Origin of the sequence: Streptomyces umbrinus, from assembly GCF_030817415.1 — a bacterium.
GTDB lineage: Bacteria > Actinomycetota > Actinomycetes > Streptomycetales > Streptomycetaceae > Streptomyces > Streptomyces umbrinus_A.
This window is the reverse complement of record NZ_JAUSZI010000002.1, coordinates 11,539,648-11,595,172: the sequence shown is the minus strand read 5'-3', so window position 1 is coordinate 11,595,172 and position 55,525 is coordinate 11,539,648. Positions and strand designations below refer to the sequence as shown.

The following is a 55,525-nucleotide window of genomic DNA, read 5'->3' as shown; positions in this document are numbered from 1 at the left end:
TCTGCGACGGCAACAGACACCACCCCACGTCAGTGACCCCGCCCCGGCCTCAACACTCCACCAGCACAAACACCACTATCTGACACCCCGTCACTGACACCAAACCGGCACATCGCACCTTCACCCCACGCTGACCGGTGAGGGCAATGTCCCGCACTCACGGCTCACAGTGCGGGTGCGGGACGCCGTCGCCGGGGGCGGCTCTTCCGGGTTCACAGGGTGTGGTGCAGCCAGCGCTGGAGGACGGTGTTGACGTCTGCAGGTAGGGCGCTGAGCTGGTCGATGACCGCACGGTCTTCCGGCATCGGCGGGATACCGGCGGCGGTGAGGGCCACGTTCAGGGCAAGGCGCCGCTCATCGCGCGGGGCGAGGACGCGGCCGAGGCGTTCGGCCGGGTTGGGCGGCGGCAGGAAATAGTCCAGGTCATCACCGGCTTGGACGGGCGTCGGCCAGGTGTCGTCATGGGGGTCCGGAGCGGCGTAGGGGTCGGCGTAGGCGCGGGAACTGAGGTTCTCGTTGCTCCAGGGGGTCATCTTTTGTCTCCCAACCGGGTGTTTTGCGGACAACTACCGGTCCAGACCTCCGGGAGGGCCGCTTCGGTTGCGGCTGCGGCCGTACGTCACGCTGACGGCTCCATCGGCGGCTGATCACCTCGTGTGACCAGCAGACGGCAGGCAACATCACGTCGTTCTCGGGTGGACGTGCTTCCTTCTGGGGAGGCGACGCCGTGCCAGGCTCCTGCGATAGGCCGGGCTGAACAGGGAGGCCGGGGCAAACGGGTGAGGTTTCGGCCGTTTGCCGGGAGTCGGTCGTTGAGCAGCCGTGGGAGCCTTCGGTGACTGTTCCGATCCGCGTCCCGGCGCCCGGCGTGCCGGCCATGCGCAGGACACCTGCGCATGGTGCGTGCAGCTGCGGGAGACGGACAACCAAGCCCGTCGGACGCCGGCAGCGGGCCAGCGTTCGCCCGTGCCCTGGAGAGTCTTGCCGGGGCCGGCCCCCGCGTCCTGGACAGTTCGACGGGTGAGGGCGGTGAGAACGGTGCTGGTCGTTGTGGCCGCGGCCACCATCATCGCTGCGACCGTGGCCATAGTCCTGGACACCCGCCCCTGACACCCGGCGTTCCTGCCCGGCGACTGCTCCCGGAGCCGGCGCACCGACCGCTCGTCGGCGTACGCCCGAACGTCCCCAGGTGAGTACAGCACCGCCACCAGATCAGCGCCAGACCGCCGCGCGTACCCAGCTCTCATGGCGATCGAGGCCGGGGCCGCGGGGGCGGGAAGGTCCGGGGCAGGCCTGGAGGCGTAGTTCGGATGTTGATCGCGGGCCCGAGCGAACTGTCTTGAGCAGGGCCCGGCGGCGATGTCACACCCTCATGTTGGACAGCCTCGTGACATCCGCTACTGAGGTCTTCGGAACTACTCATCCAGCGGTCGGCTTACGAGGCGCCGTCAAGGACCTCCCGCAGTCGATGCGCGAACTCGTCCGGCTTCCCCGGATATCCGAACTCTCCGTCGCAGAAACCACCGTGATGGCTCGGGAACACGGTCATCCGCTGCCCGAGCAGCTCGGCGGCCGCGACGGAAGTGCGTCCGGTCTCCACGTCCTCGGACTCCTCGCCCATAGCGATCACGATGCGGGTCGGCGCAGCCGCGAGAGCATCGACATCCGGCCGATAGCTGCTTACCGCCCATGACCGGTCGGACAGCAGCGGATCGTCACGCGAACCGTCATCCTCCGTAGGCATCCCGAAAGCGGCGGGATCCGCCTCTGGCTGTTCGAAGTACCCGTCGGTGAACTCTCCCTCCCACGAGGTCATGGCCACGAACGCAGCCATCCCGGCCCCCCACCCCCGCTTTTCGTACGCCTCCCGGACACCGGCCCGCGCCCGCACGGCCGCCGGGCCGTCCGGCGTGAGGGTGATGAGCGGCGGCTCGTGCGCGACCAGGGTGGTCACGTCTGCGGGATACTTCGCCACGACCGCGAGGGCGGTGATCGCTCCGCCACTGCTTGCGAACATCTCAACCGGCCCGGCTCCGAGTGCCTCGATGACGGCGTGCACGTCGTCGGCCTGGATCTGCGGCGTGTGGTCGACCCGACCGTCCTTACGCGTGCTGCGACCGAGCCCGCGCGGGTCATAGGTGGCAACCGTCCGATCGGGGAAGCGCGCCGCGAGCGCGACGAAGCCAGTAGCGTCCATGGGCTGCCCGATCATGAACAACGGCGGGCGTCCAACTGTGGTCGGCAGCGGCCCGCGAACGTCATAAACGAGGTCCGCGCCGGCTGTCGTGAGTGTGTGAGTCTCCATACCCGTGCAGACCGGCCCCGCCCCGGAAACTCATCGGCGCGGCGGGCATCGCTCCGCGATGAAGCTGCGCTCTCACCCCGGAGCGTGTCCCCACCCCGTGATGGAGGATTATCGGGAGCTCCGGTGCCACGGCGGCCGAAGAACTGCCACCTTCATCCGTGCCCGGCTGGGCACTTTCGCGCGAACGCCGAAACCGCTCACAGTGATCTCCACGCTACCCAAGGCGCCATGGTCCTGATTGCACGGTTGCCGGGCTCTTGCTGGTCGATCACTGGTCCATCGTAAAGCGCCAGGGTGCGCCACCCTTCCTGTCGGCTTCGAACATCGACCAGCATGATCAGAACGAGCTGACCTGTGCGTATACCGCCCGGCTCAGCCGTTGCGCTGGCCGGGCCCGGTCAGCAGCAGCCAACGAGGCTCAGGACAGGACATGTGGAATCCAGCATGGATGCGCAGTGTCGAGTGGCTCGCCGCGGCAGCCGCCGATCCCAGGGCGTGCAAACGGCAGTGGGAACACGGGACCGGGTTCGTTCTGCTGGAGGCAGGACGCTACTGGAATGTCCTCAGCGTCCCGGAAGAACTCGGCCTGTCTGCCCTCGACATGCTCTGGCATGATCCGTTACGCGTCCCCGGGCCCGCTCTGCGGCACAGCAAGGCCCACCGCGTGGGTTTCCTCCTGCCCCCGGGCCCCGCTGCCCAGTGGGTCGGAGCGGGGGTCCGCCACGTCGGGAAGGGCAGCTGGATTCCCGCTCCCCCGCCCTACCGGGAGACCGGCCATCTGGAATGGATCATCCCGCCCGACGGGACCGGTGCCCTCCACGTTCCCGACGTCCTGGAATGGGCCCTACGCTCTGCCGCACGCGCACTCACCGCCTCCACAACCATCCACCAGAACACCGCCGGGCCTCTCGCTGAACCCGCCGGCTGCCACCACCCATGAACTGGAGTGCGTGATGTGGAGTGCTGAGGATGTGGCCCGGGCTGCGGTACGGCGGCAGGGCGAAGGCTTGAGCGTGGCGCAGGTCGCGGACAAGGTCGCGGAAGCGGAGCGGCGTGAGCGGGAGGCCCGGCAGCAGCTGGACTCCGCCGGTGATCGTGGTCCGTACGAATGGGACCCGGAGGACCTCGCCGAGCAGTGGGTGGCGCGGCATACCGAATGGCGCCGCATCACCGCCCTGATGGACGCTCAGGGCTGGCCCGTCTACTCCCCGGAGCGGGACGTGCAGGGCAGTACATGGGCACGGGAACGCGACGCGCAGTGGGAAGGCGCCCTCGCCCGTCGCGCTGCCTGGCAGATGGAACGGCAGGACGCGCGCGATGAGCTGAAGGCGCAGCTGTGGCTGCCTGCCGACGCCAGCCGCCGGCTGCGCGCGATCGCCACCCGCACCGGCCTGAGCCCAGAGCAGGTCCTCGCCCAGCTCGCCGACCGGGTCCGCATGAACGACAACGGCACCCTGACAGTCGACGCCTTCACCCCACACTGACCGCTGCCCCGCACGCGCCAGTTCGCGAGTGCGGGGCAGCCCGCGCAATGCCCGCCTGACGGCGCGAGCCCGGCCGCGCTCGCACGGCCGGGCTCCATCGGCTTTCTGCCGAGCGTCCCGCCGAACCGGGTGGCTGTCATCACCCACACGCGTGGCACCGGCCCATGACCCGAGGGGATGCCTCGATCGGCGGCCGGGTACGTTCGCCATGGGCCCGTGCCGGACGGAACCGGCACGGCCCCAACCAAGGACGCTTCAGTGCCCAGTGCACTCGATCCTGATCTACCGGGCGAGCGGCCTGGTGCAGGAACTCTTGCCCCGTTCAGCAGCGATGAGTCTCGCGGTGGTCCCAGGTCTACACGTCAGACCGCTCCATCGCACTCGAACCAGGAGGCATCTTGAAGCTGCTTCTCACGTCCGCGGGCATCAAGAACCCGAGCATCCACGACGCGCTGGTCGACCTGCTGGGCAAACCGATCGCCGACTCCAACGCCCTGTGCATCCCTACCGCGGCATACGGGCACCCCCAGGTCACTCCTGCCGGGGCATGGCGTTTCATCAGCGGACAGTCCCCCTCCATATCCATGTGTGAGCTGGGGTGGAAGTCCCTGGGAGTACTGGAGCTCACCGCGCTGCCCAGCATCGGTGAAGAACGCTGGATCCCCTGGGTCCGGGAGGCGGACGTCCTGCTGGTGAATGGCGGCGACGCCCTGTACCTGTGCCACTGGATGCGGCAGTCCGGGCTGGCGGACCTCCTGCCGTCGCTGCACGAGACGGTCTGGGCGGGCCTGAGCGCCGGGAGCATGGTGATGACCCCCCGTATCGGGGAGGACTTCGTCGAGTGGAAGCCGCCCACCGGCGGCGACAGCACGCTGGGCATCGTCGACTTCTCGATCTTCCCGCACCTGGACCACGAACTGCTGCCGGAGAACACCACGGCCGACGCGGAAAGATGGGCGGCAGGCATCCCGGGTCCGGCATACGCGATCGACGATGACACCGCCATCAAGGTGATCGACGGCACCGTCGAGGTCGTCTCCGAGGGGATGTGGAGGCACTTTCCCCCTAGTGGGGGTTAAGAAGACATCTCATTTGGTGTGTTCGATAGTCTGCGGTCGTGGACATCGTGGAGCGTCTGGTGCCGGATGAACTGTGGGAGTTGTTCGAGCGGGTGGTGCCGCCCGCTCCGACGCGGCCCCAGGGTGGGGGTCGGCGGCGGTACGGGAACCGTGAGGTGCTGGCCGCGATTGTGTTCGTGGCCACGTCAGGGTGTACCTGGAGGCAACTGCCTGCGTCGTTCGGTCCGTCGGGGCCGACCGCGCACCGGCGGTTCAGCGAGTGGCGCCGGGCCCGGGTGTGGGCCAAGCTGCACCGTCTGGTGCTTGACGAGCTCGGCGCGCGTGGAGACCTGGACTGGTCGCGGTGTGCGATTGACTCGGTGAACATGCGGGCCTTGAAGGGGGGGACCTGACAGGTCCGAATCCTGTAGATCGAGGCAAGAAAGGCTCGAAGATCCACCTGATCACCGAGCGGACCGGTCTGCCCATCTCCGTCGGCATATCGAGTGCCAACCTCCACGACAGCCAGGCCCTTCAGCCGCTCGTGCGGGGGATCCCGCCGATCCGCTCCCGCCGTGGTCCCCGCCGGCGCAAGCCCGCCAAGCTCCACGCAGACAAGGGCTACGACTACGACTACCTGCGTCGATGGTTACGCGGGCGTGGCATCACCCACCGCATCGCACGCAAGGGCATCGAGACTTCGCACCGGCTGGGCCGTCATCGTTGGAAGATCGAGCGCACCATGGCCTGGCTCGCCGGATGCCGCCGCCTCCATCGCCGCTACGAACGCAAAGCCGAATTTCCTCGCCTTCACGGCCATCGCCTGCACCCTCATCTGCTACCGCCGACTCACCAAATGAGATGTCCTCTAAGGCAGAGGGTATCCGGACGGTCAGCAGACGGCTGCGCGCGATTGCTGCTGGAGGCCGCGACGGACATCACCGCGTTCGCGGACTTCCCATCGGCGCACTGGAAGAAGATCTGGTCCACGAACCCGCTGGAGCGGCTCAACCGGGAGATCAAACGAAGGGCCGACGCCGTGCAGGTCTTTCCCAACCCCGCGGCCCTGGACCGCCTCGCAGCCGCGGTCCTGGCCGAACTCCACGACGAGTGGCAGGTCTTCGACCGCCGCTACCTCTCCGAAGGCTCCATGACCGAACTCTTCACCACCCAACCGACTGGCGACGACCGCCAGCTTCCCCCACCGGAACCGAATCAGCTCGGCCAGTGACTACACCGCTTCACGGGACGTGACCGGATCAGTCGTCGGTTCGCAGATCACGCAGGGACTCACAGATCTGCTGCCCTGCCGCACCTGCGGTTCCTCCGGCAAGCGTCGACAGCAGGGGCCGATCGGGTCGGCAACCGGTCCGCAAGCTGGGTGGACTGAACCAGGCGTACAGGGAACTTGCCCTGGATCGCTCACGCAAGAACAGTCAGCGCCAGAGATCGCCATTAACGATCGATGCCTTTGCGGGTGTCAGTGTCTGCGGCAGGCTCCTGGGACCTGGGTTTGGCCACGTTCCGTAGTGGCGCGCCCACAAGTAACGTCTGAGAGGGCCGGTGCAACGGTAGATGGGGCGCATGCGTGCTCGGCATCTGAGGCTGCAGTGTCTTGTGTTTGTGGTGGCTGCCTCGGTCGGCTCCTCTGTCGGCTGCTCTTCCACACTCGGTCATGAACGTCCGGACGCGCAGCGTGCTCCTCTGGGTGCACCGTCGGCTGACTCACCCACCACGGATCCCAATGCCCCGCCGGGCGAACGTGCCAGGCACGGCAGGAACAGCGCGTCGAGCACGCCCCTGAACAGCGCCGCTCCGGCGGGCACTCCTTCGAAGCCGACAGGTGAGTCGAGCACGCCACCGCCTCTCGGCGGAGACCCCGTCGACCCCGTACCGGAGCCCACGTGGGTTCCGGGCCCGGAACCCACCCCCGTGCTGGTACCAGAACCAGACCCCCGCCCAACGCCATCACGGTCGATGCCGGGCCCGGAATCCAACTGTCAAACCAAGCCGTGTTCCACCGATGGCTGTTCCGGCGATCCATCCTCCAACGCATCCGCGTCCCCCGGCCTTTCATCCAGCAGCCGCCCGCATCCGTGCAGCTCCACATCCACGGCATCACCCGAGACAGAGCCGACGCCAACATCATGAACAACGCTCGCTCCCTTCCCGTTCCCCGCGCCCGAGCGTCCACGCCGGAGGGCGAACGGCGTCCGCGGCGTGCCGGTGCCCGGCGACGTCGCAGGCGGATCTTGCGGCGCGATTCCGGCCCTCGTCGCTCAGAATCCCCCAATGCCCAGCATCCGGCGTCCGGTTACACCGCCGATTTGGCGACGCTCTTGTCGCTCGCTGCGGCGCTGTTGTTCTATGCCGGCGCTGTGCATACCCGGGCGTTCTTCGAGTACTTCCACATCGACGTGCTGGCTCTGGGCCTGAGCTTCCCGGAGTTCGTCATGCGCAGCCTGCGGCTGGTGACTGCTCCCGTGGTGTTGACCGCTGTGGTGGCTGTGGTTGTGCTGCGTGACCCGCAATTGCTCAGCCGGTCAGTCCTGCCTCTCCTGCCACCCACCGTGATTGGCCAGTGCCGACGAGTCGTGCGGCGGGCGGCCCGTTTCCATCTGCTCGTGCTGTGCGTGGCCGTCATCATGTTGTTCAGCTGGGGCCGAATTCAGCCGTACCAATGGCTGGTGCCCGTCCTCTTGGCCATCGGCATCCTTTTGGGGCAGTCGTCCGCTGCGAACAACAGCCGCTGCCCAAGCGGCATTCGTGCAAGGGGCGCACCGCTCACGGCAGCATGCCTGTGCCTGCTCTGGGCTGTCGCGCTGGCGGCGCAGCAGTCGGGTCTGCGCAACGCTGAGCGCAGCGCAGATCATCTGGTCGGTAGGACGGCGATCGTCATCTTCAGTACCGACCGACTGAGCATGACCGGCCGTGGACTGCAGGTGAAAGATCTCGGAGAGCAGGTCCACTACCGCTATCGGTACACCGGGCTGAGGCTCATCATCGAGCGCGGCGGGCGCTATCACGCCGTCGCTGTGGGCTGGCAGCATGACACTGACTCGACTTATGTAATCCGGGAAACCGACGACATACGCGTCGAATTCATGCCGGGGGCCCGATGACGGCAGATGGCGTCCTGCGCTCCGACGGCCCGGGTTCCGCAGGCGCCGGCGCCGCAGTGGGACCAGGCCCTGCTGTTCGACCCCGCCCTGACCGGGATGCCCCGGCAACAACTTGACGCGCTCACAGAGACTTTGGCCCTCGACGGCGAGGTCCGGCGCGGTCGTCCGCCCAGGCTCACCTTCCCCGAACAGGTCCTGGCCACCGTGCTCCATCTGCGGGTCGCCCTGGCCGCGGAACCCCTCGCCGTACTGTTCGGCAGCAGCCGGACCGCGATGCACCGCACCCTTCTGAAGAACAGGAAGCTGCTCGAGTCGAACAGCGTCGTCATCCCGCCCGCGACGACGCCACCCCTCCTCCTCGCAGCCCTTCACGCTCGGATCCTCGCCCAAACCGGCGAGCCCCACAACAAGACCAAGACGACGTGTTAATGATCTGCAAGTCCTTAGTCACAGGCGCTCATTCAGCTACCCGGCGAGACTGCGGAACAGATACTCGAGGTCCTGTTCGCCGTCCCGGGTCTGGGCGCCGTTGGCCAGCCCGGCACCCATGAGCTGTGCTGTGGCGCGGCGGAATACGAGCCCGGCCCAGGCGTCGTTCTCCCGCGCCAGGCCATCAGAATGATCGCGGAGGCCGATGGCGCGCTTGGCTGCCGCGATGACGCCGCCGGGCAACGCGGCGATGTTACCGGCGAGGCGGTCGACGAACTCGTCGAGCTGGTCGGCGGGTACGGCTCGGTTGACCCAGCCGTACCGCTCGGCGGTCTCGGCGTCCATCAGGTCGGCGCCGAGCACGATCTCCAAGGCACGGTTACGGCCGACGCGCTCGGTGAGGTACTGCGTGGCGCCGCCGCCGGGGACGATGCCCATGAGGGCTTCGACCTGACCGAGCCCGGCCTTGCCGATCGCCGCGAACGCCATGTCCGCGGCCACGACGAACTCGGCTCCGCCGCCGCGCGCCTTGCCTGCGAGCTTGACGATGGTCACCTGAGGCTGGCGGCGCAGCTGCTCCCCGACGGCCTGGAAGACGTTGACGCCGTCCGGCAGGTCGGCCATGAGTCCGGCGAGGGCGTCCGGGGTGGCGGTCATGTCGACGTGGGCGAGGAAGAAGTCCGGGTCCGCGCTATCGAACACGATCACGCGTACGGTGTCGTCGCCAGCCAGCGTGGTGAGCAGGCGCCGCACATCGGTCATGACCGCGACGCTGAGGACGTTGACCGGCGGGTTGTCGATCGTGACGTGCGCGGCTCCGTCCTTCTGGCTGACCCGCAAGGTCCGGTAGGCGTCGTGGCCCATGACTTTTCTCCTAGGTATCTGACAGGACTCTGGTTCCTGTTGTATACCTAGGGTGAAACCGTCCTTGACCTGCGTCAATAACGCACTTCAGGAATCCTAGGGATCGTGGAGGATACCGCCATGGCCACTTCTGAGGCCGTCTACCGGGCCATCGCCGAGCACGACGTGGTGTTTGGATCCGACTGTCCGAGCCGGCCGATCCTCGATCAGATCGCCGACAAGTGGTCGATGATGGTGTTGGCGGTCTTGGTCGAACCACGCCGGTTCAACGAGATCAAGCGCCGCCTCGGCGGCGTCACGCAACGCGTCCTCACACAGACATTGCGCCGACTCGAACGCAACGGGATGGTCGAGCGCCGCGTGCTGCCGACCTCGCCGGTCGGCGTCGAATACTCGCTGACCTCCCTCGGCGAATCCCTGCGCGAGCCGTTCGCTCACCTCTACGACTGGACCGTCGCGAACGCCTCCGAGATCCAAGCACGCCAGCGCGACTACGATCAGCGAGCCCCGCGCTGAACACCACGACCATGAAGCAGAGCCGGAGCGAGCGGCACCTGCCCGGCCCGATGACCTGTGCCGTGGGCCGACCACGACCGAATGCAGACAGTCATTTGACGTCCACCTCGGACTTGTCCGAGCTGCCCGACACCCCGGCCGGTCCCGTCGGAGGGCGCGCCGTGAGCGCCCTCCGACGGCCAGCGCTACGCCATGAGCTGGTGCAGGCCGAGGATGGTCGCCCCAGCGGCACCGAGCCCCGGCAGCAGGCCCGCCATGGCCAGGACGAAAGCCCCGGCCACGAGTCCGGCGAGGAGGATGATCGCCCAACGCTGTGGCAGCAGCTCGGGCCCGTTGGTGTTCGCCACTACTGTTCTCCTTGAAGAGTTCTCCGAGCAGGCGGCCCCGGCTGACCCCCGGGGCCGTTCGCGTTCCGTGCGAACGGCGAGCCGCCGAGCCCGCGTTGAGCGGGCACAACACCAATGATCAGAGGGCCGGAAGGATCGCGCTGGGAACTCGATCAACGTTTTGATCCGGGCTTAAGACTGATCTAGCTAGCGAGTCTTAGGGGTGCTTTCAGAAAGCCGGATGCTTGCGGGCGAGAGTCATGCAGTGTGCGAGCTGGAGGAAGGCGTCGTGCATGTCGTCTCGGGTCTCCCAGCGAGTGCGGAGGCGTCGGGGGCCGTGCAGCCAGGCGATGGGCGACTCGGCGACCCATCGGATGCAGCCCAGGCCCGAGCCGTGTGGTTCGCCACGTCGGGCGATCTTCGGGACGATGCCGCGCTCGCGCAGTCGGCGGCGGTAGCTGTCGTGGTCGTAGCCGCGGTCGGCATCCAACTCACGCGGCTTGCGCCGGGGACGCCCGCGCTTGCCCCGCACCGGCGGCACACCGTCGACCAGGGGCAGAAGCTGGGTGACGTCGTTGCGGTGTCCGCCGGTCAGCGACACCCGCAACGGGGTGCCATGCGCATCGGTCAGGACATGATGCTTCGAGCCCGGCCGTGCACGGTCAACCGGACTCGGACCCACTTTTGGGCTGCTTCGCCCCCGCCTGGCCTGCACGTGTGAGGCATCAACGGTGACGCGGGAGAAGTCCAGACGGTCCGCCGCCCGTAACCGGTCCAGCAGGACCCGCTGCAGTTCCTCCCACACCCCGGCCTGCTGCCACTCGGCCGGCCGACGCCAGCAGGTGGGACCGGAACCGAACCCCAACTCCTGCGGCAGGTACCCCCACTGGATGCCGGCGTACAGCACGAACAGCACACCCTGCAGCGTCTTGCGGTCATCGATCCGCTTGCTCCCCGGATACCGGAAGCGCCGTTCATGCCTTGGCAACAGCGGCTCGATCACCGCCCACAACTCGTCACTGACCTCCCACGGCTTCCGCCGCGCCATGGTCACACCCCACAAAACACGGAATCACTTCCAACCCCACCGTGCCACAACAGGATCCTTCTGCAAGGACCCCTTAGCCCCAATGCCGTTGTTTTAGGTGGTGGGCGTAGGCTGCTTAGCAGTAGGTCCCGGGGGTGGTTCGGGTGGCTGCGAGTGTTTCTGAGTTATCGGGTCTGGGGTTGTTGACCTGGGTGTATCCGCCAGGGTTGGTGGATCGAGTGGTGGCCGCTTGCGGGTGCGCGGAACAACGCAAGCGACTGCTTCCCGCCCGGCTGGTGGTGTATTTCGTACTGGGGCTGGCGCTGTTCTCTCCGGCTCCGTATCTGGAAGTGATGCGGCACCTGGTGGAGGGTCTGCGAAACCAGGGACTGCTCGGCGCCTGGCATGTGCCGGCGAAGTCCTCGCTGTTTCGGGCCCGGCAGCGGCTGGGTTCCGAGCCCTTGCGGGTGCTGTTCGCCACGACGGCCAAGCCGATGGCCACCGAGGCGACGCCCGGGGCGTTCTGGCGTTGCTTGCGGCTGCTGGCGGTGGACGGGACCTGCTGGGACGTCGCGGACACCGAAGCCAACGGGGCCGCCTTCGATCGGCCGGGCAGCGGTCGGGGCTCGGGCAGGAGCGCGTTTCCGCAGGTGCGGCTGGCTGCCCTGGTGGAGGTGGGCAGCCATGCGGTGCTGGACGCGGAACTGGCCGGCTGCCGCACCGGGGAAGTCACCCTGGTGGCCCGTCTGCCGCGGTCGCTCGGCCCGGGCCAACTCGTCCTGGCCGACCGTGAGTTCCTCGGTGTCCCGTTGTGGCAGGCATTCACCGCCACCGGCGCCGATCTCCTGTGGCGGGTGCCCGCGAACCGCGTCCTGCCCGTCACCAAGCAGTTCCGTGACGGGTCATGGCTGTCACAGGTCCGCGCAAGCAGCGGCCCTGCCCGGCGTGAGCCCGTCGTGGTCCGGGTCCTGGCCTACCAGGTCAAGGACCAGCTCGGCGAGGAGGCAGCCGGTGTATACCGCCTGGTCACCACCCTGCTGGACGCCCGTCGGTATCCGGCCCGGCAACTGGCCGCCCTCTACCGCGAACGTTGGGAGATCGAGTCCGTCTTCGCCGAGATCAAAACCCATCAGCGCGGCGCACGCGTCGTCCTCAGCAGCAAAACCCCTGATGGTGTCCGCCAGCAGATCTGGGCACACCTCCTGGTCCACCACGCCTTGCGCGAACTGATGCTGAGAACGGCTGCCACCCGTGGTCTGGACCCCGACCAGGTCTCCTTCACCGAAACCCTGCGCTCCGCCCGGCGCAGCGTGACCGTCACGCCCGGCAGCTTTTCCCCCTGAGCTACTGGTCAGAGCCCTGGTGATGCTCGAACAGGACCTCCTGGAACGGCTCCTGCCCAGCAGACGCCTGCGCAGCCAGCCCCGCGTCGTGAAACGCAAGATGTCCAACTACCGGCTCAAGCGACCTGAACACCATGACTGGCCCCAGCCCACCCGCACCGGCACGCGAGCAGTCCTCATCACCAGACCCCAACCAGCAGATCCGTAAAGCAACGGCATTGCCCTTAGCCCGGCCCTTCATTCGGAGGGACAGGATCGATGTCCTCTCCGTTCCACTTCAGGACGATCGTCGACAGATGTGCGGCGGGAACGTCCATGAGTTCTCTGGGGGTCACGCGGATCTCCACGTCGTCCGCGCCGACGTCCACGATCGCGCACTTCACCTCGATCGTGACCTCGGGCAGTGTCATACGTGGCACCCGCGCCTCACGCAGGAGCGGTTCGGCCGCGTACTTACGGGCGACCTCCACGGAGGCAAGATCACTGTGGGCCCTTCCGCGGACCAGGCCGACTCCGAGCCCTCCGACGAATTCCGACAGGCGGGTCATTCCGTGATCTTCTCCTGGATCATCGACTCCAGAATGCCGAGCACTTTCGCCATGCCTCCGGGCAGTTCCTCCTGAACGGCGCGGGCCTTGACCCCCATGGAATACGAACGGGTGTCCTTGCTTCCTTCTTTGGTGTCGCGCTGATAGGCGAAGCTCGCCTTGATACGGGCCGACCCCCATCCCCAGGACGCCTCGGCGTCGGCGTCGATGCCCACCTTGATCTGCTCGTCCACCTGCCGGAACTGCACGGAGTCGATCTTCGCGAGGAAGTCGATGTTCACCTCGTCGATCCGCAGATACGGAATGGGCAGGATGGACAGCAGCGGCACGGTCAGCGAGGCGGGTTTCTCCTCCACACCGTTGCCGCCCGCCTTGGCCACCTGCTTCTTGTAGCTGAAGGTCACGGTCGCGGGTTCGCCGGTCGTCGTGTCGCCCGGGGTCCCGCCGCCCGCCGGCGGTTGGCGGAATCCCACCTGCTTGACGAAGTTCACCGTCGCCAGAGCGGACTGCACCTGTGCGTGTACGGCGGCCACCATCGGACCTCCGATGAGACTTTCGAAATTCAGCGAGGACAGCTCGCTACCCGGATCAGGCATCGTTCCTCCTTGTTGTCGTTGAAAGGCCGTAGCGTCCCGTGCGCTGACGCGCGGAAAACAGGCCGCCGTACCCCCTTGAGGCTGCTCTGCCAAGTCAGCTGCTTCAGAAGGCCTTCCGTGGGTGGCTGGCCCACGCCTGCGGAATGCCCTGAGTGCCTCATTCCGCAGGCGTGGGTTTGTTCAGACTGAGGTGGGCACGAAGACGCCCGGAGCGAACCAGCTCATGCTGATGTAGATGCCCTGACCTCGGTCGAGGGCGCGCAGCGCCTCGTGCGTACCAGCGACGAACAGGCCGATCAGCAGGATCCACGGCTGTACGGGGCTGGGAACGGTGCCGCCGACGGTGACCACCAGTTCGTTGACCGTGTCCGCTGCGTCGAGGATCTGCCGCAGCGTGTCGTGGTCGATCTGCAGGTGGAAGCCCCACCAGAATGTCCGCACCGTCACGCCGGGAGCACCGTCGCCGACCGACGCCATGTCGATGCTGTTCGCCACGGCGAAGAGGGGTGTCGGGGTAGTGAGGAGGCGGCCGTCTCCCGCGCCGGCGTTCAGCGGGACCCGCTTGGCGAGTTCGAGGGACACCACGGGCCAGTTGTCGTGCTCCGTTGCAGTGGCCATGCTTATGTGCTCCTTTCTGGCTGGTCGGGTGGTCGGTCAGGCCACCACTTCGTAGACGAGGGTGTAGCTGGCCTCGTCGGCGTTGAATTCCGCCGACTTCTGCCCGGTGCCGGCCTGGGAGGCGTTGACGTAGTGCACGCCCAGCAGGTCGTCGGGGTCCAGCCACCAGCCGAGGTCCTTGTCCCAGACTTCGATACGCATCCGCGAGTTGGTGCCGAAGGGAGCGTCGAGGTTGATGTCCCAGGTCTGATGGTTGTTCATGGGGCGGTAGGCCTCGCCGTAGCGCGTACCGAAGACCTTGACGAGCACCTCGTCGTCCCCCATCCAGTCCTCGGTGGCGTTGCAGGTGAGAGTCAGCAGTCGTGCGGTGGGCATAGTGGTGTCCTTCGTGTGGTGGCCAGCCGGTGCTTCACCGGTTGGCCGGTGGGTGGGTCCTTGCGATCCCGCTCGTCGGGGCAGATCCTCGGTCTGTGAGGGGCGTGTCGTCCGGCGAGTCATCGATCATCAGTTGCGGGAAGGCTTTGCGTCCGAACCGCTGCACCACCCTTCCGGAGCAGGGCGCTCAGCGGACGATCGTGCTGCGTCCGGCCGCGAGTCCGGCGAACGCGATCAGCAGCCACACCGGCCCGGCCACGCCTTGGAAGCCGGGGAGTCCGGTCGCCCCCGCGAAGACCGTGACCGCCAGTACCGGCAGCAGGCTCAGCACGCCGATCCAGCGCGATACCGTGCGTTCGCGCAGAGCCATCCAGGCGATCGCCCCGGCCGCCACGATCACGCCCAGCCAGCCGATGTGGCCCCCGAAGTCATTGAGCATGAAGTACACGAACAGGCCGTCGTCGCCGAAGGACTGTTCATTCATCCCCGCCGGCAGGTAGATGGCCAGCGCGCCCTTCCAGCCGTATCCGTACGTCAGCCCGGCCGCCGAGGCCGTCAGCGCGCCGCTCACCACATGCGCCGCCGTACTGCCCGGCACCCGCGGTTCTACCTGCCGCCGCCAGGCCGCTGCCAGTACGAGCAGGAGGGCGACGGTGGCGAACCCCGTCACCAGGCCCAGGTGGGCGGTACCGCGAGAGACCTCGTCCAGGATGGACGCGTCGACGCGGTCTGTCTCCGCGACGCCCGTCCGCGGATCGGTGAAGAGCGTGGCAATGCCGCCGAGCAGGCCTGCCGCGACCCCGTAGAGCGGCCACTTGGCCCGCCCGTTGCCGCCGTCGGACTGGACCACGTCGGCCGTTGCTCCCGGATCCACTGCTGTCATGACTCTCAACTCCCCTGGGTGTGACCGGTTGAGCAGCACTGTCCGCGCGGCGGCGTCCCGGGCGACAGGGACACCAGTCCCTTTCGCCCGGGATATCCGTACGCCACCATGTCCACATGGACCGGGGGGACCGAGGAAGCCGACGGGACCGCGCGCTGCGCCGTGCCGCGTACGCCATCGCGGGAGTCGGCGCCGCGAGCTGCGTTGCCACCGTGCCGGCGCACGCGGTGCTGGCACGGCAGATCGAGCTCAGCGAGCTGTTCTGGAGCGATCTGGTGCTGGGCACGGTGTGGCCACTGCTCGGCGCGGCGGTGGCCCGCGTCCAGCCGCGCAATCGGCTGGTCTGGCTGATGATGGCGCCCGCGCTGATCGGCCCCTACCACCTGCTCACCTACTACGCCGCGTATTCACAGCTCGTCGCTGAACACCCTCTGCCCGGCTGGCAGTTCGGGGCCTGGCTGGGCTGCTGGGGGTTCGTGGGCTACTACTTCGCGACCCCTCTGGTGCCGCTGTTCTTCCCGTACGGACGGCTCGGCACCCGCCCGCGCCGGGTGCTCGCCTGGACCGTCATCGCCGTCGCCACGACCGGCACCCTCGCCGCGATGCTGCGTCCGAGCGGCACCGACCCGGTGCCCGCCCTGGCCAACCCGCTGGGTGTACGGGACGCGGAGTGGCTGCACACTGTCATGTACGTGTCCTCCGGTACATGCATGGCCGCCGGCACCGCCGCAGCCTGCTTCTTCATTGTGTTACGCACCCGTGCGGCACGCGGCGTGGAGCGCTCCCAGCTGCAGTGGCTGATGCTCGGCGGTCTCCTGATGACCCTCGCGCTCACCGGCGTGGGCTTCACCACCGGGCAACTCCCCCAGCTACTCACCGACCTGCTGATGGTGGCCGGGCTGCTCGGCCCACCGGCGGGTATCGCCGTAGCGATGCTGCGCCACCGCCTCTACGACGTCGAGGTGGTACTCGGCCGGGCCATCGTCTTCACCTTGCTGAGCGGACTGGTCCTCGGCGTCTATCTGGCCGTCGTCGCGGGCGTGGGAACCCTCGCGCCCGGTTCGCTTGGCGGCACGGCCGCGATCGCCGCGGCCGCGCTTCTTGCGGCAGCCGGGCGCGGGGCGGTCCAATCGGCCGTGGACCGGCTGCTGTTCGGACACCGCCACGATCCGTACGCAGTGATGGCCCGCGTCGGCCGCCACCTCGCCCCCGCCTCGGAACCGGCCGAGGCCATGGGACTCCTCGTTGACGAGCTCCGCCGCGCCCTGCGCCTGCCGTACGCGGCATTCACCGGACCCGCCGTGACGGCGACCTCCGGCACACCCGTTCCCGGTGCGGGCTGGCGGACCGTGCCCTGCCTGGCGCTCGGCCGCCGGGTCGGCGAACTTCACCTGGGGCGGCGGCGTGCGGCCGAGCCCTGGACCGCACAGCAGCGGGCCGCGGCCGAGGAGGTCGCGGCGCGGGCTGCGACCCTCGCGTACGCGGCGGGGCTCGTCGAGGACGTGGCCCGCAGCCGAGCCCACATCGTCGCCGTCCGGGAGGAGGAACGCCGCCGGCTCCGCGCCGACCTGCACGACGGCATCGGCCCCTCCCTGGCCGGCACCGCCCACCAGCTGGACTCCCTGGCCCGCAGGACCACTGACCCCGGGATCGCGGACGCCATCAGGGTGGTACGGGACCGGCTGCGCACGACAGTCGGTGATCTGCGCACCGTCGTGAACGGCCTGCGCCCCGCCGTGCTCGACCAGCTCGGCCTCGCAGGCGCGCTACGTGAACTGCTCGCCGGCTACGACGTTCCCACCTGCCGCTGCTCGGTCACCGCCGCCTGCTCCGAACTCCCCGCCTCCGTCGAGGTGGCGGCGTACGCAATCGCGGCCGAAGCAGTGGGCAACGCCCTCAAGCACAGCGCATCGGGCCGCCTCACCCTCACCGCCCACGTCACCGCCGGAGTTCTCGTACTGACCGTCGAGGACAACGGCTGCGGCATCCCGCCCCGCCACCGCGCGGGCGTGGGCCTGCGCAGCATGAGCGAACGCGCGGCGGAGATCGGTGGCCGGCTGGCGATCACCCCGGCCCCGGGCGGCGGCACCTCGGTACAGGCAAGAATGCCGCTCCCCCAAGAGGAGACACATGCCACTGCCTGACCGACCCGCGAGCGCCCGGTGGGAGACGCCGATACAGGAGAGGGCGAGATGAGCCAACCGCAGCCTGTGACCGTCCTCGTCGTCGACGACCACCCCATCTTCCGGGCCGGCATGGCGACCGTACTCGGCGACCTGCCCGGCGTCACCGTCATCGGGGAGGCCTCCGACGGAGCCCAAGCCATTACCGCCACCGCACGACTGCTGCCGCACATCGTGCTCATGGACCTGCGCATGCCCGGGGTCGGCGGCCTCGAGGCGACCGCCCAGATCACCACCGCCCATCCCGAGGTCGCGGTCATCGTCCTCACCATGGACGAGGACGACGATTCGGTCTTCGCGGCCCTGCGCGCAGGGGCCTGCGGCTATCTGCTGAAGGAGGCCGACGGCGCGGATGTGCACCGGGCTCTGCTGGGCGCCGCACGCGGCGAGGCCATCTTCGGTCCCCGCATCGCCCAGCGGGTGCTCGCCCATTTCGCCTCGCCGCACGCAGCCCGGGACACGCTGCCCTTCCCTCATCTCACGGACCGGGAGCGGCAGATCCTCGACCTGCTCTCCCGCGGGCTGGACAACGCCTCCATCGCCCGCCACCTCTCCCTCTCCGAAAAGACGGTACGCAACCGGGTCAGCGACGTTTTGGCCAAACTCCGCGCCCGTACCCGCGCGGAAGCCGTAGCCCTGGCCCGGGACGCAGGCCTCGGCCTGCCGTGAGGCCACAGCAGGCCGGATCGGGCGGAGTCAGAAGACGCGATGGAACCTGGCAGCCGGCCGATCACGACCGGCACCGATTTGTCGCGGATGCGGTTACTTGTTACTGACCTGTTCGGCTGCCCCGGGACACGCGGGCCCGTTCGGGTGCACGGATCCGGGCTGAAGGTGCCGGCGTCGTGACCGGAGCCCCACACCACTCGTGCCAGGGCTCCCCGCTGACCTCCGTGCGTTGCCGCGGTGAAGGTGCAGGCGGCTGTGGTAACTCCCGGAGATCACGACGGCCCGTCACTGTGCGGCGGGGGAGGCCAGGCAGGGCGATGCTCAGCGGGCAGCTCCCTGAGCGCTTGGCCGACCGTTGGCCAATCGGGCAATAGCTCAATGCTGCCTGTTTGCACCAGCAGCTCCGTCAAGCGACGCCCCGCCCCGGCCAGAAGGATCTTGCCGTTCCTGCGTTCCAGCAGCCAGCGGACGGCGAGCAGGCAGTTGAGCCCCCGCGAATCACAGAACACGAGAGCCGTCACGTCCAGCACCAGGGAGCGATGCCCGGCGTCGACGCTGGCACCGAGGGTGCGCAGGAAGAACTCCTCGCAGGTGTGGTCGAGTTCGCCACTGACCCGCAGGACCGCGATGTCGTCGCTGCTGGCAAGCTCGGTGATGGTCAGGCGATGGGTCTGCGTGGACATCGCACCTCCATCCGGCCAACGTACGAAGGAGCGTCACGATCGGCCCCTGCGCGTCGGCGCCCCATGCGGACCGACGAGCGCCCGCAGCAGTACTGCTCAAGCCAGCGGCTCCATGCGGCTGCCGTGTGCTCCGGGCACCGTCTGGCCCGATACCCGTATGGGTGCGTGTGCCCCGCGTTCCGCAGGGCAGCGGAACCAGATGAGATTCCTTCTCGGCCTGGAACACACCCTGAAGAGAAGACTCAACGGCCCGACTCGGTAATGCCATCCGCGAGCTGCCCGACCACATCGGCGACTCCCTGCCCGAAGGCCGTCGGAGCAACCAACACGCCGAACACCAACACGATGACAACGGTCAGCTGTTCGTCGGATCGCTTCCGCGCCTCAGTACGGCGACGAAGCCGGACAATGATGATGACCGCCAGGAGAACCGCCACATTGATCGACAGAACCATGAGCCCCCTCCTCCGCACACGCACCCTTGGCTCAGGAGTAACGAGCGCGGACAGCAGGGGCAGCTCAGATACGATCGGATGGCAACAAAGGGCGTACAAACGGCCGGAACCGCGGGGTTGCGACGATGCGGCGAACCATCGCCGGGGCGTCAGTGGAGTCGTTGCCTCAGGGGGTTTGTGGCAACTTCAATCGGCCCCACTCCGGTATTGAAGTTGGCCCCACCATCGAGTCGTGGGGGGGCGTGTGAGGGTCGTCAACCTGGCTCCGCCAAGTTGTTTTGGCTCCACCCCGAACGAGTGGGTTCCCTGCCCGTGGGGCGGGGGCGGAGCGGTAGCGTGAAGCGCATCGGATCCGACTGGACGATGGGCCCCGACAGGCACGTCGACAACACCGCGGATCTCGACCCGTGTTCGATCCGGGACCACTGGATTCTCCGATCCGCGGTGGACGACGAGGACGGGCATTGGCGCGACCGACGGAGAACGGTGCGGGCCCAACCGGCCTCGGTTCGTGAGCGGGTCGGGGTGGGTCGGGTCGGGGTGTTTTCGGAAGGTTGAAGTGGAGCCACTCCGGCAACGTGAATGAGAGCCACATTGCTCTGTCCGTGGAGGCGATGCACACCTACAGGTCCATGATCGGCAACGAAGCGAGAGCCGCCCTCATCGAGTGCCTTGATCGGTGGACGGGTGTGTCCCGGTGTTGGCTCAGTGAACGGAGAACCCGCCGTCGACGAAGATTGCCTGCCCAGTGACATAGGCGGAGGCGCGGCTCGCCAGGAACACCGCTGCGCCCGCGAAGTCGTCGGCCAGACCGTTGCGCCCAACCATCGTGCGAGCAGCCAGCGCCGCTACCCTCTCAGGATCGGACGACAGCCGTGCGTTGAGCGGCGTCATGACGAACCCCGGCACAAGGGTGTTGCAGGTGACGCCATACGGCGACCAAGTCTCAGCCTGCGAACGGGCCAGTGACTCCAACGCCCCTTTGGAGACCCCGTAGGCGCCGCTCTGGACGAACGCCCTGTGCGCCTGCTGGGAGGTGATGTGGATGATCCGCCCGAAGCCCCGTTCAGCCATGCGGGGCCCGAACCGCTGTCCCAGCAGGTAGGGCGCCTCCAGATTCACCGCCATCGTGGTGTCCCACACCTCCTCGCCCAGCTCGCCCATCGGGGGCCGCAGGTTAACGCCGGCGGAATTGACGAGGATGTCGGGCTCCCCGAATGCTTCTGCTGCCTCCTCGGCCGCTGCGCGCATGCCGTCGCGGGTGCTCAGGTCTGCGCTTACCCAGGCCGCCCGGCAGCCGTCGGCCGCCAGTTCGCCGACCGTCGCGACCAGCTCCGCCTCCTTGCGCGCCACGACCACGACGCTCGCCCCTGCACGCGCGAGGGCCCCGGCGATAGCACGGCCGATGCCGGAACTGCCGCCGGTCACCACGGCGACCCGTCCGTCCAGCGAGAACAGTTCGGAGAGGTAGGTCTGCGAGGTCATGGCCGAACCCTAGACGGCGAGCCCCCAGCGATAGCAGCGGGGGCAGCGCAGATCCAGCAGTCACTTCCGCGACCGGGCTTGCCGGCCTCCTCAAGGACTGGACGCATAAGACCCCAGCCTGACGATGCCAATCCGCCCAGTCCCGTTGCCGGAGTGGCTCCACTACACCGTGTCGACAACAGGTCAGGGCTTCTTGCGGTGCTTCTCCTGGGTCTTCTCGAAGCGGAACGAGTCGGTGCCGGTATCGACGATGTGCCTCCGATCCCGCCCTGCCGTCACTCGAAGACCTGGTCGACGTACCGCTGAAAGCCCTCAACATGCCTCGCCACGACGACGCCGTTCTGCTCGCCGCACGCTTCTCCTGACAGCGACATGCGGTTCTGACCGAAAAGCTCGCCGACGACGAACTCGACCTCGCCCAGCAGCTGCTGGGCGGCCTCGGTCTGCGCGCCACCACTCTCACCACCCAGATTTCTGCCCTTGTCCGCGACGCCGGAACGAGCGGCACAGACGTGGACGACCGGGCCCACGTGCTTCGCGCCGAGGCCGAGGTCGCCGGTATCGCCGCCGCCGGCTCAACAAGCTCCACGCGGCCCTCGCCCACGACGACCCCGCCGACCTCATCGCCCCCCTGGCCGCCACCCGCCCCCACCTGACCGCCACCCACCCCGACCTCGCCGCCCGGCTCGACACCCTCACACCCCCCTGAACCCACCCACTGTTCGGCCATCGCCCGGCTCCACGGCCGACGAGGCATCGAGAGGGGGAAGGACCCGGCTCCCTCGACCTGCCGGTGATCTCGTCGACGTAGAACACGGAGTGCAGCCTCGTGCGGCTCGTGAGGGGCAGCGCAGCACCCGCCGGAAGTTCACCTCGCACGCGAGGGAATCCCGACTGCCGCGCAGCCTGCGCCATGGGGCGCCGGCCCGGAGCACGGGCTGCGACAGCGGCGGTGACGGGACCGGCGACACGACGCTGCGAGGGGAGCAACGCGTGACAGCCGCCGCCTCTCCGACAGAAGCTGGGGGCCCAGGGGCCAGGCGGCGAAGCCCACGTACTCGTACTGGCCCCACTGCGATCCGAGGTCGACGACCTGGTCCATCCAGGCGTCATCCAGCTCTTGCCCGTCGCCCGCCGCCCACCTGCCCCTGTCTCAGCCTCACGGTCAGGGGTTGAGGTCCAGTACGCGGACCGGCTCCCCTGCCCACCGGGTCGGTGCGGTGGTGGCGACGATCGCGCCGTCGGGACGATCCGGGGTGGGCAGCGCCGCGTACTGGCTGTGCGCCGCGGCCCACGTCCTGTGCCGCGCGACGGCCAGGGCGGCGGCCAGGTCCAGATCGAGGACAGTGATGCCCGGCAGGGAAGCCAGATGCTCCGCTGTGCCGGGCCGGGCACGATCGGCTTCGACTAACGCGCAGGCCGGGGCGTACAGGAACCAGCCTGATTCGGCGTGGGCGCGGTGGATGAGTCGGGAGGCGAGGACATTACCCTGGCCGGCTGCGGCCATCGCGGTGTCGTCCAGGACGATGTGCATGGCGTCGCTCACTGGCCGGTCACCTGGGCCAGGCGCCGGTCCAGCTCGCTGTCCAGGTCCTGCTCTTCGGCAGTGGTCGGGGCGTAGCCGTTCCACTCCTTCAGCGCGGCCAGGGCCTTCTCCGCGCGTTCGGCACGTTCGCCCGGAGTCAGCAGCGTCTCAGCGAGACGGGCGAGATATGCGCGCAGCGACAGCCCCTCAGCGGCCGCGATAGCGGCGAGCCGGGCCTTGGCTTCCTCGGGGATACGGACGTTGGCATCGGACATCGTCGTACTCCTTTCCATCCCGCAAGGGTACGGGTACGTACCCGTACCCTTTGTCGTGTACGGCGTGTTTCAGTCACGACCCTGCTGTGCGGCGGACCCAGTGCGATTCCGAGAGTTCGGTGATCCTCTAGCCCTCAGGTGGAGGCCCCGACCCTGGACCTGCCCGTGTGCTGCCACCTGGGCTGGGCCGCCCGTCTCTCCCGGCCTCCCTGTGGGAGGGCCGACGACCGGCAGGCGCGCCGCCAGAAGCAACTGAACCAGTCGGCCGGCCAGGCCGCCCCCACCAGCCGCTGACCCCTGCCCGACCTCAGCCCCGGCCGCGGCGAACTGCTCTGCCTGCGGCACACCAGGCCAGTACCCTCCATCGGCACGACCGTGCGGGCCGCACGCAGCGTGAGCCCGTCGGCGAGCGGCACTCGCCGCCCCGGCGCGGCGTCGTCTGGCGACGTGGTGGGCTCTCCCTACCGGGTGCCGGGCTTGGGGGTGGCAAGGTCGTTGAGAGCTGCGTTGACGACCTGCCAGGCAACATTCAGGGTGTCGTGGTCCGGGGTGTGCGCCTCGCGGATTTCTTTGTGAGGGTGGACGTAGTTACGGTATTCGCGCAGTTCGTGGGCGTACCTGTCGACGTCCGCGTCGAGCCAGCCGACTCGGTGGCAGACGTCGATCAGGGTTTTCAGCGAGACCTGTCCTGGTGGCGTGGAACCCAGGAGTGACGGGGCGCGGGCCAGGACGGTGGTGAGCAGGACGCCTTCGAGGAGACTGCCGAGCATGATGATGGCGGCGACGTGGGCGCCGTTGGCGTGGCAGGTGCGCGCTTCGTCGAGGCGCCGTTGAAGGAGCTGTGCCATGGCCGGATCGTCGATGATGTCGGTCAGGACGGCTTTGAGTTCGACCGGAGCATGCTGGCCGGGGTAGGCGAGGGACGGGTCGCAGGTGACAAGGCGGGGGCGCCCGCCGGGATTCTCCAGGCGGTACCCCTCGTGGACGAGGAAGGTGTTGATTGCGGCGATCACGTTGGGGAGTTGTTGGGGTTCGTCGAGGTACTCCAGTGGGTCGGCGAGCCTGAGCAGCACTTTCTCCAGTTCGCTGGGGTCCTCCCGGCGTTCGGTGAGGAGCTCATGGGTCCAGTCCTTGCGGTATTCGCCGTCGTAGTCGGCCACGCGTTTCCAGCCGGCGCGTTCCAGGAAGCGGCCGATCTCGTAGCCCTTGCGGTAGTAGAGGTGGTCGTCGCCGCAGATGACGCGAGCGACTTCTTCCAGGGTGTTGGTGTCCAGGGAGCCGAGGACAGGCTGCTGCGTCATGCTTCGCCTTCCGCGTGATGGTGGGCGCTGTCGTCCACGAGTGCGTCGGCAGAGGAGAGGTCTTCGGGTTCCTCCTCGAGCACGTGGTCGTCCGAGGAGAGACTGAGAGGGGTCCAGATGGGTCCGGCAGAGGCAGCGGACGGTGGGGTGGCGCGGAATTCGGCGGGATGGATGCCGTGACGGTCCAGCTCCTCCCACAGCCCGGTCAGTGCCTCGTCGGGGTCGTAGCGGAACTCGCTTTCGCGGATGCGCCAGAACTTCCAGCCCACGCGCTGTAGTTCACGGTCGCGTTGCTGGTCGTGGCAGATCTGCTCGGTCGACGAGTGGTAGTAGTCACCGTCGCATTCCACGGCGAGACGCCCTCGGGCGCCCACGACGACGAGGTCGATGCGTTTGCTGCCTGCCGGGTACTGCGGGATCACGTGGTAGCCACGGTCCTTCAGCCGCAGGTAGACGTGCTGTTCGAAGAGCGGGCGCCGGACGTCGCTCGGAACAAGGCCGAGGGAGTCGGCGGTGGCCAGTGCGGCAGGCGGGTTTTGCATGTAGGTGAGGAGGTTGAGGCGCAGGTCGCCGCTTTTGAGGCGGTCGGGGGGCACCGAGTAGAACAGGCGCATCTGGTCCTGGGCACGTGAGGCGGCAACGTTGTAGGCCTGGCGTTCGCTTCTGTGGCCGCCGGCGATCCGTGGCGGGTCGGCGGTGACCATGGACAGGAGAATGACGTGGCGTTCATCGCCCTGGAACGATGCCGGGTTGCCGACGCGGATCTGATGGCGTTCACGGACCGGTGCGGGCAGGCGCTTCTTGATCAGCCCGTCCAGGAGCTGGACCTGCCCGACGGGCCCTTGCAGGGTGATCACTCCCATGGTCTTGTCCCGGTAAGCGGGATCGTCGACCAGTTCGGCAAGGCAGTCGACAATGGCGTCGGCCTCTTTGGGGTTGCGCAGCCGGCTGTCACGGCCCTGGGTGACGGCTCCTTCCACGAAATGAGTGAGCAGCGGGTCAAGCCGTTCGCCGCCGTACTGGCGCAGGGGCTGCAGCTTGTTGTCGTAGAAGGTCAGGGAGGACCAGCCGATGATTTCGGGCATACAACGGAAGTGTTCTTCGAGGCGGATGACCTTCGGGAAGAACGTCGACAGCAGCTGGTAGAGGTTGCTGGTGGGCGAGTAGAGGGCGCGCAGCGCGGGGGGCATGTCCGGCAGGTGGGCGGCCAGGCGGTCATGGATGGCCTGATGCCGGCCCTTTCCGCTGGTTGCGGGTGCGCATTGTTTGTCGTCGCCGACGACGATGACGCGGGGTGCGAGCCACAGCAGGAAGAGTGCGTCCATGCCCGCCTGGCTTGCCTCGTCGACGATCACGACGTCGAAGGCATCCCGCTTGGACTGCACCATCTCGGCGACCTGGGAGATCGGCATGACCCAGGCAGGCACGGCCTCCTGGGCGACCTTCATGGCGTCGTGGGCGGCCGCACGGTAGTAGCCCGCGTGCTTGCCTTTGCCCTTGCCGTAGGAGGCCATGTGGGTGCGGTAGGCCTGGAGGGCGGATCTTTGCTGCTGTGTCATGCGCTCCAGACAGTGCAGCCCTCCCCAGGCGGCGGCGAGTTCACCGGTCAGCTCTTCCAGGCGGTTCTCGGACTCGGTGAGCTGGCCGTCGAGTTGTCGTTCGCGGCCCGGGGCGCGCTGCTGGCGGACGAAGGCGGAGGCCGCCGACCAGGCCCAGGCGTCGGGTAGTTCGACGAGGCGGTCCTCCCATGCCGGGTTGGCGCAGTCGTTCGTGAGCTGCTCGGCCAGGAGGGGGTGAGCGGTTTGCAGGTTCTGAAGGAGCGCGGCGCAGCGATGCCTGCGGTCTTCGCGTCGGTGGGCGGTGGCCAGCGCGTCGAGTTCTTTCGCGTACCGTTCCACGTCCTGGTCACGGATGGCCTGGGCTGCGGCCACGGCCTCGACGGCCGGGTCGGTGCCCTCGACAGGTGTGCGCAGTTGTTCTTCCCAAGAGGTGAGCTTGTCCAGGGCGTCATCGGCGGCCTGCCGGTCGGCCAGGGCAGCAACAGCGGTGGTGAAATCGTGCCACCCTGCACGGGATGTGAGCGCCACATGCACTCCGTGCCGGATGAGGAGTTCATCGATCAGCTCGCGGGCTGTCGCGAACTATTCGACGTGTTCCAGGCGTCCGTCTGCTTCGTTCAGTGAAGCGAGCCGTAGTTCGACCGGCCCGCTGGAGAGGGGGGCGCCGGCGTGCTGCCACCGGTCAGCGATCAGGGCGACTGCGGAGTGCGCGCGGAGGTAGGAGAGGACGGCGTCGAGATCGTCGACGGTTTCGGGTGATCGTCCGTCAACGGTGCAGGAGGTGAGGAGGTCCTGGGCGTCCTTTTGCGCGCGTGGGGCGAAACGGGGGCGCAGGCTGCGGCCCGCCGCCAGGTGGTCCCGCAGTGTCCGGCCGGTGGCCAGCATGACGTCGGCTCTGCTGACAGTGAGGGGTGCACAACCTGAATCTCCGCTGGTCAGCGGTGCTGGCGTGGGAGGCCAGTGGCGTACTCGCGGCGGTGGGCGGCGGGAGTCTGGAGCGTAGATCATCTGACACGTCGGGGATGGGGCTTTCCGGCTTTGTCCGCGCCGCAGCGGTCGGGGTTCCTACGATCGCGGGCGGGGTGCCTGATCGTTCGGGAGGGGAAGCGTGTCACGGCCGCGCCACCTCCGCGACCTGCACGTTCACGTTGAACGCAGCTCAATGGGGCCGGTGGCCTACGAGTTAGAGGATGCGGTTCTGGCGGCGTGTCTGCGTGTACGCGTGCGTCTATGCGGCATGTTCTGAAGTCCTCCCGTGACTGACATTTGCGCGTCCTTCCCAGGCGTCGAGGGCCCGGTCGAGGGCCGCTTTGACGCCGGCTGTGTAGGCGGCGGCGTGGAGCAGATGGTTCTCGGCGGTGCGCAGTTCTGTGCAAATCTTCAGGCGTCGCTCGTCGAGGGCGACGCCTTCGGTTGGTCGAGTAGCACCGGCCGTGGCTCGTCGCCCGGTGGCGACCGGTTCGAACTCCGAGGTCACTCCTGGGGAGTTCTTCACCGCGTGGCACCAGTCGGCGAGTTGGGCGATGGCGTGCGCGTCGTCGGCTATCCGGCCGGCAAGGTCGTCCAGCCTCCTCCGGTCGACAGGATTCGAATACGTGTGCTCATTGAACTGCATGGCAGGGTTCCTCTTCAAGCCATAGCTGGGGTGTCGTGATGTGGGGTTCGCGCAGGTCAGGGGCGCCCTGCGACCGGCAGAGGCGTTGGCCGTCACCTCAGCCGTCGAGGCAATGTGCCGCCGCCTGGGAAAGTACTTGCCAGTTAGGAAAATTCGAAGTACTTTCCCTCTAGGAAAGTACTTCGAGGAGGGCATATGTCTGACCAGGTACGGCCGGAGGAGGCCGCACGCGCACTCACCGAGATCGGCCAGCGGCAGGAGCAGGTCATCCGGATGGCCGGCACTCCCAACTGGTTCTGGTGGGCCATCGCGTTCCTGATGGTCGCGATGTCAGCGGTCGCCGAGACCGGGCAGGGGCTCGTCGCCGTGATCGGCACCGCCGTGTTGGTGGCCGGCGTGCTCACCACCGCCGGGCTGGTGGCGTTCCGCGCGGTCCGCAGACCCCAGCCGCGCACCAGCCTGCCCGTCCCCCGTTTCGTGGTCGCGGCTCTGGTCTTCGCGGCGGTCCTCGTCGGCGTATCGCTGGCCGCCACGTTCACCCTGAAGGCGTCCGGGGTCTCGTACCCCGGGACCATCGGTGTCTCGGTCACCGCCGTGGTGCTTGTGGTCGGTGGACCGATGCAAACGCGGTACCTTCAGCGCCTCATGCTCGCGAATCGGCCCGGGAGCCGTCGGTGACCAAGCCCAAGTTCGACGAGCTGATCCACGCACCCACCCGGCTCTCGCTCGTCTCCTTGCTCGCAGCCACCGAGTGGGCCGACTTCAAGTTCCTGCGCGACAGCGCCGGCCTGTCGGACTCCGCCCTGTCCAAACAGCTCACGACGCTCGAGGCCGCCGGCTACATCGAGATCCGCAAGGGCTTCGTCGGAAAGCGGCCGCGCACGTCGGCGCGGCTCACCAGCGTCGGCCGGGCCGCCTTCGATCAGCACGTCGCGGCCCTGCAGGAGATCATCGCCAAGGCAGGCGCGTCGGTACTCCCCTCGACCTGAAGGACGCACGGAAGGGTCCCTCCCACGCTCTCGGGACATCACACGACCGCCCGCCACGTGGACACATCGAACGCGAAACGCTCCCGATTGAGTTGTGTTCTACGTGAACGCGCAGTCGCGGGGGTGGCGTGGCCGGGTGATGCCGTACCGGTACTGGTCGCGGGGGCCTGTCTGGCGTGAAGATCGTCGGTCAGCGGGCGATCTCGTGCCAGGTGAGGATCATCAGCGCCCGTACGAGTCGGGTGGCCCACTTCACGTCGAGGCGGAGCTTGGCTAGTATCCGCCAGTTCTTCAGATGCGCGAAGGCGTGCTCGCATACCGCCCGTTCCGCCGCGATCAGCTGGTTGACCAGCTTCTTCGCGGGCGGGAGCTTCTTGCCCTTGGGCTTCTTGTAGCCGGTGATGACCGCCGGGTCGGCGTCCGGGCCGCCGTCGTCGAGGCCGACGAAGCCGAGGTCGGCGATGGCGGCGAGGCCGGCCTCGCGGAGCCGGCCGACCAGGTCGTCGTGACGGCAGGCGGTGATCTCCGAGCCGCGCGCCGGGCGGGCGGTGGAGGTCCACAACAGCCGTCCCTTGACGTCGGTCAGGGCGATGACCAGCAGCCCGTGCCGTTTGTGCTTCGCCGACCAGCGCCGCCGCATGGGCAGGCCCGTCTGGCGCTGGGTGGGTACCAGCGACCCGTCGAGCAGAACCACGCTGCCACCCTCCCGGGCGATTTTCGCCAGCACCCGCTCCAACCTGGGGGCTCGCGCGGCCAGCAGGTCGATCATCTCCTTCAGCCACCGGTCCACCGTGGTACGGGAGATGTCGTTGCCGCCGGCGAGGTCGGCCAGGCGCTGGTCATGCCGCAGCGCGGCCAGCACGATCACCGCGATCCGCCCGGCCGGGAGCTTCCGCCACCGGGAGCGGATCTGCTTCAGGTGGGCGCGCAGCAGCCCGGTCAGGAAGGTCAGGGTCTGCGTGGACAGCGTCAGCTGGCACTGGTAGACAAGCTCGGTGTGGGCCCCGGCCGGGGGAGACTTTGTAGGCATACGTCATCAACTCGGGCCGGGGGCCGCCTGGTTACGGCCTCACCGCGGGAGATCACGCCCGGATGGTGAAGGTGCCGTTCGACAGCTTGTGCAGCCAGCCCCGATCGGCCAGCTTCGACAGCTTCCCGCGCAGCGGCTCCAGCCGGCCGGGCACCGAGGCGTCGATCCCCAGCTCGGCGCCGACGTCCTTGACCATCACCGGCCCGCCCGCCGCCTTCACTATCCCAAGCATCCGCCGGTAGTCGCCGGGCAGCGTGGACGCATCCGGAACGTCGCTGCGGTGCGGCACCTTCAGCACCGACCGGCCCGCGACCTGCACCCGCTGCGGTGCCCCGGCGTCCGCCTCCTCGGCGACAGCCTCGACTTCCTGCTCGTACAGACGCCGCAGCACCCGCTCCGCGACAGCCAACTCCTCGCGCTCGGCGTCCACCTCGGCCAGCTGCTTGGCCAGCGCCTCCGCGAGCTGGTCCAGCTCAACCCGGCGAGCTGCGATCTTCTCCAGCGACGACACGCTTCCCCTCCCGAACGACCAGGCACCCCGCCCGCGATCGTAGGAACCCCGACCGCTGCGGCGCGGACAAAGCCGGAAAGCCCCATCCCCGACGTGTCAGATGATCTACGCTCCAGACTCCCGCCGCCCACCGCCGCGAGTACGCCACTGGCCTCCCACGCCAGCACCGCTGACCAGCGGAGATTCAGGTTGTGCACCCCTCAGTGAGATCGTCCGGGACGATGACGCGGCGCAGGCCCAGGCGTTCCAGGTCGGCGGTGACGGCGGCCAGTTGGTCGGCTGCGGCGGAGACCCGCCGCCACAGCAGCAGGTTGCTGCGCGAGAGGCGGTCCGACAGAGCGCGGGTGAGCCAGTGGTCCCTGTCCCATTGCCCGGGCGCCGTCGGCACGCCGAGATGATGGAGCGCGGTGCGGGCAGTGCTGAGGAGTTCGGTCAGCTGGTGGGTGACGGTCGTATCAAGTGCGGCGAGGTCGTTGCGGACGGCGACGGCATGCGCGGACAAGCCCTCGTCGCTGAGGCGGCTGGCGTCGAGGGCTTCGGCGACCTGTCCGGCCGAGGGAAGCTCCTCCGGTGACGGGAGAGCTCCTGCGGCACGGGCGTGGCCAGCCCCTTCGCGGAGAAGAGCGAGCAGTTCCTGAGCCTGGGCGACGGAGAGCGGTGCAGTGACGGTGGGGCCGCTGACGGGGATTGGATTGGGTGAGACAGCCGTCAGGATCAGAAGGCCCCTTTTGGACCGCCTGCTGTCCCGTCTCCGAGGAACTGGCCCCCGTCTCAAGTGAACTGGTCCAATTCGCTGGCGGTCTCAGGTGGCCTGGCTCGCCACCTTGTGTGACGCGGTGTGGGCGTACCACTGTGGCTCTCACCCGTGCACGGATGAAGTCGCCTGTCGCCAGGCCGCTTCGCCCTCTCACTCGATGACTCGACCTGTCCGAAGGCGGACAGCACCGCGGCACCGACGGGAACCGACACTGCGGTACGGACTGGCCGAAAGCCCCGGCCGCCGCTGTGGCGGACCGGGGGCTTGGAGCAACACGTCTCTTCAGTATCCGATCGTGAAGCGCCGCTGCACGAACTGCGGTAGCTCCGCCTCGTCGATCAGGGCGACCGCCGCGTCCTCCGCAGAGATGCGGCTGCGCCCCGACGCGTCGCGGACCGCCTGGTCGCCGCCGATGCGGAAGCGGCCGGTGCGCTCGCCGGGGGCGATCTCCATGGCGGGGCTGAAGTAGGTCCACAGCCGGTTCGAGGTGCGCAGGACGTCGAAGCCGTCACGGGCGCCGCGCGCCGCTGCCGCGTAGGCGCGGGGCAGCCCGAGCTGGTCGAGGATCTCTTGCATGCGCTCGTCCGAGTCGGCGAGCGCCAGCCCGGGCTCGACCTCCAGGCTGCCCGCGCCGCCGATCACGATCAGCCGGGTCCGCGGGTGGCTCTCCAGCGCCTTCGTCAGGGCGTGCGCCACGGTGGAGTGGGTCGTGGGGTCGGCGATCGAGCGCCGGACGGTGTCCTCGAAGTCCTTCGCGGCGTTGCCGGGCTGGTAGGCGCTGATGAGCACGTCGAGGCCGGACAGCACGGCCGTGATACTCGCAGCCTCCAGGACATCGACGCTCGCCCAGGTGATGTTCTCCCGCTTCTCGTCGGCCCGTGGCCGCGACGCGTCGCGGCTGAACGCCCTGACGTGATGCCCCCGTTCCAGGGCTTCGGCAACGACCCGGCTGCCGATGGTCCCCGTGGCTCCGACGACTCCGATGTGCATGGTTCTCCCCCTACTCGCATGCGGCATGAGGGCGCGGTCAACCGGATCGGTTGCGCCCGTGCGGTGACTATACGCCGTGAAGTTTCTATACGGCCATAAGTTTGGGTGACGCTGTAGAGTGCCCGGGTGGCAGGTACGGCGAGCAGGGCGGGAAGCACGGGGCGGCGCGAACGGCTCCGGGCCGAGACGACGGCCGAAATCAAGGACGTGGCACTGGAGTTGATGGCCTCGGGCGGGCCCGAAGCCATCACCCTGCGGGCCATCGCCCGCGAGATGGGCATGACGGCCAACGCCATCTACGGCTACTTCGCCACCCGCGACGACCTGGTCACGGTGCTCATCGGCGACGTGTACACCGAGCTGGCCGACGCCGTGGACACCGCGTGGGAGAGCGCCTCCGCCGAGAGTCCGGCCACCCGGATCCAGGGCTGGGCCGGCGCCTTCCGGAACTGGGCCCTGGCCAATCCCGAGGGCTTCCGGCTCGTCTATGGCGACCCCGTTCCCGGCTACGACACCCCCCACGGAGGCGCCGCCCCGGAGGCCGCCCACCGGGTCTGCGCCGGGCTCACCGCGCTCGCGGCAGCCGCCTGGCCGTACGCCGAACACCTCCACGAGAGCAGCGAGTTCGCGTGGTCCGACTTCGACGCCGGGCTCGTCGACAAGGTTCGCGCGGACTTCCCCGGCCTGCCGCCCGCCGCCGTCGCGCTCGCCCTGCGCATCTGGGGGCGCCTGCACGGCCTGGTGTCACTGGAGGTCTACGGCCATCTGCGCACCCAGACGACCAGACCGGACAAGCTCTTCCGGGAGGAAGTGACCCAGCTCGTACGGTCGTTGGACATCCCGCTGCGCAGCTGAAGCCCCCTTGGGTACAGCACGGCGCATGCGAGATTCTGTTCTTGTCCTTCGACGCGGTGATGGACCGGTTCGTCGCTCGCCTGCATGACCTGGATATCCGCTTCGCTCGCCGGGGCGAGCGGGTCGGGCAGCCGCAAAGAGCCTTCGGGAGGCGTTCGGAGAGCAGTGGACTTCCGAGCCGCTGCCAAGCAGGGCGGCGGTTCGAAACAGCGGAGCCGGACCAGGACAGCTGAGACAACGTCCGGCTTCCACTCGCACCGGACCAGATCAACCGGGATTCCCAGCATCCGCACGTCTCAACTGATCTGGTCGCCGCAGGTCACAGGCAGGTCTGGGCTGGGGACAGATCATTTGAGACGGGACACCTGCAGTGTGCCATCTCAGTCGGCATGGTCCGATCCGCTTGGCGTTTCATCTGGTCGTGTCCGTCGAGGCTTCGTCGTCGCTCACTGCCGTGTAGACGGTCACGATCGATGCCATGGCGTACACCTCAGCGGGGCCAAGGAACCGCAGCCACGCGAGTTCAAGCAGTCCGTCGAATCGTCGGACACGGCTGGCAGCGTCTCCGGGCCAAGGGTGTGGGGTCTTCGGGAGATGGATCAGGGAGATTCCGTCGATGAGGCAGCCCGAGATCGCAGGGGGCTTCGAGACGGAGACATAGTGGAGGTTGGAGAGCTCGATCATGACGTCGAGGCTCGACGGTCCCTCCCTGAGGATGATCTCCAAAGAGTTCGTCCTCGGCGAAGGCGGCGAACGAGACTCGGGTGATGAAGTAGCCGCTGAGCGGTGCGAGCGTTCGCGCCGCGTTCACGCACCGATTTCTGAAAGCGTCATCTGCTGCAGTCTTGTCGGTCACAGCGAGAGGCTAGGAGCCAGGCTGGCCTGCGTCGACTGGGTTGAGGCTGGACGTGGCCGACTGTCGCTGCGACATCCGGCGGTGTTCGTACTCGGTTCGTCGACAGCAGAGCGAGCACCTCTTCATCGGTGCTGTGCTGTGCGTTTCGTCGGTGCCCCGCCCTCGATAGAGATCCCAGGACGGCTTGAGCCGCTACGTGACGGCGTCGCGGCCGGCGGCCCCACCCTGACTGGTGCCACTGCCTCCCTGTGCGGCGGCACCGCCTTGAACCGGCCCGAGGCGCCCCGCCCGTTACGCCATCGTTCGCCGGTCCTGACGCTGATATCGACGGCTCTGGCAGCCTCGGCACACCCCATTCCTTGATCCACAAGCCGGAAGTATGCCTCCCGCTCCTGGATCAGCGGCCTGGACCCCTGCGACCTCCGCCTCCCAAGTCCCTTCTCCATAACCACCTCTGAGCTGAGGTGTTGCGACGACCACTAGAACCCAAGCCACAGCCCCGACCACGGCCTTTGTGTCCCCTTCGTGACCGTGGTCGGGGCTTCATGGTCGGTGGTCGGGTCGGGGGCGGCCAGTTGCCTCGGGTCAGACGCAACACCCCGCTCTGACCTGGGAGTTCGAAAATGCCTCGTGCCAAGCAGCCATGGAAGGAGCAGGCGCCTCCTCCGACGGCCGCGGACGCCCGGCTGCAGCAGACGCGACGCCAGGTCCGCCTGAGCATGTGGGCCACGGTCGCGGCCGGCCCCCTCGCACTTGCCATCGCCGCCACCCCGGCGACCGTGGTCCAGGCCGCCCCCACAAGGAAGCCGACCACCGTGAAAACGGCCGCGGCCGCCAACCCGTCCGGGTACGCCACAGTGTTCCTCGACGCGTGGCTGCGCAGCCACGCAGGCGGCGACAGCAGTGCGCAGGCCCGCCCTTGCGCAGTCCATGGCCCCGGATATCGAACTTCCCGAGGGGGCGGGTGCGCAGCCCGAGCCGGAGTCCGTCGTGGCGGTGCGCAGTGCGCAGCAGACCGGCACGGCGTGGTCGGTGACGGTGGCTGCGCAGTACGCCGACGGCGCGGTGCGCTACTTCGCGATACCGGTCGTTGCCGACTCAGGCGACGCCTCGTTCACCGTGTCCGGTGATGGCCGGCCCGGCGCGCGCCGAGGAAGTAACCTCGCCGTACACGGTGACCGTCCCGGCCGACGGCGATCTGTCGGCCACGGCCGGGGAGTTCCTCGCCGCGTATCTGACGGACGCCGGGTGAGGTCGACCGCCATCCCTCTCCCGGCGTGGAACTGTCGCCCATCTCCCCCACCCCGTACGAGACACTCACCGTCCAGCAGGTCCTCGCCGCCGACCAGGAAGCGTCCGCCGAGTCCGTCCCCGCAGACGGAACGCGGGCGCGCGCGGGTGATGGTTCAGGTGGAAGCCCGCGAGACCCGCCGCACCGTTGACGGAGGATATGCAGCCACCGGCTGCGGGCCCGCCGACTTCTCCGGCCAGGGCGGCAGCAGCGGCTCGATCAGCGCCCACATGTCGTCGTCCACGATCCACGGCCGGGTGCTCACATCCTCCCGAACGGAGGAATCGTCACATCGGTCACGCCGGACCAGGGCACTTCAACAAGATCAAGTTACGAGCTCGTAGGGCACGGTCTAACACTCCAACCGTCTTTGGCGTGACTGATGGCCAGAATGTTCGCCGACCTGGGCATGGATGGGGATCTTGGTGATGTCAGGGCGCAACGGGAAGGCTAGCGAGGTGCCGCGAGTACGTCCCGGAGTACGTTCTCGAGCGTGACGCGGGCCAGCTCGTGTCTCAGGGTCTCCTCGATGCCCTCGTAGATGCCCTGCATCGCCGGCTGGATTCCGTAACCCACCACGCACCCCTGGTCCGGGGTGGTGCGGTGCATCGCGAACAGCGGGCCGGGTTCCACCGCCTCGTACACGTCGAGCAGGGTCATCGACCCCAGCTCGCGTGCCAGCGACCAGCCCGCGCCCACACCCCGCCGGGACTCCACGAGCCCGGCCCTGCGCAGCTCGCCGAGCAGCCGCCTGATCACCACGGGGTTGGTGTTCGCGCTGGTCGCGATCTGCTCGGAGGTGGCGACCTCATGGCCCTGGCGCTGGTAGAGACCGATCCAGGCCAGCGCGTGGGCGGCGATGGTCAGCCTGCTGTTGGCGCTCATGGGCTCCTCCTCTCGGCCGCAATGCTTCATGTTACACCCAGTCGTAACAATCAAAGTTGCAACAAGCTGTCGTAACAATTAGTGTTGCGACTACGGGGAAGGGTCAATCAACGAGGTGAGAAGAATGAGCAAGCCACTCACGGGCAAGGTCGCCCTGGTCACCGGGGGGTCGCGCGGGTTGGGAGCCGCGACCGTACGACTGCTGGCCGAGCAGGGCGCCAACGTCGCCTTCACCTACGTCAGCTCCGAGAAGCAGGCGCAGGCCGTCGTCGACGAGGTGCACGGCAAGGGAGCCAAGGCCGTCGCCTTCCAGTCCGACCAGGCGGACACGAGCCGGGCGCCGGCTCTGATCGACGACGTGGTCGCGCACTTCGGCGGCCTGGACATCCTCGTCAACAACGCGGCGATCTCCGTGGCTGGCACGGTGGACGACCCGGACGCCGACACCGCCCCACTGGACCGGATGCACGCCACCAACTACCTCGGCGTGATCGCCGTCATCCGGGCCGCTTCCCGAGTGCTGCGCACGGGCGGCCGCATCATCACAGTGAGTTCCGGACTGGGCTCCCGGGTCGGCGCCCCCGGCCTTGCCGACTACTCGGCGACCAAGTCCGGGATCGAGAGGTACACCATGGGGGTGGCACGGGACCTCGGCCCCCGGAACATCACGGCCAACGTCGTGGAGGCCGGACTGATGGAGGGCGGCATGCAACCGCCGGACCCCGAGACCCTCAAGGCCCTGGTCAGCTCGCTGTCCCTGCAACGCATGGGGCACCCCGACGAAATCGCCGCGGCGATCGCCTTCCTGGCGAGCCCCACCGCGTCGTACGTCACGGGCGCGGTGCTGGACGCCCACGGCGGCTACAACGCCTGAACCCGAACCCCTACCGCGCGCCCCGAAGGACATCGCGTCTTCGGGGCGCGCACCGCCAACGACCCGCGTGTGCATGGACACGCCTCAAGAAGCCCGGATCGTGATCGTGTTACGAGCTCAAAGGGCCCGCCAGCAAGCTGACGGACCCACATACACAATCGAGCGAGTGAGTGCCCTTCACGGGAAGCCCGGCGTGCCACCGCAGCAGGCGACGGCCTGGGTCTGGTCGGCACTGGCGAGGGGTGCCACCGCGAGCACCGCCGCCAGCGCCACAAACAAGCCGAGTACGGCTTTGCGCATTTGCTTCTCCTTGCCTAGAGCTGGGGGCGCCTGTGCCGAGCGGTGTGGTCACCAGCCGACGGCCGTCGGCGCTGCGCTTTCTGTAGCGCGGGCACCCTTCGCATAAGACGAGGCCGGTCTCGGCTGCACCCGCGGTTCACGGGTGCAGCCGAGACCAAGCAGACCCCGCATACCCAAACTGGGCATTGGACAGAGATCGCCCATGCCCATCATCGGCTCCGGCCCCGACGACCCCGAGAACGACACCTGGGACCCCGCCTGGGAAAACCACGACACCCCGTTCCGCCGCTGACTGTACGAGAAACTCACCGCCGCCGGACTGGAGTCCGCAACCGACGCCGCCGGCCTCTACGCACCCGCCAACCGGTACAACGGCCTCAACACGGGCATCATCGCCACCCTCACCGGCACCAGTGCGTCTCGGAGGTGAAGCCCGAGCCTCGACTGGGCGAGCGCGAGGCACACGAGCTCGGAGGCGGTCAATACCGGGGGCCTGCCCAGCCGTCGTGGTCCCGCCAACCCGTCGTCGATCTTCACGTACAGGGCGGTCGGAAGGGTCTCGATGTCGTTCGTCACACAACGATCAACGAGACCCTTCTCCCTTTGCGCCCGCAGGACTTCGGACCTACTCGTCCAGCCCTACCAACCGGGGTGAGGAGGGGCCGCTCAGCATTCGTTACGGCGCGGGAGCGGCCTCCGCTCACAACCGTCGGGTGAACTCCTGGCGGTCGGCGAAGTTCTCGTAGCCTGCCCGTTCGAAAGCCATGATCATGGCGGTGTTGGCCGCGTCGCAGTCGCCGCGGATCTCCTCGGCGCCCGCTTCGACCAGCATCCGCGTGCCGCGGGCCACCACCGCCGTCGCGTAGCCGTTGCCGCGGCGAGCGGGAGACACAGCCACCAAGCCGATCACCGCGGTCGAGGGGTTTCGGGCGGGGAGACTGAGGGCGGCTGGCGTGCCGTCCGGGGTGTAGCCGATCTCCCACCACGAGGGCTCGTACGAGAACTCCTCCATGTCCGCGAAGACGCTCTCCGCGGCACGCCGGGCGCCATGCCGGGCGACCTTGGCGGCGAGTTGGGCGTCGGCGCTGGTCGGCAGCGCCTCGGCGAGGAGAGCGATGAACGGCTCACGGCCCAGACTGGGCAGCGAATGCCAGGTCAGTCGGCCATCATACGAAGTGAGTTCAGCCCCGGAGTCGCGGCGGAAGCGGCGACCGTCACGGGCGCGCTCGAAGCCCGTCAGACGGAGAAGCTCGGCGCGCCGTTCCGGCTCCGCCTGGAACTGCGGCGGCTGCGTCGGCGAGTCGATGACGTGCTCCAGGTCCGTGGCGCCGAGCGAGCCGGCCAGGGCGACGGCCTCGGCCAGCAGCGCCCGGCCGGTGGCCAGGCCCGGCTCGTCCCACCGCGTCTCAAGGAGCACCAGGGCCATCGGGACGTCGTTCCCGGGGAGGGTCCACAGCGCGGTGGCCGCGGTGAGCCGACCGGCCTCGTCCTCCGCGACCAGGCACCACTCCGGCCGGGTGCACTTCTTGGCAAGTAGGTCGGTGAGGTAGGCGGCCGTCGCGGCGTTGCGCTCGGGCTGCTCGGCGTACTGCACGAGGGCAGGTAGTTCGTCTGGACGCGCGATACGAATAGGCATCTACCGGGATCATCCAATCTTGATGACGTAGCTGGCTTTGCATGAAACCGCCACCCAGTAGCAGCGGCAGGCCTGACTTGCCTGGCGCAGGACGGTGCGGCGTAGGCGTCTCACTCCACCGGGTAGCGCACCACCAACACCCCCTCCGCATCCCTTCCCACCGCCTCGTACAGATGCGGTACATCCGCCGCCCACCGGGCGTGGCCGCCCGGGCCCACCTCGAGCGGGGCGGAGGCGGGACCAACCCGTGCCGTGCCGTGCCGTGCCGCTGAAGACCAGCAAGTGCTCCTCCGTGCCCGTCACATTCGACCTCGACGAGATCACTTGCGGTGGCGGGGTTGTGCCAGCAGACGGTCAGGGCCCGGGCGGCTTGGTGATGGCGGTATCGCCGCGCAGAAGGGCCGCGGCGTGGGCATGGACAGGATCGGTGATGGTCTGCTGCTTGGCCCAACACCGTGGATGGCGGGCGACTTCCCGCCCCGCCGGGGGCGAGGGTCACGACGACCTCGTCGGCGTCGGTGCGGACCTGGACTACCTTGCTGATGGCGAGGGGCGCACGGAGTAGCCACAGGTGTCGACGGCCGGATGGAGTGGTCCCAGTCGATGCCGGTCGAAAAGCCCCACCACCGCGGCGGGGTCGACCGGCATGGCGGCGAGCGCCGAAACCGCCTTCCACGTCCGGTAGCGGAGCCGGCCGCACCCCCGTACCGGAGCACCCGAGTACGGACTGGCTCCCGGCTGACTGTTCGGACAGGGCAGCTGACCGGTCCGGCACACCAACACCGCCGCTCGCTCACACAGTTTCGCGCCTCGTGGCTTGCTGACTTGTGGCTGATGCACAGGACCCCCGGTATCCGCGGCTCGAACCTTTCCTGGCTCATCCTCTCAAGGAAGGCCTCGGCGTGCGCCCCGCCATCAGGCCCGCCAGAGCTGCCCGCGATGAGACTCCCGTCTTGCGGTAGACCCGGGAGATGTGGGTCTCGACCGTGCGGCGGCTCAGGCAGAGTCTTTCGGCGATCGCCGGGCTGGTGAGGCCGTCGGCGACAAGGTCGGCGATCTCCCGTTCGCGGGCGGTCAGTTCGGCGAGGCGGCGCTCGGGCCCGTCAGCGGCGGCGGCCACCGCCGGGCCAACCGCCTCGGCAAGACCGGTCAGCATCCCGCAGCCCCCGGCCACGGCGAGCCGCCGCCCCCGGTGCCAGGCCGCCTGCCCGCGCCGCGAGCCGCCCGGGTCCGCCGCCGACAGGGAGGCGCCGAAGAGCAGGGAGAACGCCTCCCAGAACACCCCTCCGCTGCGGGCGCTCTCGTCGGCCGCCGCCACGAACAGGTCCGCCGCCGCCTTGTCGTCACCGAGACCGAGGCGTATCTGCGCGGCGCTGCGCATGGCAGAGGCCCGCTGCACGGGCAGATCGAGCCGCTCGGCCTCCTCGCGGGCCCGCTCGGCCCAGTCCTTCGCCGCGTCCAGGTCACCCATGGTGACGGCGGCGGTCACCAGGACCTCCAGGAACAGCGGACGCATGGAGGGCTGCATCCGCCGCAGGCCGGGGCCGCCGGCACGCAGGACCGCCTCCCGGGCACGAGCCGGGTCGCCGGCAGTGAGCGCCGCGTAGCCGAGTACACACCAAGCGATGGACGCCCACCAGTTGACGCCCAGACCCGCCGCGGCGACCGCCTCCTCGGCGGTGGCCAGTGGCCGCGGATCGCCGGGTGGGCAGGCGTCGACCAGGGCGTGGGCCCTGGTGGCGAGGACGAAGGCGAGCAGTTCGTCACTGCCGATGCCGCGGGCGATGTCCTCGGCCTCCTCGGACAGTTCCACCGCCGACGCGAGCCGGCAGGTCTGGGTGCGCACGTGTGTCTTGCACAGGAGAAGGTGGGGCAGGAGGTATATCTGGCCGGTGCGGCGGGCAATGGCCAGGCCGCGATCGGCGTGCCGCTCGGCGTCGGCGAAGCGCTCCAGGAACGCCTCCGCCCAGGCCAGCCGTACCAGCGGCTCGCACAGGCCGGTCAGATCGCCGTCCGGCAGCGAGTCCACGAGGGCCGCCGCCCGGCGGGTGAAGTCGTCCGCCGCAGCCGTCTCCCCCTCGTACGCCTCCCCCAGCGCCGCGACGCTCAGCGCACCCGCCACCCCCGTCTCGTCCCCGAGGGAGCGGGCCACCTCCAGGGTGTGTGCCACCTCGGAGCGCACCGCCGGGTACGAGGTGTCGTGCGGGGCCGAGGAGCCCAGCTCCAGGCCCAGCGCCACCTGGTCGGCGAGCGACGGCGCGGGATCAGTGCGGTGCAACTCTCGGCGGAGCAGGGCGACCGCCTCCGAGTAACGCCCGAGATGGCGCTCCATGACGGCGCACAGCACGACAGCAGACGCCCGCGACCCCGTCCCATCGCCCGGGTCGGGCAGGGCGATCACCTGGTGCAACAGGTCCCGGCTCTCCCGGAGCCGACCGCCGACGCCCAGCGCCCGGGCCCGCCGCAGCATCAACTCGCGCCGTCTGGCCGCGTGTTCCGGCGTGTGCGGAAGATGCCGCAGCACCACCTCAAGCCAGTGCGCGCTGCTCGCGGGCGCCGTCTGCGCGGCCTGCTCGGCGGCCTCGTCCAGCACCGCCGCCGCCTGCGGGTCCCAGTCGGACAGCGACTGCTCGGCGTGGTGCGCCCGCCCGGCCAACGGGGCGCCGGTACGGGCGAGTTCGGCGCCGACGAGCCGGTGGATCTCCGTGCGCTGCCAGGGGTCGGTGCCGTCGCGGACGAGGCTGCGCAGCACGGGGTGACGCAGCGCGATCCGCCCGTGCGTGCCGGTGCGCAGCAGGTCGCGCCGGGTCAGTACGGCGAGATCGTCGGCCAGTTGCCCCGGCTCGTGGCCGGTCACCGGGCCGAGCAGCGCGGGCGTGGCGTGGTCGCCCAGAGCCGCCACCACTTGGACGAGCCGACCCTGCGACGGCGTCAGCGGGGTCAGCTCGTCGAGCAGTAGCGCCCCGAGGCCGGTCGTGGACAGTCGGCTCACCGACGCGCCCTCGCGGTGCGCCTGGAGCAGGGTCAGCAGGTACAGCGGGTTGCCCTCGCTCGCTGTGAAGAGCCGTACGGCCCGGTCGCGGGCCAGGCCAGGGGTGAGCAGTTCGACGCAGTCCCGCTCGCCGAGCGGGCCGAGGACCGTCCGCCGTACCGTGCCGGTCTCCGTGCCGCGGGTGAGGGTCGCGGCAAGCGGCGCGGGGCTCTGCCGGTCGCGGCGGGCGAGGACCAGCAGGACGCGGGCGTGCACGGGGTGCCGTACGAGATGGTCGAGGAGTTCCAGCGATGCGGCGTCCGCCCAGTGCATGTCATCCAGGACCACGACCAGCGGAGACGCCGCGGCGTGGGTCAACAGGGCGGCGGTGGCCCGGTGTAGGTGGAAGCGGTCCGTGCTGCGGGGAGCCCCGCTCAGCACCGGGGCGACCTCGGCAGCCTCCGGGAAGGATTCGACGACCTCCGGGGCGAGGTCGGAGAAGGCGTCGGTGAACGGCTGGAACGGGATGTGACGTTCGTACTCCGTCGCCCGGCCGCGCAGCACCGCTGCCCCGCGGCGCGTCGCGGCCAGGCACAGCTCGTGGACCAGCCGGCTCTTGCCGATGCCCGCCTCACCGCCGACGTCCAGCACCGCCGGGCGGCCGGGCACGTCCCCCACCAGTTCCGCCAGCAGCCGGTCGAGCCGCGCGAGTTCCGCCTCTCTGCCGACCAGCGGTGTCCGTTCCGTCGTCATACCCTCACGCCCCCGCGACAGTTGGTGCCCCCGCACATCCTGTCGTACGCCACTGACAACCTGTGGCTTCGTGTCCTCGATCTCACACCGCGTCGACGGCGAGCCGCCGGCCCGAGCGGGTGGGCGTCGATCAGCGCGGGACGGGCAACCCTCGTCCGGGTGGGACGGGTGGGCCGAACGGATGCGGAAACTACGTAACCGATCTACGTAACAACACGATCGTCCCGGCCGACGCCCGGGGATGAATCAAGACCCGTAGGGGCCGCCGCCGTTGCCGCATCGGGAAGGCTCCGGGGATCACGGGGAGGGCGGATGTTGATCGCTGGCGTAGTGGCGGGGATCGTCCTGATCGTCGTATGGGTGGTCCGGCGGTCGGACGGCCGGTACCGGTTCCGGCCGTCGTTCGAGGCGGCCTGCGAGGTCACGGTCGGCGGCCGGAGACTCGTGGCGTACTCCGGGCACCGCAAGGTGATCCGCCTCGCGGACCCGGCAACGCGCGAAGACACGGCGGTCGGCGGTCCTCACGGACTCGCGCACCTGGATCCGTACGCTGTGCGAGGTCGACGTCGACGGCAGGCCCCTGCTGGCGTCCGGCGGCCGGGACGGGGTCGTCCGGCTCTGGGATCTGGAGAACCGAGGCGCGCGGGTGGCCTCCCTCACCGGTCACCGCGGCTGGGTGTACGGGCTGTGCACGGTGCGGGTCTCGGGGCCGCGACCTGCTGGCCTCGGCGGGCCGGGACGGCGCGATACGTATCTGGGACCCGCGCGACGGCCGGCTGGTGCGCACGATCGTCACCGGCCCCCGGAGGGGGTGGACCACCGCCCGGTGTCAGGTGCGGACGGGCGGGCGAACGCTGCTCGCGGCCGGGCACGGCAACGGCACAGTGACCGTGTGCCACGCCAAGTGGGCTCAGGAGGAATGAGGGCGGGCCACCCCGCGTGCGTGATGAAGCGAAGCCACTGATGAATGGGCTGTCGACCAAGATCAACCTGTCCGCGCGGAGCTTCGCGTGGTTGTGTACCCACCGAAACCGATCTGGACAGTCAGGCCCTCCGGTTCCTGTCCGGCCTGCTGCAGACTCGACGCCGCGGGCTTGCACCCGGTGGCCCCGCCTCTCGGCGGACCGGCAGGCCTGGCCCGAGTTTCCTGGATAAGTTGATCTTCGAGGGCATCGCTGCAGGTCGGCTTGGCTTTGAGGGGTTCGTAACTGTATGGCCCAAGCTTAACGAGCGCTTGGTCCTGCGGTGGTGTCCGGTTCGCAGATCAGGCATCTCGCCAGGGGGTCGCGCTAGCTGGGCGGCCACCGGAGAGCGTGCCCACCGAACGACATCAGCGGCGAGCCGGGCCCGCGCACCCCGTCCTCGTACCGCCAGTAGCTCAGGCCGAAGGTCCCGGAAAGGCAGCCGACGAGGAAGCCCAGCGCCAGCGGGCCCACCGGGTTGGGGGCGCCCTCCTCGACCACTTGCCCGCCGACCTGGAAGATCGCCACCCCGAACCCGAGCGCCGCCGCTACCCCGGCCAAGCCCAGCAGCAGCCATACCCACCGGCGGGTCCTGGTCGCCGCGACACTGAGCACCTTGAACTTCAGCGGCTTCTGGCAGCTCCCGCATGCCAGCGCCTCCACCCGCCGACCCTTCTCCGGCCGCTCGATGTCGATCGGGTAGAGAGCAAACCGGCGGACGACATGGCTGCTGTGGATGTCCTTGGACACCATGTGCGCATAGCTCAGACCTGGATACGGACCCAATTCCCGCTTGCTCATAGCAGACTCCCTTTATCGGATACCTGTCGGACCGTCAAGATGATCGATCAGTCCTCCCCCACCAGCTGTTCCGTGAACCCACGGCCCCGTCGGTCGGCGGGTCCCCACATGCTCAATCTCCGTCACTCGGGGCGCGCAGGACGTCGTCCACGTCGAAGCTGAACGTCGGCGTCGGGTACAGCGGGTCGGGGACACCCGTGGTGTCGGGCACGTCGTACGGGTCGGCGGTGGGCTTGCCCTCGGGGCTGCAGACGTGCGGCGCCGCTGGAGGCGACAGCTCGTACTCGGACACCCGCTCGGTCCTGAATTCCACGTCCCCGCCGCCGATGTTGACGCCCTCGGACCCGGTGCTGATCTGCTCGGGCAGTTCCTTGCTCTTGAGGGGCCTGCCGACGTACACCGCGACCAGGGCCCCCACGCAGACGCTGCGGTCGCCGGCGTAGAGCCTCTCCGGCGGTTTCACGAGGTGCTCCTTGCGTCCGTCGACGCGCAGCTCGGTCCGCTTCACGGAGTCCATGTCGAAGTAGTAGTCCGGCGGGGCCTCCGTGGCGCTGGTCGTGTTCTCTCCGGCGCCCCCCGAGCCGTAGGTGAGCTTCCAGAACTCCACCTGAACGGTGACCGTTTCGCACAGCGGGCCGGTGTAGCCCGCCACGCTCTCGTCGATCGTGACCGGGTCCTTGGAGGTGTCGACGCCTGCGGCGGGGGCATCGGCTGCTATTCGCACCCAGCGCATAATCTGCTCCGTCGTCCACTCCCCGTTGGGGTGGCAGCCCTTGGCGTTGGTCGGGTAGGGCGGGGAGGGCGTGGCCGACGGTGTGGTCGGGGCGGCGGTGGCAGTGCCGGTCACGGAGGGCGTGGCGGCCGATGCGTCGGTGCCGTCTCCGTCGCCCGAGCAGCCGGCCGTCAGCAGCGCGACGGCCGCCAGCAAGGCGGTGACCGGAGCGGCGGCATACCGAGCCGGTCGGTTACGTCCCGTTGGGGTGACGGCGCGGACCAGCCACCGTACCCGGTCTCCTGCAGACTCCAGCAACGTCATCATCCTGACCTGTGCTCAGTGGCTCTCCGGTCGCGCACGGTTCACTCTCGATCAAGAACCTCCCCTAAGCGGACGCTGAAGAAATCAGTAGAACTACGCAATCGGCTACGTATGTTCGCCGGCCGCGGAGTTGCCGCAGTGGCATCCTCTCCACGGATCAAGCTTTGTGCCCCGGGGGCTGTCGCGCGTCGATGACGGGTGCGCGGTGTTCGTAGCAGCGGGCGAGGCGCTGGAAGGCGTTCTGTCGGGGGTGGGTTCGTTCGACGTGCCAGCGTCGGCTCGCCTGGATCGGCGCCTTCTCACCCTTGTGGGCGACCCGGCCGTGCAGACCACGCTGGCCGAGCAGGGGCCGTGTCTTGTCCGAGCCGTAGTCGGCGTCCAGGGGCCACTGCGATGTCGTTGGGCAGCGGGCCCAGGCCAAGTGCGTGGGACGGAGAGGTCCAGGTCGAGGATGTCGGTGAGGCGGGCTTGGGTCGTGGTCAGGTCGGTAAGCATCCGTCGGGCTTTGGGGCGGCCTCCGGTGGAGGGGTGGATCAGACGGTTTCCTGGATGCCGGCGAGGTGTCCGAGGAGTTCGCGTACCCACATGCACTCACCCGCGCCGGCTGCCTGGCGTCGCATCAAGTGGGCGACGGTCAGGGCGAGTACGCAGGTGAAGACGTGGATGCGGATGTTGTGGTCCGTCCAGTGGTGCATGGGCCGGAAGGAGACGACGTGAGGGTCCTTGAGCTGCCGAGGAGAATTCCGCGTCCGACTGGGGGCGGTAGTCGGCCACGATGTCGGTGATCGTCCAGTGGTCGTGGTCGGTGACCTGGACGCGCTTGCCGAAGATCTCGTTCTCCAGGGCTCGGCGGGCCCTGGCGTCGATGTGCCAGCCAGGCGGAGGTCCTTGGGGGTGTCGCCGGTCAGGTCGTTGGTGGTGACGCGGGTGACCCAGGGGTCCTTGGTGATCGCGGAGACCTCGGCCCGGACCGTCTCCGGGGCCCGGCGGGTCCGGCCTCGGGCCAAGGTGGCGGCGAGGTCGCCGAGCCGGGCCTCGGCCTTGGCCTTGGCCTTGGCCTTGGCCTTGGCGAGGGTCTGGTCGAAGCCGCGGTGCTGGGCGGTGTGCAGGGCGGGCGAGTGGGTGAGGACGACGCGGCGGTCCCGGCCGTTGACGGTGCGCCGGGCGCACTGGTCACACTGACGCCGACGACGCCAAAATCAGGCCCGCGTAACCCTGCCGCCCCTGACAATCGGCATGGCGTGGCACCCACGTAACCACCACGACCGCACGCATCAATTGCAACGCGAACGTATCCGCCACATCATGACCACCGCTGTCGACGGAGCCGCGCAGACGTGACCTCCGCTGCTCCACCGAGCTCCGGCCTTGACGATGCTGGGTCGCCTCGCGCCTCGTCCGGACTGCCCGGCGCGAGGGACTCGTGCAGGACGAAGTGGGATCCCTCAGCCATCGCGGGGCCATAGGCCGTTGCGCCTGTGGCCCCGCCCGGGCATTGGGTCAGGACGGGTCGCCGTACTGGAGGCCGCGTCCGTTGGTGCCGACATAGACGCGCCCGTAGGTGTCGGGGTCGCCGGTGATGACGCCGCCGCCGCCGATGCTGCCCCACTGGTGGGCGTCGTCGTTGACGCGGAGCCAGGTGGCACCCTTGTCGGTGGAGCGGAAGACGCCGGTGACGTCCTTGACGGTACCGATCAGGTACAGGGCCTGGTAGGAGGCGCCCGGCGCGGCCTTGCCGAAGCCGAGGGCGGAGGCAGAACTTACCGTTGTGAGCGCGGTGAAGGTGCGGCCTCCGTCGGTGGAGTGCAGCAGCCCCTTGGCGCCGCCGGCGATCCACAGGTCCCCGGCGATACCGGGGACGGCCGTGAGCCGGCCGGCGGGCAGGTTGGCGGCGCGGGCGGTGAAGGTCGCGCCGCCGTCGGTGCTGGCGTAGAGGGTGCCCCCGGACAGTGAGTAGAAGGTCTTGGCCGAGGAACGGTCGGCGACGACCACGGCGCCATTGCCCAGGCCACTGACCTTCGACCACCTCGCCCCATTGTCGGTCGAGCGGTACGGGGCCTGACCCTCCTCGGTCCAGACGATGGCAGAGCCGTTGGTCGCGAGCGCGACCTGGCCGCTGTCGGCGCTGCTCACCGGCTCTGCTTTGAAGCCGCTCCAACTGCTGCCGCCGTCGGTGGAGTAGGCGCCGTCCTGATCGCCGCCACGGCCGACGCGGACCATCACCGACGGGTTGGACTGGGCGAAATCGATGTCGGTGCTGGTGATCATCAGCGGGTTCTTCAGCCGCCCGGCGGACACCTCGGTCAGGGAACTGGAGGAGCTGTAGCGGAAACCGCCCAGGTCACCCATGGAGGAGATGATGGCGGCACCGCCGGGCGGAGCGACCGCGTCCTGCACCGCGGTCTCCTCCAGCCCTCGGGCCCCCACGATCCAGTGGCTGGTGCCGCCGCTGTCGGTGGCGTTGGCGTCCTTGCTGCGCCAGATGCCGCTGCCTGTGCCGTACAGCACGTGCCCGGAGTCGAAGGGATCGATGGCCAGGGCGGTCATCCAGTGCCCGGTGCCGGTACCGACGTAAGGAGCGCCTGAGTCGTCCCGCTCCGACTTGTCGGCCAGTGCCTTCCAGGTCGTACCGCCGTCGGTGGTGCGGTAGATCTCGTCCTCGGGCCACCAGCGGTCGAGAGTGGTGACCATCACCGTGGACGGCTTCTGCGGGTCGACGGCCAGACCGGAGAACCCGTAACTGCCCTGGGACGGCGAGACGTTCTTCCACGCCCCATCGGTCGGCTTGTACTTCCACACCGAGCCCGCGGTCACGCCGTTGGGTCCGACGACGTCGGTGTACGTCAGGTACAGCGAGCCGTCACCGGAGAGCACGCCGTGCTGCGGCATCTGGCCGGTGGGCTGCCCGGAGACGGCCTGCCAGGTGCTGCCGCCGTCGGTGGAGCGGTACAGGGAAGTGGACTTGTCGGCGACGCCGGCATAGACCGTCTTGCTTCCGGCCGGTCCGTACGTCACGAAGGAAATGCCCGCACCGCTGCTCGCCCCGTCCTTGACGGGGAACGAAGAGACCTGACTCCATGTCGCGCCGTGGTCGGTGCTGCGCCACAGGCCGTTCTTGCGGGTGCCCAGCAGCAGGGTGCCGTTGTCCGAGGGGTTGATCGCCAGCCGTTCGCCCGCCCCGCGGCCGTCTTCGTTGGCGCCCAGCTTGAAGGGCAGATCGGTGCGCTGGAAGGTGCGGCCACGGTCCGTGGAGTGCAGGATCGCGCCGTTGCCCGCCCAGCTGTTGGTGTAGGTGCCCGCCGCGAGGTAGAGCCGGTCGGGGTCGACGGGGTCAGTGGCCACCGAGTCGATGCCCAGCAAGTTCCAGTCCTTCTCGCCGGCCCAGTCGGTCAGCGGGATCCACTGCTCGGCCGCGACGTCCCAGCGGTAGGCACCGCCCATGTCGGTGCGCGCGTACAGCAGTCCCTTCGCGCGCAGGTTGAACACCAGCCCGGTGACGTAACCGCCGCCCACCACCTGGGCGTTGTTCCACACATACGGTCCGGCCGCGGCCGTGGTCTGCGCCCCGCCCGTCCCCGTCGCCTGGGGCTCGGCCGTTTTCACCAGCTTCCACTGCTGGTTGGTGCTGCCCTTGCCGGGATACTGGATGACTGCCGCGCCCTCGGCCGTAGAACCTCCGGAGACGTCCAGGACCTGGCCGCTCCTGCGGGAGGTGAAGGTGACGGCGTCGGAAGCGCTCACATCGTCGATCCGCCACTCCTGGGAGGTGGAGGAGCTGTCGGTCTGCTGCTCGGCGGCGGCCGCCTGGGCGGTCGAACCGCCGGCTATGCCCAGCACTTTGCCGCTGTTTCGGTTCACCAGCTCGTAGTAGCCGTCCCCGGCGGGTCTCAGCTTCCACTGCTGGTTGGCGGTGCTCTGGTCGGTCCACTGCTGGATGCGGGTGCCGTCGGCGGTGGAGAAGGCGTTGACGTCCATCACCTTGCCGCTGCGTACGGACACCAGCCGGTAGTAGGCGTTGCCGTCGACCGTCGCGGCCTGCGAGTCCTCCTGCGCGAACACGAGATACGGCACGACGATGGCGGGCACGACGAGCAGCAGACCGGTCGCGGTCCAGCGACGACGGTGACGCCCGCGTCGCCCGCCGTTCGTGAGGTTGTTCATGGGGGGGTGCTCTCCTTGCATGCTGTTCACCAGAGGAAAGGTGGATCCAGCGAGCGGAATGGCCGGATCCGACTCCTTGTGGTCACAGGCCCCGCCAAAGGTTGCCTTGAGCTGGGAAATCTCTTTCAGGCCATCTCGTGGTGCGGTAGGCATTGATCAGCGGACGGGTAACACGGGTGCTCTGGCGCCCAAGGCCTGTCGGCCACGGTGACGGCGACAGTGACCTCAGCAGTGACGACCGCAGCGCCAGGGACGCCCGTCGATGAGCCTCACGCGTGCCCGGTCTTGGCGGAGGCGAGCTTCCCGTACGGGAAGCTCGCCTCCGCCAAGACCGGGCATTGCCTAGTGCCAGTTGCTGATCTTGACGTCGTGCGGCGCCGGCTCTCCCTCGCCGGTTTCGACGAGCTTCTTCAGGCTCATCAGGAAGGTCGCCCACTTGGTGCTGCAGTGGTACATGAACTCCACCGGCTCCTTCCAGCCTTCGTGCCGGAACAGCACGATCGTGAAGCCGTCCTCCTGCTTGAGCTCGAAGCGGATCTGCGTGCCGATCCACTCCTCGGGACCGCCGACAACCTCCCAGAGCACGCGCTCGGCGGGCTGAGCCTCCAGGACCTTCATGTCGAACCCGCCGGGTTCGAAGCGGAACCGGATCACTCCCCCGACACTGCCGTCGCCGTCCGTGTCCTGCGTCCACCAGCTCGCCAGCCCATCGACCGTGGTCAAGGCTGCGTAGACAGCGTCGGGAGACGACGTGACTCCGATCCTGTGCAGGATGTCCACCATCTCGATACCTCATTCCCGTGTAGCGCCCGCATTCGGGCGGGGTTCATCAGCGCCGCCACGGATGCGGCGACGTCCGTTTCATGAGGGGTCAGCCCTCCTGGCTGCGCTGGATTGCTTCGGCGATCTGCTTGATGCGACGCAGCCGGGCGTCCCAGGTGGCCCCGACCGACGACAACTGCGCGACCGCGCGGGCGAGTTGGGCCTCGTCCACCTCGTAGAGGCGCTCGCGTCCGGATGGCGTGACATGGACCAGCCCGACCCGGCCGAGTACACCGAGGTGTTTGGAGACCGCCTGCCGCGTGACCGGCAGCTGCTCACTCAGCGTGGTCGCCGTCCCGCCGCCCGTCAGCAGCAGGTCGAGCATCCGCCGCCGGACGGGGTCCCCCACCGCCGACCAGAGCTCGTCGTCGATGGTGACGCTCATGGCGTCGACACCAGCCGAACGACGTACGTGACGAGGCGGGGCAGGAAGTAGTCCCAGCCGGTGACGTGCTCGCGGTACTGCTCCTCGAGCACGGCCGCCTCCCAGCCCTTCTCCCGGAACCCCGCCTCGGTGAAACGCAGCAGCGTGCCCGCACCGGACGGGACCAGCACGAAGGTCACCAGGAGTGAGTTGGCCGACGTCGCGGCCTCACCCTCGTCGTACACCCACCGGAAGGAGAACCGCCGGGGCGGGTCGGCTTCCACCACCGTGACTGGTACGACCTGCGCCTCCGGCGTAGTCCTGTCGCCAAATGAGATGACTCCGGTGGCGCCGGGCACCGGCTCGAGCTCTGCCTCGTCCGGCCACCACTCCCGCAGGTGTTCGGGCCTGCTGATGACCTCGTAGACCACCTCAGGCGGGGCCTCGATGTGGATCTCCCGCTCGATGCTGCCGTATTCCATCCCGCTCCCTCCTCATGCAACCTTTGGTTGCGCATTACCGTAGGGCATTCCTCCAGCATGCGCAACCAACGGTTGCTCCAAGGATCCCCGGCAACAGATCAATCACCTGCGTCGCCGCGCCATCGCTGCTCCTCGTACTCGACACGCGCCTCGATCGCCGCCTCGCGTCTCGTCCAGCGCGGCCCCCTCGCACTGGACCGCATCCAGGGCGCCCGAACAGCGAGCGCGCCACCCCTGCGTACGCCGGGTGCCGGGACACCTCGGACTCGGTGAGGTCCCTGGCATCAAGCACTCGCCAAGTGGCAGTCAGCTGAAAGCGTCGGTCGTGCAGTCCAGCCGGCAGTCGGCGGCCTCATGGCGCTGGCGGAGGGCGGCAGCTGCCTCCTCCCGCTCCGCGAAGAGTCCGTAGTGCTGGCACGCCGCCCTGGTGACGTCTCCGACCGTGACGATGGCCGGTTCGCCGCCTGCGGCCCGGCGGCGTGCTTCGGCGATGGCCATGTCCGCAGAACGCAGCAGGTTCCTGGAACGGTCCCGGGTCACGGCCGCCTGGGCCCGGTTCACCGAGACGGGGCGCAGGACACGTCCCCGCCAGAGGAAGCCGGCGGCGACAAGTACGAGACCGAGCGCTACGAATAGGAGTCCACCGGGTTCATGAGCACCTATCCAGTCTTCACCAGTCGCGTGGTGATCGTCATGCCGCTTGGTCCAGGACGTACTCATCACGACGCGCGGGCAGATGGCCTGCTCGTCGTCCCGGTCGAGGGTGTCGGTAGCAGACGGATTCGCGAGGCGCGTCAATGAGGGACCTGTGTGTCGCCACGGTGCCGGTCCGCTTGGCCGGCAGCGAGTTCCACGAGGGCACGGACGCAGAGTCGGGCTCCGGCGGGGTGGCGGAACGGCTGGTCAAGGCTGAGGGTGTACCGATTGTGCCGTCCGACCCGTCCCCGGCGCAGGTAGCCGCCTTCCTCGAGGTCGGCCACGACAGCCTGGACGGCGCGCTCGGTGATCTCGCAGGAAACAGCCAGATCCCGCAGCCGCGCGCTCGGCTCACGTGCGATGGCTGCCAGCACCCGCGCGTGATGGGTCAGGACAGTCCATCGCCTGTCTGGGCGATCCATGGTTCAACAGCCTCGCTCCACTGACGGATCCCGCCGAAGAGGCCGACAGTGTCCAGCCTCTTCAGGCCGCGTTCGTCGGGTTGGCCGATCCGGCGGCGCGGCGGTGTTCGGCGTTGATGCGCTGGGCTTCTTCGAGCTGGTCTTCGAGGATGATGATGCGGCAGGCGGCCTCGATCGGGGTGCCCTGGTCGACGAGTTCCCGGGCGCGGGCAGCGATGCGCAGCTGGTAGCGGGAGTAGCGGCGGTGACCGCCCTCCGAGCGCAGCGGGGTGATCAGACGGGCTTCGCCGACGGCACGCAGAAAACCCTGGGTGGTGCCGAGCATCTCGGCGGCCCGGCCCATGGTGTAGGCGGGGTAGTCGTCGTCATCGAGACGGCCGTACGAGTCGTCTGCTGTCATCGCACCTCTCTGCGGAACGCGTGGAGGGGCCCTGGCGCCATTGGCGCCAGGGCCCCGAAGGAACTGCTACACCATCTGCCGACCCTGATACTGCGCCGGCCTTCTGTGTCCGCACGCCCACCCGGGAGAGGGCGGGGAATGCGGGGATCGCGGTTGCCTGACCGGAGACCACCTCACTATCGATGTCCTGCGGTACCCGGGCTCAGCATTTTGCCCGGGCGATCCTGATGGCGCTCGGCTCCTCCGTTCTTCCCTCTTGATCAACACTTGCCAACGGGGACTGCGTACTGCTGGTCCTGCGAACTGCTCTGTACTGCTGGTGATGCGAACTGCTGGTGGCCTGGGTGAGCGCCACTCTTCGGCAGCCAGCCCCGTCGCCCGTCCTGCGTCTGCTCTGGCTTAGAACCCCACTGCCGAACCTCCCGGCACGCGCGCCCGCAGCCGACGCCTTCACCGAGGTGCTGCTCTCCTACTTCGCTGCTGGGTACTGCGCACTGCACTTGCAGGTACTGCACTTGCGTTAACTGCGGTCCTGCTCACGGCGGCCCCTGATCACTGCGGGCCACCCGGTCCGGTCGTCAGCCCCGTCGCCGTCCTGCAACAACCCTGGCTTCGGAACTCCACCACCGCACCGTCCTGCGGTACTGCAACTGCGTACTACTGCCCGGCAGTTCGTGTCTGCCGGGCCCTGCTCGATCTCGGCTACGAGAGAAACCATAACCACACCACCACCCAATGTCTACTCCGGCCAACATAGATTTCTGTGAGCTCGGCAGCGAGATAATCGGCCTCGTACAGTGACGGGGCGGAGGCAAGACCGTGAGCGTTCTCCTCACCCGCTAGCCCCAGGTCACCGCCGACGGTGACCGGTGACCGGTGACCCTGCCAAGGATCAAGTGCTCAGCGTCAACAGCTCAGCCCGGACTGCGGTATCGGCGGCGCACAGAAGGCCACCAGTGCTTCTGGCCAACGAACTGACTGCCGAACGCGTCGATCGCGGTGCGCACCGCTTGGGCGTGGTCCCACTCCGCGTCGCACTCGCCGGTGGGCGTACGCCAGGACCGCACCAGGCTCTCCGCCGTCTCCGCTACCGCCTCCGGCACCGCGAACACCCGGCACAACGGGGCCAGAGAGCGGCACAGAAGCGTGCCGTCACCCAAGAGGCGGACCAGGGCGTACGACTAGGGTCTGTTGCGAACGTTGATCTTGATCATTGATGATCGTGTCTGTGGGACGTGGGGATCTGACGAACGGCCAGTGGGCCCGACTTGGGCCGCTGCTGCCGCGAGGCATCAAGTCCGGGCCGTCCGCCGGTATGGACTCGGCGGCAGCTGACAGACGGCATACGGTGGCGGACCCGGACGGGTGCTCTCTGACGTGACGTGCCGGAACGCTACGGGCCGTGGGACCGGGTCTATGACCTGTTCCGGCGCTGGCAGCGCGACGGCACCTGGGCCCGGATCGTCACTCAGCCGCAGGCCGAGGCGGCTGCCAAGGGCCTGATCACCTGGGACGTGAACGTCGACTCCACGGTCTGCCGGGCCCACCAGCACGCGGCTGCGGCGGTGAAAAGGGGGATCTCCGGAACGAACCGCCCGGCGGGATCACCGTCGTGCCGGCCGACCACGGGCTCGGACGCTCCCGGGGCGGCCTGACCAGCAAGATCCACCTCGCCGTCGAGCAGGGTCAGAAGCCGCTATCGGTGGTGATCACCGCCGGACAGCGGGGTGATTCGCCTCGGTTCGAGCCGGTCCTGGAAGCGATCTGGGTGCCCCGGCTCGGAGTCGGCAGGCCGCGCAAACGGCGGCCGGACCGGGTCCGGGCCGACAAGGCGTACGACTCCCGCAGCCCTCGCGCCTACCTGCGCAGACGCGGGATCAAGGCCACGATCCCGGTCCCGACGGACCGCGTCCGCAACCGCCTCAAGCGCGGATCGCGAGGCGGACGGCCGCCCAAGTCCGACAAGGACGACTACAAGCAGCGGCACGCGGTCGAGTGCGGGATCAACCGCCTCAAGCGCCACGGGGCGGTAGCCATGAGGTATGACAAGCTCGCGGTCCGCTACGAGGCGACCGTGCTGGTCGCAGTCCTCAACGAGTGGCTGTGACCAGCACTTTCACAACAGACCCTAGTGCTCTGTCCATGGACGTTGGCCGAGTCGGACAGGCCCGGCCTCGTTCATGACGGAGGCGACGAGGCAGGGCAGGCTGTCGGGACGGCAGATCCTGTTCGGGCACGTCGTTTGACCGAGGACGAGGGTCGCCGACTGCAGCAGATCGTGCACCGCGGGACCGGCTCGCCGATCCGATCACGAAGAGGATCGAGTGCTTGCAGCAGGCAGCGGATCATCGACTTCACCTCCGGCCAGGGCGACGGCCGCCATCCCACCGTCCAAAGTCATGGCTGCTCTGCGCAACGCCGCCATCGGCGCGTCACGCACCGCCGGAATCACCGCCATCGACGCCGGCACCGAACTCACGCCCGCGACAGCAGCCGCCCACTGGCCCTCCTCGGCATCACCTCCTGTAGTCGCTGTCTCCGTCGTCACCGTCAAACCCTGCGCTGCGGACGGTGCGACTCAGTGCGCTACGCGACCGGCCGGACCGGCGTAGGCCGCTCAACACGTCCGCCGCCATCAGGAGTACGACTATGGCGAAGTGAGCCCTCGCCCGTCCGCGCTCGGGTCGCGGTTGCGGCGCGGCCCGCGGCGGCTTGCCCACCTCCCACTCCGGCGCCCGCGCTCGCATGTGGGTGGGCAGCGTGGTGTACCAGGGCGCCGGGGCGTGCCCAGCCCGTCGTGCGTGTGTGTGCGCTGCTCTCATGGCGCTCTGCGGGTCCACCTCGACCCGCTCAGCGCACGCCTTGCACACCACGTGGCCACCTGCACCCCTCCCGCCGCTTTGGTCCTGGCGCCCATCGTCCCAGTCGTCACGCCCACACAGGGCGGCCCCGGTTCTACCCGCGCCGACCACGATCAGCGCGTGGACGGCGGCGGCCACCTCGCGGGCCCGGGGCGTCGGGTGGACAGCGACGCGGCGGGTTGTTGCGCCTGCCCCGGGCACGCGCCTCGCCGTCTACGCGGCGGGGGTGAGTTCGGCGCGGCCGAACAGCAGGGCGTAGCCGGTGGGGAGCTGTTGCAGGATGCGGGTGATGAGGTCGGGGCCGGCGTGGGTGGCGAGGGCGGAGAAGACGGATCCGGTGTCCCAGCGGGTGGTGGCCAGGGAGGCGCCGGTGCGGGCGGCGAGGTCCTTGACGAAGGCCCAGCCGGTGAGGGGCTGGGTGTCGGGGATCTGCGCGGTGAGGACGCGGGCGGCCTCCAAGGGCAGACGGGCGGCGAGATCGACGCGTTCGTCGCCGGTCAGCTGGCGCCCCAGCCCCGCCAGGACCAGGCGGACGGCTTCGTCGGCCCGCTCACGGGTGGAGTAGGCGCCTTCGTA

At 68.8% G+C, this 55,525-nt stretch carries 58 protein-coding genes and 6 pseudogenes (1 of these 64 cut by a window edge); 18 read left to right on the top strand and 46 right to left on the bottom strand.

What is annotated here, in order from left to right; translation table 11 throughout:
• Positions 1 to 212 precede the first annotated feature (212 nt).
• Entirely contained in the window at positions 213 to 533 is a 321-nt protein-coding gene (locus tag QF035_RS51600) for a hypothetical protein (protein WP_307529758.1), read from the bottom strand.
• A gap of 902 nt (positions 534 to 1,435) precedes the next feature.
• On the bottom strand, positions 1,436 to 2,305 hold the full coding sequence (locus QF035_RS51595) for an alpha/beta fold hydrolase (protein ID WP_307529756.1): 870 nt from the start codon (positions 2,303 to 2,305) through the stop codon (positions 1,436 to 1,438).
• A 430-nt stretch (positions 2,306 to 2,735) separates the two neighbouring features.
• On the opposite strand from QF035_RS51595, the gene QF035_RS51590 reads away from it, so the two are divergent.
• The 7 genes and pseudogenes from QF035_RS51590 to QF035_RS51560 all read left to right on the top strand — a co-directional run.
• On the top strand, positions 2,736 to 3,245 hold the full coding sequence (locus tag QF035_RS51590) for a hypothetical protein (protein ID WP_307529754.1): 510 nt from the start codon (positions 2,736 to 2,738) through the stop codon (positions 3,243 to 3,245).
• 73 nt (positions 3,246 to 3,318) lie between these two features.
• The gene (locus QF035_RS51585) at positions 3,319 to 3,789 is read left to right on the top strand and encodes a hypothetical protein (RefSeq protein ID WP_307531979.1); all 471 of its coding nucleotides are present in this window, start codon (positions 3,319 to 3,321) and stop codon (positions 3,787 to 3,789) included.
• Between the two features lie 398 nt (positions 3,790 to 4,187).
• A complete protein-coding gene (locus QF035_RS51580) occupies positions 4,188 to 4,868 on the top strand; it encodes a Type 1 glutamine amidotransferase-like domain-containing protein (protein WP_307529751.1) in 681 nt (226 codons plus the stop codon).
• 47 nt (positions 4,869 to 4,915) lie between these two features.
• Positions 4,916 to 5,707 (top strand): annotated as a pseudogene (locus QF035_RS51575) (IS5 family transposase).
• Between the two features lie 56 nt (positions 5,708 to 5,763).
• Positions 5,764 to 6,078, top strand: a pseudogene (locus QF035_RS51570) (transposase); the annotation flags it as partial.
• Between the two features lie 1,096 nt (positions 6,079 to 7,174).
• Positions 7,175 to 7,969: a hypothetical protein gene (locus QF035_RS51565; protein ID WP_307529749.1), complete on the top strand. Its 795-nt coding sequence runs from the start codon at positions 7,175 to 7,177 to the stop codon at positions 7,967 to 7,969.
• A gap of 21 nt (positions 7,970 to 7,990) precedes the next feature.
• Positions 7,991 to 8,398: pseudogene (locus QF035_RS51560) on the top strand (ISAzo13 family transposase); the annotation flags it as partial.
• Positions 8,399 to 8,434: 36 nt separating this feature from the next.
• Here QF035_RS51560 and QF035_RS51555 read toward each other — a convergent pair.
• Entirely contained in the window at positions 8,435 to 9,262 is an 828-nt protein-coding gene (locus QF035_RS51555; RefSeq protein ID WP_307529746.1) for an enoyl-CoA hydratase/isomerase family protein, read from the bottom strand.
• Positions 9,263 to 9,382: 120 nt separating this feature from the next.
• Here QF035_RS51555 and QF035_RS51550 point away from each other — a divergent pair, with 120 nt between their 5' ends.
• Positions 9,383 to 9,778, top strand: a complete 396-nt coding sequence (locus QF035_RS51550; RefSeq protein ID WP_307531977.1) for a winged helix-turn-helix transcriptional regulator — start codon at positions 9,383 to 9,385, stop codon at positions 9,776 to 9,778.
• 185 nt (positions 9,779 to 9,963) lie between these two features.
• Here QF035_RS51550 and QF035_RS51545 read toward each other — a convergent pair whose 3' ends face one another.
• Together QF035_RS51545 and QF035_RS51540 are read right to left on the bottom strand one after the other, a co-directional pair.
• Entirely contained in the window at positions 9,964 to 10,125 is a 162-nt protein-coding gene (locus tag QF035_RS51545; protein ID WP_307529744.1) for a hypothetical protein, read from the bottom strand.
• Between the two features lie 208 nt (positions 10,126 to 10,333).
• Positions 10,334 to 11,152 (bottom strand): IS5 family transposase, encoded by an 819-nt coding sequence (locus QF035_RS51540; RefSeq protein ID WP_307529743.1) that lies wholly within the window; start codon positions 11,150 to 11,152, stop codon positions 10,334 to 10,336.
• Between the two features lie 134 nt (positions 11,153 to 11,286).
• Here QF035_RS51540 and QF035_RS51535 point away from each other — a divergent pair, with 134 nt between their 5' ends.
• Positions 11,287 to 12,474: an IS4 family transposase gene (locus tag QF035_RS51535; protein WP_307529740.1), complete on the top strand. Its 1,188-nt coding sequence runs from the start codon at positions 11,287 to 11,289 to the stop codon at positions 12,472 to 12,474.
• A gap of 224 nt (positions 12,475 to 12,698) precedes the next feature.
• Here QF035_RS51535 and QF035_RS51530 read toward each other — a convergent pair whose 3' ends face one another.
• The 5 genes from QF035_RS51530 to QF035_RS51510 form a co-directional block, all read right to left on the bottom strand.
• Positions 12,699 to 13,022 (bottom strand): hypothetical protein, encoded by a 324-nt coding sequence (locus QF035_RS51530; RefSeq protein ID WP_307529739.1) that lies wholly within the window; start codon positions 13,020 to 13,022, stop codon positions 12,699 to 12,701.
• Positions 13,019 to 13,618, bottom strand: coding sequence for a DUF2589 domain-containing protein (locus tag QF035_RS51525; RefSeq protein ID WP_307529737.1), 600 nt, complete (start codon positions 13,616 to 13,618; stop codon positions 13,019 to 13,021). The genes QF035_RS51530 and QF035_RS51525 overlap by 4 nt, the downstream gene beginning before the upstream one ends.
• Positions 13,619 to 13,798: 180 nt before the next feature.
• Entirely contained in the window at positions 13,799 to 14,236 is a 438-nt protein-coding gene (locus QF035_RS51520) for a hypothetical protein (protein WP_307529734.1), read from the bottom strand.
• A 36-nt stretch (positions 14,237 to 14,272) separates the two neighbouring features.
• Complete coding sequence (locus QF035_RS51515; protein ID WP_307529732.1) at positions 14,273 to 14,611, bottom strand: hypothetical protein; 339 nt, start codon at positions 14,609 to 14,611, stop codon at positions 14,273 to 14,275.
• Between the two features lie 187 nt (positions 14,612 to 14,798).
• Positions 14,799 to 15,494 (bottom strand): hypothetical protein, encoded by a 696-nt coding sequence (locus QF035_RS51510; RefSeq protein WP_307529730.1) that lies wholly within the window; start codon positions 15,492 to 15,494, stop codon positions 14,799 to 14,801.
• Positions 15,495 to 15,610: 116 nt separating this feature from the next.
• Here QF035_RS51510 and QF035_RS51505 point away from each other — a divergent pair, with 116 nt between their 5' ends.
• Together QF035_RS51505 and QF035_RS51500 are read left to right on the top strand one after the other, a co-directional pair.
• Complete coding sequence (locus tag QF035_RS51505) at positions 15,611 to 17,638, top strand: sensor histidine kinase (protein WP_307529728.1); 2,028 nt, start codon at positions 15,611 to 15,613, stop codon at positions 17,636 to 17,638.
• 48 nt (positions 17,639 to 17,686) lie between these two features.
• On the top strand, positions 17,687 to 18,346 hold the full coding sequence (locus QF035_RS51500; protein ID WP_307529726.1) for a response regulator: 660 nt from the start codon (positions 17,687 to 17,689) through the stop codon (positions 18,344 to 18,346).
• A gap of 272 nt (positions 18,347 to 18,618) precedes the next feature.
• Here the strand turns inward: QF035_RS51500 and QF035_RS51495 are convergent, their stop codons facing one another.
• The 11 genes and pseudogenes from QF035_RS51495 to QF035_RS51440 all read right to left on the bottom strand — a co-directional run bounded on the left by QF035_RS51495 (position 18,619) and on the right by QF035_RS51440 (position 27,244).
• Positions 18,619 to 19,029 carry an STAS domain-containing protein gene (locus QF035_RS51495; protein WP_307529724.1) on the bottom strand — a complete coding sequence of 137 codons (411 nt, stop codon included), beginning with the start codon at positions 19,027 to 19,029 and terminating at the stop codon, positions 18,619 to 18,621.
• A 242-nt stretch (positions 19,030 to 19,271) separates the two neighbouring features.
• Positions 19,272 to 19,484, bottom strand: coding sequence for a hypothetical protein (locus QF035_RS51490; protein WP_307529722.1), 213 nt, complete (start codon positions 19,482 to 19,484; stop codon positions 19,272 to 19,274).
• 705 nt (positions 19,485 to 20,189) lie between these two features.
• A complete protein-coding gene (locus tag QF035_RS51485) occupies positions 20,190 to 20,969 on the bottom strand; it encodes an SDR family NAD(P)-dependent oxidoreductase (protein WP_307529720.1) in 780 nt (259 codons plus the stop codon).
• A 275-nt stretch (positions 20,970 to 21,244) separates the two neighbouring features.
• Positions 21,245 to 21,499 (bottom strand): hypothetical protein, encoded by a 255-nt coding sequence (locus tag QF035_RS51480; protein WP_307532069.1) that lies wholly within the window; start codon positions 21,497 to 21,499, stop codon positions 21,245 to 21,247.
• Between the two features lie 509 nt (positions 21,500 to 22,008).
• Positions 22,009 to 22,116, bottom strand: a pseudogene (locus tag QF035_RS51470) (transcriptional regulator); the annotation flags it as partial.
• A gap of 18 nt (positions 22,117 to 22,134) precedes the next feature.
• Entirely contained in the window at positions 22,135 to 22,503 is a 369-nt protein-coding gene (locus QF035_RS51465; RefSeq protein ID WP_307531976.1) for a hypothetical protein, read from the bottom strand.
• 8 nt (positions 22,504 to 22,511) lie between these two features.
• Positions 22,512 to 22,769, bottom strand: coding sequence for a hypothetical protein (locus tag QF035_RS51460; protein ID WP_307529718.1), 258 nt, complete (start codon positions 22,767 to 22,769; stop codon positions 22,512 to 22,514).
• A gap of 461 nt (positions 22,770 to 23,230) precedes the next feature.
• Positions 23,231 to 24,070 (bottom strand): hypothetical protein, encoded by an 840-nt coding sequence (locus QF035_RS51455; protein ID WP_307529717.1) that lies wholly within the window; start codon positions 24,068 to 24,070, stop codon positions 23,231 to 23,233.
• Positions 24,067 to 26,157, bottom strand: a complete 2,091-nt coding sequence (locus tag QF035_RS51450; protein WP_307529715.1) for an AAA domain-containing protein — start codon at positions 26,155 to 26,157, stop codon at positions 24,067 to 24,069. The genes QF035_RS51455 and QF035_RS51450 overlap by 4 nt, the downstream gene beginning before the upstream one ends.
• Positions 26,158 to 26,211: 54 nt before the next feature.
• Positions 26,212 to 26,514, bottom strand: a complete 303-nt coding sequence (locus tag QF035_RS51445) for a hypothetical protein (protein ID WP_307529713.1) — start codon at positions 26,512 to 26,514, stop codon at positions 26,212 to 26,214.
• A 343-nt stretch (positions 26,515 to 26,857) separates the two neighbouring features.
• Positions 26,858 to 27,244 (bottom strand): DUF7169 domain-containing protein, encoded by a 387-nt coding sequence (locus tag QF035_RS51440; protein ID WP_307529711.1) that lies wholly within the window; start codon positions 27,242 to 27,244, stop codon positions 26,858 to 26,860.
• A 195-nt stretch (positions 27,245 to 27,439) separates the two neighbouring features.
• Between QF035_RS51440 and QF035_RS51435 the strand changes: the two genes are divergently transcribed.
• Positions 27,440 to 27,922, top strand: a complete 483-nt coding sequence (locus tag QF035_RS51435) for a hypothetical protein (protein WP_306935028.1) — start codon at positions 27,440 to 27,442, stop codon at positions 27,920 to 27,922.
• Positions 27,919 to 28,233, top strand: a complete 315-nt coding sequence (locus QF035_RS51430; protein WP_306935027.1) for a winged helix-turn-helix domain-containing protein — start codon at positions 27,919 to 27,921, stop codon at positions 28,231 to 28,233. Before QF035_RS51435 ends, QF035_RS51430 begins: the two co-directional genes overlap by 4 nt.
• Positions 28,234 to 28,423: 190 nt before the next feature.
• On the opposite strand, the gene QF035_RS51425 is transcribed toward QF035_RS51430, so the two are convergent.
• The 4 genes from QF035_RS51425 to QF035_RS51410 form a co-directional block, all read right to left on the bottom strand.
• Complete coding sequence (locus tag QF035_RS51425) at positions 28,424 to 29,263, bottom strand: transposase family protein (RefSeq protein ID WP_307529709.1); 840 nt, start codon at positions 29,261 to 29,263, stop codon at positions 28,424 to 28,426.
• Positions 29,264 to 29,315: 52 nt separating this feature from the next.
• A complete protein-coding gene (locus QF035_RS51420; RefSeq protein ID WP_307529707.1) occupies positions 29,316 to 29,774 on the bottom strand; it encodes a hypothetical protein in 459 nt (152 codons plus the stop codon).
• A 184-nt stretch (positions 29,775 to 29,958) separates the two neighbouring features.
• Entirely contained in the window at positions 29,959 to 30,276 is a 318-nt protein-coding gene (locus QF035_RS51415; protein WP_307529705.1) for a hypothetical protein, read from the bottom strand.
• A 537-nt stretch (positions 30,277 to 30,813) separates the two neighbouring features.
• On the bottom strand, positions 30,814 to 31,521 hold the full coding sequence (locus tag QF035_RS51410) for an NAD(P)-dependent oxidoreductase (protein WP_307529703.1): 708 nt from the start codon (positions 31,519 to 31,521) through the stop codon (positions 30,814 to 30,816).
• 126 nt (positions 31,522 to 31,647) lie between these two features.
• Here QF035_RS51410 and QF035_RS51405 point away from each other — a divergent pair, with 126 nt between their 5' ends.
• Complete coding sequence (locus QF035_RS51405; protein ID WP_307529701.1) at positions 31,648 to 32,376, top strand: TetR/AcrR family transcriptional regulator; 729 nt, start codon at positions 31,648 to 31,650, stop codon at positions 32,374 to 32,376.
• A 411-nt stretch (positions 32,377 to 32,787) separates the two neighbouring features.
• Here QF035_RS51405 and QF035_RS51400 read toward each other — a convergent pair whose 3' ends face one another.
• Entirely contained in the window at positions 32,788 to 33,102 is a 315-nt protein-coding gene (locus tag QF035_RS51400; protein WP_307529699.1) for a hypothetical protein, read from the bottom strand.
• Positions 33,103 to 33,354: 252 nt separating this feature from the next.
• Positions 33,355 to 33,678 carry a helix-turn-helix domain-containing protein gene (locus QF035_RS56030; RefSeq protein WP_373466882.1) on the bottom strand — a complete coding sequence of 108 codons (324 nt, stop codon included), beginning with the start codon at positions 33,676 to 33,678 and terminating at the stop codon, positions 33,355 to 33,357.
• 683 nt (positions 33,679 to 34,361) lie between these two features.
• Between QF035_RS56030 and QF035_RS51395 the strand changes: the two genes are divergently transcribed.
• The gene (locus QF035_RS51395; protein WP_307529697.1) at positions 34,362 to 34,484 is read left to right on the top strand and encodes a hypothetical protein; all 123 of its coding nucleotides are present in this window, start codon (positions 34,362 to 34,364) and stop codon (positions 34,482 to 34,484) included.
• Between the two features lie 154 nt (positions 34,485 to 34,638).
• Here QF035_RS51395 and QF035_RS51390 read toward each other — a convergent pair whose 3' ends face one another.
• Both QF035_RS51390 and QF035_RS51385 read right to left on the bottom strand, forming a co-directional pair.
• Positions 34,639 to 34,788, bottom strand: coding sequence for a hypothetical protein (locus QF035_RS51390; protein ID WP_307529695.1), 150 nt, complete (start codon positions 34,786 to 34,788; stop codon positions 34,639 to 34,641).
• Between the two features lie 185 nt (positions 34,789 to 34,973).
• On the bottom strand, positions 34,974 to 35,408 hold the full coding sequence (locus QF035_RS51385; protein WP_014182561.1) for an Rrf2 family transcriptional regulator: 435 nt from the start codon (positions 35,406 to 35,408) through the stop codon (positions 34,974 to 34,976).
• 124 nt (positions 35,409 to 35,532) lie between these two features.
• On the opposite strand from QF035_RS51385, the gene QF035_RS51380 reads away from it, so the two are divergent.
• Positions 35,533 to 36,282, top strand: coding sequence for an SDR family NAD(P)-dependent oxidoreductase (locus tag QF035_RS51380; protein WP_307529692.1), 750 nt, complete (start codon positions 35,533 to 35,535; stop codon positions 36,280 to 36,282).
• 177 nt (positions 36,283 to 36,459) lie between these two features.
• Here the strand turns inward: QF035_RS51380 and QF035_RS51375 are convergent, their stop codons facing one another.
• From QF035_RS51375 to QF035_RS51360, 4 genes are all read right to left on the bottom strand, one after another.
• Positions 36,460 to 36,582 carry a hypothetical protein gene (locus QF035_RS51375; protein WP_307529691.1) on the bottom strand — a complete coding sequence of 41 codons (123 nt, stop codon included), beginning with the start codon at positions 36,580 to 36,582 and terminating at the stop codon, positions 36,460 to 36,462.
• A gap of 348 nt (positions 36,583 to 36,930) precedes the next feature.
• Entirely contained in the window at positions 36,931 to 37,158 is a 228-nt protein-coding gene (locus QF035_RS51370) for a hypothetical protein (RefSeq protein ID WP_307529690.1), read from the bottom strand.
• Positions 37,159 to 37,282: 124 nt separating this feature from the next.
• Positions 37,283 to 38,218 (bottom strand): GNAT family N-acetyltransferase, encoded by a 936-nt coding sequence (locus QF035_RS51365; RefSeq protein ID WP_307529689.1) that lies wholly within the window; start codon positions 38,216 to 38,218, stop codon positions 37,283 to 37,285.
• Between the two features lie 877 nt (positions 38,219 to 39,095).
• Positions 39,096 to 41,942, bottom strand: coding sequence for a helix-turn-helix transcriptional regulator (locus QF035_RS51360; RefSeq protein WP_307529687.1), 2,847 nt, complete (start codon positions 41,940 to 41,942; stop codon positions 39,096 to 39,098).
• Between the two features lie 541 nt (positions 41,943 to 42,483).
• Between QF035_RS51360 and QF035_RS56025 the strand changes: the two genes are divergently transcribed.
• On the top strand, positions 42,484 to 42,906 hold the full coding sequence (locus tag QF035_RS56025) for a hypothetical protein (RefSeq protein ID WP_373467035.1): 423 nt from the start codon (positions 42,484 to 42,486) through the stop codon (positions 42,904 to 42,906).
• 325 nt (positions 42,907 to 43,231) lie between these two features.
• On the opposite strand, the gene QF035_RS51355 is transcribed toward QF035_RS56025, so the two are convergent.
• From QF035_RS51355 to QF035_RS51300, 12 genes and pseudogenes are all read right to left on the bottom strand, one after another.
• Positions 43,232 to 43,705: a hypothetical protein gene (locus QF035_RS51355; RefSeq protein WP_307529685.1), complete on the bottom strand. Its 474-nt coding sequence runs from the start codon at positions 43,703 to 43,705 to the stop codon at positions 43,232 to 43,234.
• 112 nt (positions 43,706 to 43,817) lie between these two features.
• Positions 43,818 to 44,735, bottom strand: coding sequence for a hypothetical protein (locus QF035_RS51350; protein WP_307529683.1), 918 nt, complete (start codon positions 44,733 to 44,735; stop codon positions 43,818 to 43,820).
• 190 nt (positions 44,736 to 44,925) lie between these two features.
• A pseudogene (locus tag QF035_RS51345) lies at positions 44,926 to 45,160 on the bottom strand (IS5/IS1182 family transposase); the annotation flags it as partial.
• Between the two features lie 114 nt (positions 45,161 to 45,274).
• Positions 45,275 to 45,436: a hypothetical protein gene (locus QF035_RS51340; RefSeq protein ID WP_307529681.1), complete on the bottom strand. Its 162-nt coding sequence runs from the start codon at positions 45,434 to 45,436 to the stop codon at positions 45,275 to 45,277.
• 805 nt (positions 45,437 to 46,241) lie between these two features.
• On the bottom strand, positions 46,242 to 48,902 hold the full coding sequence (locus QF035_RS51335; RefSeq protein ID WP_307529679.1) for an RICIN domain-containing protein: 2,661 nt from the start codon (positions 48,900 to 48,902) through the stop codon (positions 46,242 to 46,244).
• 342 nt (positions 48,903 to 49,244) lie between these two features.
• Positions 49,245 to 49,685 (bottom strand): SRPBCC family protein, encoded by a 441-nt coding sequence (locus QF035_RS51330; protein ID WP_307529677.1) that lies wholly within the window; start codon positions 49,683 to 49,685, stop codon positions 49,245 to 49,247.
• Between the two features lie 88 nt (positions 49,686 to 49,773).
• A complete protein-coding gene (locus QF035_RS51325) occupies positions 49,774 to 50,109 on the bottom strand; it encodes an ArsR/SmtB family transcription factor (RefSeq protein WP_307529675.1) in 336 nt (111 codons plus the stop codon).
• Positions 50,106 to 50,570: an SRPBCC family protein gene (locus QF035_RS51320; RefSeq protein WP_307529673.1), complete on the bottom strand. Its 465-nt coding sequence runs from the start codon at positions 50,568 to 50,570 to the stop codon at positions 50,106 to 50,108. The genes QF035_RS51325 and QF035_RS51320 overlap by 4 nt, the downstream gene beginning before the upstream one ends.
• A 306-nt stretch (positions 50,571 to 50,876) precedes the next feature.
• Positions 50,877 to 51,368 carry a hypothetical protein gene (locus QF035_RS51315; protein WP_307529672.1) on the bottom strand — a complete coding sequence of 164 codons (492 nt, stop codon included), beginning with the start codon at positions 51,366 to 51,368 and terminating at the stop codon, positions 50,877 to 50,879.
• Positions 51,365 to 51,640, bottom strand: coding sequence for a MarR family transcriptional regulator (locus QF035_RS51310; protein WP_307529671.1), 276 nt, complete (start codon positions 51,638 to 51,640; stop codon positions 51,365 to 51,367). Before QF035_RS51310 ends, QF035_RS51315 begins: the two co-directional genes overlap by 4 nt.
• 109 nt (positions 51,641 to 51,749) lie before the next feature.
• Positions 51,750 to 52,088: a MerR family transcriptional regulator gene (locus QF035_RS51305; protein WP_307529670.1), complete on the bottom strand. Its 339-nt coding sequence runs from the start codon at positions 52,086 to 52,088 to the stop codon at positions 51,750 to 51,752.
• Between the two features lie 914 nt (positions 52,089 to 53,002).
• A complete protein-coding gene (locus QF035_RS51300) occupies positions 53,003 to 53,191 on the bottom strand; it encodes a hypothetical protein (RefSeq protein WP_307529668.1) in 189 nt (62 codons plus the stop codon).
• A 125-nt stretch (positions 53,192 to 53,316) separates the two neighbouring features.
• Between QF035_RS51300 and QF035_RS51295 the strand changes: the two are divergent.
• Positions 53,317 to 54,195, top strand: a pseudogene (locus tag QF035_RS51295) (IS5 family transposase).
• A 967-nt stretch (positions 54,196 to 55,162) separates the two neighbouring features.
• On the opposite strand, the gene QF035_RS51290 reads toward QF035_RS51295, so the two are convergent.
• On the bottom strand, positions 55,163 to 55,525 hold the 3' portion of the coding sequence (locus tag QF035_RS51290; protein ID WP_307529666.1) for a DUF2267 domain-containing protein. The gene runs 81 nt beyond the window's last position; 363 of the gene's 444 nt are visible here — the last part of the coding sequence; the start codon falls outside the window, past its right edge; the stop codon is at positions 55,163 to 55,165.

Coding starts and splice junctions, on each gene's coding strand:
- QF035_RS51435 (WP_306935028.1), top strand. CDS start 27,440: ATGTCTGACCAGGTACGGCCGGAGGAGGCCGCACGCGCACTCACCGAG.
- QF035_RS51410 (WP_307529703.1), bottom strand. CDS start 31,521: ATGCACATCGGAGTCGTCGGAGCCACGGGGACCATCGGCAGCCGGGTC.
- QF035_RS51465 (WP_307531976.1), bottom strand. CDS start 22,503: ATGCACATCGTCCTGGACGACACCGCGATGGCCGCAGCCGGCCAGGGT.
- QF035_RS51505 (WP_307529728.1), top strand. CDS start 15,611: ATGGACCGGGGGGACCGAGGAAGCCGACGGGACCGCGCGCTGCGCCGT.
- QF035_RS51305 (WP_307529670.1), bottom strand. CDS start 52,088: ATGACAGCAGACGACTCGTACGGCCGTCTCGATGACGACGACTACCCC.
- QF035_RS51555 (WP_307529746.1), bottom strand. CDS start 9,262: ATGGGCCACGACGCCTACCGGACCTTGCGGGTCAGCCAGAAGGACGGA.
- QF035_RS51335 (WP_307529679.1), bottom strand. CDS start 48,902: ATGAACAACCTCACGAACGGCGGGCGACGCGGGCGTCACCGTCGTCGC.
- QF035_RS51385 (WP_014182561.1), bottom strand. CDS start 35,408: ATGAGCGCCAACAGCAGGCTGACCATCGCCGCCCACGCGCTGGCCTGG.
- QF035_RS51600 (WP_307529758.1), bottom strand. CDS start 533: ATGACCCCCTGGAGCAACGAGAACCTCAGTTCCCGCGCCTACGCCGAC.
- QF035_RS51330 (WP_307529677.1), bottom strand. CDS start 49,685: ATGGTGGACATCCTGCACAGGATCGGAGTCACGTCGTCTCCCGACGCT.
- QF035_RS51595 (WP_307529756.1), bottom strand. CDS start 2,305: ATGGAGACTCACACACTCACGACAGCCGGCGCGGACCTCGTTTATGAC.
- QF035_RS51340 (WP_307529681.1), bottom strand. CDS start 45,436: ATGCACCACTGGACGGACCACAACATCCGCATCCACGTCTTCACCTGC.
- QF035_RS51500 (WP_307529726.1), top strand. CDS start 17,687: ATGAGCCAACCGCAGCCTGTGACCGTCCTCGTCGTCGACGACCACCCC.
- QF035_RS51365 (WP_307529689.1), bottom strand. CDS start 38,218: ATGCCTATTCGTATCGCGCGTCCAGACGAACTACCTGCCCTCGTGCAG.
- QF035_RS51320 (WP_307529673.1), bottom strand. CDS start 50,570: ATGGAATACGGCAGCATCGAGCGGGAGATCCACATCGAGGCCCCGCCT.
- QF035_RS51495 (WP_307529724.1), bottom strand. CDS start 19,029: ATGTCCACGCAGACCCATCGCCTGACCATCACCGAGCTTGCCAGCAGC.
- QF035_RS51425 (WP_307529709.1), bottom strand. CDS start 29,263: ATGCCTACAAAGTCTCCCCCGGCCGGGGCCCACACCGAGCTTGTCTAC.
- QF035_RS51380 (WP_307529692.1), top strand. CDS start 35,533: ATGAGCAAGCCACTCACGGGCAAGGTCGCCCTGGTCACCGGGGGGTCG.
- QF035_RS51525 (WP_307529737.1), bottom strand. CDS start 13,618: ATGCCTGATCCGGGTAGCGAGCTGTCCTCGCTGAATTTCGAAAGTCTC.
- QF035_RS51515 (WP_307529732.1), bottom strand. CDS start 14,611: ATGCCCACCGCACGACTGCTGACTCTCACCTGCAACGCCACCGAGGAC.
- QF035_RS51530 (WP_307529739.1), bottom strand. CDS start 13,022: ATGACCCGCCTGTCGGAATTCGTCGGAGGGCTCGGAGTCGGCCTGGTC.
- QF035_RS51460 (WP_307529718.1), bottom strand. CDS start 22,769: ATGTCCGATGCCAACGTCCGTATCCCCGAGGAAGCCAAGGCCCGGCTC.
- QF035_RS51510 (WP_307529730.1), bottom strand. CDS start 15,494: ATGACAGCAGTGGATCCGGGAGCAACGGCCGACGTGGTCCAGTCCGAC.
- QF035_RS51455 (WP_307529717.1), bottom strand. CDS start 24,070: ATGACGCAGCAGCCTGTCCTCGGCTCCCTGGACACCAACACCCTGGAA.
- QF035_RS56030 (WP_373466882.1), bottom strand. CDS start 33,678: ATGGAGAAGGGACTTGGGAGGCGGAGGTCGCAGGGGTCCAGGCCGCTG.
- QF035_RS51440 (WP_307529711.1), bottom strand. CDS start 27,244: ATGCAGTTCAATGAGCACACGTATTCGAATCCTGTCGACCGGAGGAGG.
- QF035_RS51490 (WP_307529722.1), bottom strand. CDS start 19,484: ATGGTTCTGTCGATCAATGTGGCGGTTCTCCTGGCGGTCATCATCATT.
- QF035_RS51325 (WP_307529675.1), bottom strand. CDS start 50,109: ATGAGCGTCACCATCGACGACGAGCTCTGGTCGGCGGTGGGGGACCCC.
- QF035_RS51550 (WP_307531977.1), top strand. CDS start 9,383: ATGGCCACTTCTGAGGCCGTCTACCGGGCCATCGCCGAGCACGACGTG.
- QF035_RS51485 (WP_307529720.1), bottom strand. CDS start 20,969: ATGACCTCGCAGACCTACCTCTCCGAACTGTTCTCGCTGGACGGACGG.
- QF035_RS51445 (WP_307529713.1), bottom strand. CDS start 26,514: ATGCTGGCCACCGGCCGGACACTGCGGGACCACCTGGCGGCGGGCCGC.
- QF035_RS51375 (WP_307529691.1), bottom strand. CDS start 36,582: ATGCGCAAAGCCGTACTCGGCTTGTTTGTGGCGCTGGCGGCGGTGCTC.
- QF035_RS51590 (WP_307529754.1), top strand. CDS start 2,736: ATGTGGAATCCAGCATGGATGCGCAGTGTCGAGTGGCTCGCCGCGGCA.
- QF035_RS51360 (WP_307529687.1), bottom strand. CDS start 41,942: ATGACGACGGAACGGACACCGCTGGTCGGCAGAGAGGCGGAACTCGCG.
- QF035_RS51395 (WP_307529697.1), top strand. CDS start 34,362: ATGGCCGGCCCGGCGCGCGCCGAGGAAGTAACCTCGCCGTACACGGTG.
- QF035_RS51520 (WP_307529734.1), bottom strand. CDS start 14,236: ATGGCCACTGCAACGGAGCACGACAACTGGCCCGTGGTGTCCCTCGAA.
- QF035_RS51540 (WP_307529743.1), bottom strand. CDS start 11,152: ATGGCGCGGCGGAAGCCGTGGGAGGTCAGTGACGAGTTGTGGGCGGTG.
- QF035_RS51355 (WP_307529685.1), bottom strand. CDS start 43,705: ATGAGCAAGCGGGAATTGGGTCCGTATCCAGGTCTGAGCTATGCGCAC.